Source organism: Streptomyces sp. NRRL S-920 (assembly GCF_000717945.1).
Taxonomy (GTDB): Bacteria; Actinomycetota; Actinomycetes; order Streptomycetales; family Streptomycetaceae; genus Streptomyces; species Streptomyces alboniger.
Window position 1 is genome coordinate 1 of record NZ_JODF01000014.1, and the last position, 54465, is coordinate 54465.

The window sequence follows — 54465 nt, forward strand, 5'->3', positions numbered from 1 at the left end:
CACCGGCCCCCACCACCTCCGCCCACTCCTACATCCGGCCATCCGTGGCCGGATGCGTAAGGTTCATCCATGCCCCCACTCTCGACTGCCCCTGAACTCCAGCTCCTTGGCCCCGAGCACGCGCCCGCGCTGCTCGCCTTCGAGGAGGTCAACCGCGCCTACTTCGCCGCGTCCGTCCCCGACCGCGGCGACGACTACTTCCGCGACTTCGCGGCACGCCACAGCGCCCTGCTCGCGGAACAGGCCGAGGGCGTCTGCTACTTCCACGTCCTGGTGGACGACGCGGGCGAGGTGCTCGGGCGGGTCAACCTCGTCGACGTGGCGGAGGGCAGCGCCGAACTCGGCTACCGCATAGCCGAGCGCGCCACCGGTCAGGGCCTGGCCACCCGGGCCGTCCGGCAGGCCTGCGACCTCGCCGTCACCGCGTACGGGCTCACCGAACTGCGCGCCTCCACGACGCTCGACAACCCGGGCTCACGAGCCGTGCTCGCCCGCACCGGCTTCGTACCCACCGGGGAGATCCGGCTCGACGGCCGCCCCGGCACCAGCTACGTGCTGTCGCTCTGACACCCCGGGCCCCTGCCCGCTCCCGGTGCGCTCCGGGAGCGGCTGCTGGGCGCGCTCAAGGAAGCGGAGCAGTTCCACCGGGAAGGGCAGGACGAGGGTGGAGTTCTTCTCGGCGGCGACGGCCACCACGGTCTGGAGCAGCCGCAGTTGGAGCGCGGCGGGCTGCGCGGACATCTCCTTCGCCGCCTCGGCGAGCTTCTTGGAGGCCTGCAACTCGGCGTCGGCGTTGATGACGCGGGCCCGCCGCTCACGGTCGGCCTCGGCCTGCCGGGCCATGGAACGTTTCATGGTCTCGGGCAGGGATACGTCCTTGATCTCGACGCGGTCGATCTGCACGCCCCACCCGATGGCCGGGCTGTCGATCATCAACTCAAGCCCCTGGTTGAGCTTTTCGCGGTTGGACAGCAGATCGTCCAGGTCGCTCTTGCCGATGATCGAGCGCAGCGAGGTCTGCGCCATCTGCGAGACCGCGAAGCGGTAGTCCTCCACCTCCACGACCGCGTTGGCCGCGTCCACCACCTTGAAGTAGATGACCGCGTCCACCCGCACCGTGACGTTGTCGCGCGTGATACCGTCCTGCGCGGGCACCGGCAACGTCACGATCTGCATGTTCACCTTGCGCAGCCGGTCGATGCCCGGGACCACCATGGTGAAGCCGGGCCCCCGCACCTGCCCCGAGAGCCGGCCGAGGCGGAACACCACACCACGCTCGTACTGCTTGATCACGCGGGCCGCCGCCAGCGCGTACACGAAGCAGCCCGAGGCGACCGCGGCGCCGGCAGTCAGCAGCTCCTGAACCATGGCGAGACCCCCTGACGTCCGAGTCGGCCATTGAGTTCACGATATGCCCGCACATGTCGCTCGGTCGACCCCCGGGCGCTTCATCCGCTGCTGCGGCCCCCGGTCAGTCCGTGCGGGGCCGGGACTCGTGCAGTCGCGTGTGGTACCAGCCCTCGGACTCGTGACCCGCGGGATCCTCACCGGCCAGGATCACCTGCCGCACGGCGTCCCGACGCTCCTCGGGGCTGGTGAAGAGCCGCTGCGGATACGTCCGCGAGGTGTCCGTGACGGTGTCAAGGCCGTGCTCGGCCAAGGTGGCCGCGATGCGCCAGTACGGCACGGTCCGCAGCGCGAACGCGCTCACCCACACCGGCGTGCGCGCGCAGTCGAGCAGCGCGCCGAAGGTGCGGTGGGAGATGTAGCCGATGCCCCCGGTGACGGTGATCAGCCCGGCACGGGCGACCGCGCCGCACAGCCCCGGGCTGGGCGGGTGCCTCTCCAGGTTCTCCGCGTACGCCTCGTCGAGCAGGCCCGCGTCGAGCGCGTAGCGGGTGGCGTTCGCCGCAGTGTCGAGCCCGATGACGGGCGTGGCGTCCGGGCGCCGCCGCGAGGCGTAGAACTCCTTGTCGCACTCGATGAGTTCGTGCGGGCTCAGCGCGGCGGTCTCGGCCGAGGTGTAGTGCGCGTACAGGTCGGCGAGCGTGAGGTCGTGGTTGAGCAGCGCCGCGTTGATGCCGTAGGAGCAGCACACGTCGAGGACCGTCACCGGGCCCGGATCGTCCGCGAGCCGGGAGCGCAGCTCGCGTGTGCGGCGGAAGACGCCCTGGGCGTGCTGCGGGATCTCGTACCCGTAGGGCTGAAGGGTGCGGAAGTACGCGCGCGGGTCCGGCTGGTCGTAGATGTCGTCGAACCGGGTCTTGCCCGATGCGGTCCTTGTCCTGTGCCGGTCTGTGGCCATGGGGCACCTCCGGGAGTGAGGGACGGGTCTGGGGCTGACGTGCACCTCTACCCGACCCATACCGCCCCCCGGTAGACCTCCTGGCGGTAACCGGCCACGGCGCGACCCGGCCGCGCCGCCCCCGGGCCGCCTTCCTGACTACCCTGGAGCCGATGTTCACCTCCCAGGGTCCCACGCTGCGCGAACTGGCCGTTCAGGCGCTCTCGTCCACCGAGCACGGCTACGACCTGCTCGCCCCGAAGTTCGACCACACGCCGTTCCGTACGCCTGGCCGGTTCCTGACGGCGACGGCGCGGGCACTGCGGCCCCTCGGACCCTTCGACGCGGGCCTGGACGTGTGCTGCGGGACCGGCGCCGGCGTGGAGACGCTGCTGCCGCTGTGCCGCGAGCGGGTCACCGGCGTGGACTTCAGCGCGGGGATGCTGGCCGCCGCGGCGGACTCGGTGGGGGAGACGGTGAGGGACTCGGGCCGGGTCGGTCCCGTGGTCGACTGGGTGCGGGCCGACGCCCGCGCGCTGCCGTTCAGCGGGGGCTTCGACCTGGCCGTCAGCTTCGGCGCGTTCGGCCACTTCCTGCCCGCCGAGCGCCCCGCCCTGTTCGAGGGCGTCCACCGGGCGCTGCGCCCCGGCGGCCTCTTCGCGTTCCCGATCGGCGCCCCGCAGCCCGTCACCTCCCCGTGGCACTGGGCGCTGCTCGGCTTCGACGCGATGATGCGCGTACGCAACCTGCTGTGGCGGCCGCGCTTTGTCATGTACTACCGCACCTTCGCGCTGGGCGGGGTGCGCGCGGACCTGGCCGACGCGGGGTTTGACGTGCGGCTGCTGCCTCTGGAGGAGTTCGGCAGGCGCCCCGACGGCAGCCCCCGCTGGCGCCTGGTGGTGGCCCGCAAGGTGTGAGGGCGCAGGCCACTGACCCGATCTCTGGGCGCCGTGTCGCTTACGCCGTGCCGTCGGCCGCCGCGTGCAGCGCCGCCACGTCGAGCTTCTTCATGCCGAGCATCGCCTGCATGGCGCGCTGGGCACGCTGAGGGTCCGGGTCGGTCAGGAGTTTGGGCAGCGCGGCGGGGACCACCTGCCAGGACAGGCCGTACTTGTCCTTGAGCCACCCGCAGGGCCCTTCCTCGCCGCCCTCGGAGAGCTTGGCCCAGTAGTAGTCGACCTCTTCCTGGTCGGCGCAGTCGATGGAGAAGGAGACGGCCTCGTCGAAGGTGAAGTCGGGGCCGCCGTTGATCGCCGTGAAGTGTGCGCCGTCCAGCACGAAGTCCACGGTCAGCACGGTGCCGGCCGGGCGCGGGGCGCCTTCTCCGTAGTACGAGACGTTCTTGATCTCGGAGTTCGGGAAGACCGAGACGTAGAACTCCGCGGCCTGTTCGCCCTGGGTGTCGAACCAGAGGTTGGGTGTGATCGTGGGCATAACGTCCTCCTGTCGCGTGCGCGGCGGTCCTGTCCGTCCGCGCGCCGGGCTCAGCTCTCTCTATGGGGACCGTCGCACCGCCCGGAACTCATCGCCACACGGTCACCGGATTTCGCGCACCCTCGGCTCCCTCTCCAGGCGCATGCCGAAGTGGCGCTCGTACGCCGCGAGGACCTCCGCCTCCGTGGCCGGCTCGGTGACCTGGCGCTCGCCGTCGACGGTGGAGGTGAGGGTGCGGCCGCTGAGGGTGACCCGGCCCTCGCCCGTGACGATCGAGCAGACCAGGGAGCGGGTGAAGTGGGAGTCGGGCGAGGTCTGGTGGTACCAGGCACCGACCGAGAAGTCGGCCAGCGCCCGCGGGCGCCGTTCGAGCAGATACAGCGGCGTGCCGTCCTTGACGACCTCCAGATCCCCCTCCGCCCTGTCCACCAGGCGGAACGTGCCGCCGGGATCGGCCTGCGCGCCCCTTTCACCGAATACGAGCGGCAGCTGGCTGTGGGCGCCGAAACCGACGTCCGCGAGCCACTCGCCGCCGTCCCGCGTGCGCACGCGCAGGGCCAGGTGGTCGAAGGGGATGCCGAGCCGCCCCTGGTCGTCGTACACCCGGGCCTGGAGCAGCGTGACATCGAAGCCGAGGGCCGTGAGGAGGGCGGCGAAGGCGCCGTTGAGTTCGTAGCAGAAGCCGCCGCGGCGCGCCTGGACGATCTTCGCCACCAAGGCCTCGTCGGTCAGCACGATCTCCTCGCCGAGGTGGATCGAGAGGTTCTCGAAGGGCACGCTGCGCAGATGGGCGAGATGCAGCTCGCGCAGGGCCTCGGAGGTGGGCGCCGCGGGGCGCGCGGCGCCGATGCGCCGCAGGTAGGCGTCGGTCTGTTCGATGTTCATGGGGCCAGTGTGGTGGGGCGTTCCCGCCCGGACCACGGACCTACGTCGGCGCCTGTACCGGCCGTCGGACCTAGGACTTAGGGACGGCCACGTCCTGCCCTGCGGCGTGCGCGTCAACTTCCGTATGGCGTACACCAGTACGTGTGTATAGTCAGCGACGACGCACGCGCCCGCGAGGCGCGGCACGACGCGAGAACCAGGAGGTGAGCCCGATGACCACGCAGCACCCCGCCCGGGCCCTCCTGACCGCGACCCGCGTCTGACGCCTCTGCGCCCAAGCACCGGCAGAGGCCGCAGACGCCACCGCACAGGAGCGCCCGCCCACCGCGATCGCGTACTCCTGAGCGAAGGAACCGAAACACCCGTGAACACCAGCTCTGTGCGAGCCCCTGCCCGCGACTTCCGTGTCCTCGTCCCCGACGACGTCCTGGACGACCTGCGCACCCGCCTGCGGCGCACCCTCTACACCACGGCCACCGATCCCACGTACTGGGCGGCGGGCACCGACCCCGACCATCTGCGCCACCTCGTCACCTACTGGGCGGACGGCTTCGACTGGCGAGCCGCCGAGACCGCGCTCAACGCCTTCCCGCACCGCATCGCCGAAGTCGCGGGCGCGCCCGTCCACTTCGTGCACCTGCGCGCACCGCGCCCCGAAGGCGCCCCCGCGCCGCTGCCGCTGATCCTCAGTCACGGCTGGCCGAGCAGCTACGTCGAGATGCTGGGCCTCGCCCGGCGGCTCGCCGACCCGGGCGCGTACGGCGGCGACCCCGCCGACGCCTTCGACGTGGTCGTGCCCTCGCTGCCCGGCTTCCTCCACTCCGGGGCGCCGACGGGACCGTTCACCCGCGAGGGCGTCGCCGGCATCTGGCACACCCTGATGACCGAGACGCTCGGCTACCGGCGCTTCGGCGCCTTCGGCGGTGACATCGGGGGAGGGGTGACGCAGTGGCTCGGCGCCCGCTTCCCCGGCGAGGTCGCGGGGGTGCACATCACCTCGGCGGTGGTCTCCGCCGACTTCGACGCGGACCCGCCCACCGCCGAGGAGCAGGCCTACCTCGACCACCTCGCCGCGTACGACGCCGACGACCAGGGCTACAGCGAGATCATGTGCACCCGGCCCGACACGCTCGCCGCCGCGCTGCGGGACTCCCCGGCGGGCCTGCTCGCCTGGATCATCGACAAGTACCGCGACTGGAGCGACTGCGACGGCGACCTCGCGTCCCGCTGGGACAAGGACACCCTGCTGACCGTCGCCACCCTCTACTGGGCCACCGGCTGCATCGGCTCGTCCTTCCGGCAGTACTACGACTACGTACGCCACAACAGGCCGGTGCCGCCCGTCACCGTCCCCGCAGCCGTCACCCTCAGCCATGAACCGGCCTACGCGCACTACCCGAAGAGCCTCGCCGAACGCGTCTTCACCGATCTGCGGCACTGGAGCACGCCGGGCAACGGAGGGCACTTCATGGCACACGAGGAGCCCGAACAGGTCACACGCGAACTGCGCGCGTTCTTCCGCCCGTTGAGAACCGAGGGGTGACCGGCCCCGCACTAGGGACAAATCGGGGCATTGTGTAAGCGTGGCGTAAAGGGGAGCCGACAGTTCCGCGCCAATGGCGACGAAACCGTTGACACGTGACTGCACCCTGTGAACGAGACAGGGCGAGCGGGCCTCCTCCCAGGGGATGACACCGCACCGGGCGCAGTACACCGACCGTGGGCCGATAGTCCGGCTCGCAGTCGGACTCCTGGACCGTCATCGGCAGTGAGGATGGAGAGGAATCCTGCTGGACCCCCTGACGTGCGCGATCGCGCCGGCGGGGGGCCCTTCCCACCTGCCCAACCCGACGGGGGTCCCTTTCGCCGTGGCTACGTTCCTGTACAAACTAGGCCGCCTCGCCTTCCGGCGACGCCGTTATGTGGCGCTGCTCTGGGTGGCGCTCCTCGTAGGTGCGGGCGTCGCTGCGTCGACCGCTCCCGCCCCGCCCGAAGACTCCTTCTCCATGCCGGGGACGGAGTCGCAGAAGGCCTTCGACCTCCTGGAGAAGCGCTTCCCCGACGCCAGCGCCGACGGCGCGAGCGCCCGCGTCGTCATACGTGCCCCCAAGGGCGAGAAGATCACCTCCGCCGACTCCAAGGCCGAGGTCGCGAAGATGGTCGCGGCCATCGGCAAGGGCTCCCAGGTGGCGGGCGTCGACGACCCGTACAAGGCCAAGACCGTCAGCAAGGACGGCACCACCGCGTACACCTCGGTGACGTACAAGGTGGCCGCCCCCGAACTCACGGACAAGTCGCGTGACGCCCTCACCAAGGCCACCGACGAGACCCGTGACGCCGGTATGACCGTCGAGACCGGCGGTGACGCGGTCATGGCCGAGCAGGAGATGGGCAGCAGCGCCGAACTCATCGGCATCGCGATCTCCGCGGTCGTCCTGATCCTCACCTTCGGCTCGCTGGTCGCCGCGGGCATGCCGCTCCTCACCGCGATCATCGGCGTCGGCATAGGCGTGTCGAGCATCGCCGCCCTCGGCAGCGTGCTCGACCTCTCCGGTACGACCTCCACCCTCGCGATGATGATCGGCCTCGCCGTCGGCATCGACTACGCCCTCTTCATCGTCTCCCGCTACCGAGCGGAGATAGCCGAGGGCCGCACTCCGGAGGACGCGGCGGGCCGGGCCACCGGAACCGCGGGCTCCGCCGTGGTGTTCGCCGGCCTCACCGTCGTCGTCGCCCTCTCCGGCCTCGCCGTCGTCAACATCCCGATCCTCACCAAGATGGGCCTGGCCGCGGCCGGCACCGTCGTGGTCGCCGTCCTGATCGCGCTCACCATGATCCCCGCGCTGCTCGGCTTCGCGGGCCGCAAGGTGATGCGCCGCAAGGACCGCAAGAAGTCCGTGAGCGAACTCCAGGACCCGAACGCCAAGGCGAAGCTCGGCACCCGCTGGGCGCGCTTCGTGCTGCGCCGCCCGCTCGCCGTCCTGCTGGTCGCGGTCGTCGGCCTCGGCGCCGTGGCGGTCCCGGCCGCCAGCCTCGAACTGGGCCTGCCCGACGAGGGCACGTCGGCGCCGGACACCACCCAGCGCAAGGCGTACGACATGCTGTCCGAGTCCTTCGGCGCGGGCTTCAACGGCCCGCTGATGGTCACCGTCAGCAAGGACTCCGGGGTGGCGGACGCCGCCAAGACCGTCGGCGAGAAGCTCGCCAAGGTCGACGGGGTCGTCGCCGTGACGCCTCCCATGCCCAACAAGGCCGACAACACCGCGATCCTGAACGTCGTCCCGGAGACCGGGCCGAGCGACCACAAGACCGAGGAACTGGTCAAGTCGATCCGCTCCAGCGCCGATGAGATCGGGTCCGGCACCGGCTCCGAGGTCCTCATCACCGGCCAGACCGCGATGACCATCGACTTCTCGCAGACCCTGGACGACGCGCTGCTGCCCTACCTGGGCCTGGTCGTCGGCCTGGCGTTCCTCCTGCTGATGCTGGTCTTCCGCTCGATCCTGGTCCCGCTCAAGGCCGCGCTCGGCTTCCTGCTCTCGGTGGCCGCCGCGCTCGGCGCCGTCGTCGCCGTCTTCCAGTGGGGCTGGCTCGCGGACGTGGTGGGCGTCGACCAGCCCGGCCCGATCATGAGCATGATGCCGATCTTCATGATCGGCGTGGTCTTCGGTCTCGCGATGGACTACGAGGTCTTCCTCGTGACCCGGATGCGCGAGGCGTACGTCCACGGGGCGCGCCCCGGCGAGTCGGTCGTGACCGGCTTCACCCACGGCGGACGGGTCGTGGCCGCGGCCGCGGTCATCATGATCAGCGTCTTCTCCGGCTTCATCATGGAGAACGACGACATGATCAAGATGATGGGCTTCGGTCTGGCCGTCGCCGTCCTCTTCGACGCCTTCGTCGTCCGCATGGCGATCGTCCCCGCGGTGCTCGCGCTGCTCGGCAAGTCCGCCTGGTGGCTGCCGCGCTGGCTCGACAAGGCGCTGCCGAACGTGGACGTGGAGGGCGAGAAGCTGCACAAGGCCCTCGGTGACACGGTCACGCCCGAGGCGGACACCGACCGGGAGCTTCAGCCCCTCGGCAGGTGACACCGTCGTGCTCGCTGAGCGGGCCGGCCGGAGCACTCCCTCAGGGGAGCGCCCCGGCCGGCCCGCTCGGTCGTTCCCGCCGCTCGCGCAGCCAGGCTGGCGCCCGCTGCCCGCGCCGCCGTCAGGAGTCCCGGTGTGCCGCGTCGTAGGAGGCGCGGGCGGCGGCGATGTCGGGCCGGTGGTCGATCGACCAGTCGGCGAGGGCCTTGACGAGGTGCGTGAGGCTGTGGCCCAGCTCGGTCAGCTCGTACTCGACCTGGGGTGGGATCGTCGGATACACCGTGCGCTTCACCAGCCCGTCACGCTCCAGGCGGCGCACGGTCACGGTGAGCATCCGCTGCGAGATGTCGCCGTGGATCCTGCGCTGCAACTCCTTGAACCGCAGGACACCCGAGGCGAGTTCGACCACCACGTACACGGACCACTTGTCGCCGAGCCGGTCCAGGACGTCCCTGACCCCGCACTCGTCCTGGGACGTCTCACAGCTGATCACCGGGTCGGTGACCGCGCGTGTGGTTACCGCGGTGTGCCCTGCTGACATTCAAGTGCCTCCTTACGCGGCGTGATCATCGCCGCTGATGATGGTTCCGGGGCCGCTGCTCGACGGTCCGTGAAGAGGAACCACTCACAACGGGGGAACCATCCCATGCTCATGATCACCGGCGCCACGGGCGCCCTCGGCAAGCTCGTCACCGCCCGCCTCGCCGACCGCGACGACGTCGTCCTCGGCACCCGCGACCCGGCCCCCGGCGAGCGCCGCGTCGACTTCGACGACCCGGCGTCGCTGGACTTCACCGGCGTCGACACCCTGCTGGTGATCTCCGCGGGCGCCGCCGAGGACGACGTCGTCATCGCCCGCCACGACGCCGCGATATCCGCCGCCGAGAAGGCGGGCGTGCGCCACCTCGTCTACACCAGCCTCAGCGGCGACGGCGACCACCTCACGTACGCGCTGGCCCACCGCTGGACCGAACGCAGGCTGCGGGCCTCCTCGCTGAAGTGGACGGTGCTGCGCAACGGCCTCTACGCGGAGTTCCTCGCCGCCATCGCGGCGCCCGGCCCCGACGGGACGATCGCCGCGCCGCTGGGCACCGGCCGCCTCGCGGCGGTGGCCCGCGAGGACCTGGCGGAGGCCGCCGTCAGGGTCGCGACGGCACCGGCCGCACACGAGGGCCGCACCTACGAGCTGGTCGGCGAACACGCCATCGGCGGCGCCGATCTCGCGGCCGCGCTGGACGGCTCGTACGAACCGGACTCGCTCGCCGCGACCCGCGCCGCCCTGATCGGGGCGGGCCAGGCGCTGCCCTTCCAGGTACCGATGCTCATGAGTACGTACTCGGCGGTCACCGCCGGTTTCCTAAACGGCGCGGCCATCGCACGCAACGACCTGCGCACCCTGCTCGGCCGTGCGCCGCGCCCGGCGATCGAGGCGTACGTGCGCGCGGTGCGGGGCTGACCGCCCGCGCACCTTGGACCCGCTCATGGCCGACGGAGTCGACGCACCCCCCGTTCCGCCATGTGCCGCGCCCGGCAGGACGGGCCGCCGGTTCCGGCGGAGAGTGGCGGCATGCGTGTCTTTCCCGCACCGCCCGCGCGCCGCGTGCCGCGCGCGGTGCGTGCGGTGCTGTGCTGGCTGCCGGGCACGGTCGCCTGCGGGCTGCTGCTGGCGTGCGCGGCGGGCATCGACCCCGCTCTCCCCGAGGTGACGGGCGGTGACGGCAGGGCGTCCGCGCCGACGGTGATCGCCGGGCGCCGTTCCCTCATGCCAGCCGCCGCGGTGCCGGCGCGCCGGGCGTCCACGGCGTACCGGGCGCCGCGCCCGCGGATCGTGCCCCGCGAGGCCTGGCTGACGCCGAACGCCCCCACGCCGCCGCCCGCGCGCTACGCGAACCGGGTCGAGGCCCTCTTCGTCCACCACACCGACTCCCCGAACAGATACGACTGCGCCGACGCACCCCGCATCATCCGCGCCCTGCACGCGGGCCAGGCGGGCGCCAGGAAGTGGGACGACATCGGCTACAACTTCCTCGTGGACCGCTGCGGCACGCTGTACGAGGGGCGCGCGGGCGGCACCGAGCGGCCCGTCGTCGGCGCGCACACGCAAGGGTTCAACCACCGCTCGGCGGGCGTCGCCGCGATCGGCACGTTCACCGCGGGCACGCCGGTGCCCAAGGCCATGACCGACGCCATCGCGGCCCTGGCCGCCTGGAAGCTCGGCCTCTCGGGCATCGACCCGCGCGGCGCCGCCCTGCTGGTCTCCACCAACAACCTGAGCAGGTTCCCCACCGGCACCGCCGCGGCCCTCCGGGCGGTGGCGGGCCACAGCAACGGTTACGCCACGCACTGCCCCGGCGCCGCGCTGACCGCCCGACTCCCCACGATCCGCGAGACCGCCGCCCGCCTCCAGGGCCGCCAGGACGCGTCACCCTGAGGCTGGCCCACGGCCTCAGCCGCGCGTACGCCATCGACTCCGAGCCGGGTCCCCGGGCGCCCGTCAGGCCGCGAGCAGCGGGCCGAGTTGGGCGGCCCACTCCGGGTAGAGCGCGGCCTTCTCCTCATGCAGGGCGAGGATGTCCGTGCCCAGGGTGGGCGTCATGTCGTCGGACAGGTCGGGGCCGATGGCGATCCTGGCCAGGTAGGGCATGATCTGCGGGTCGCCGGCCAGGTGGACCGGGTCGTGCATATAGCGGCGCAGGGCCTGCGTGTCGGCGATGCCCACGCAGTAGGCGTGGGTGAACCCTTCGGGGTCGGCCAGGCTCTGACCCACCGTCGAGAACGAAACCGACTCGACCGCGGCCGTGCGCCGCATCACCGCGAGTACGTGCTCGCGGTCCTCCTCGGTCGCGGTCTCCTTGAACGTGAAGCGCAGCATGTGGACGATCACCCGTGTCTCACTCTTCCTCTTCGGTATCTGAACCCATTAGTTCAAAAAAGTTTCCTGAGTGGTTCAGCCACTACACTGAACCCATGGGTTCAGAAGTGTCAACCGGCGGCGGTCGTACGGCCCGTGGACGGATCGAGCGGCGGCAGGCGATCCTCGACGGCGCGTTCGCGGTCTTCGCGCGCCGCGGCTACGCCCAGACGTGCGTGAAGGAGATCGCGCAGGAGGCGGGCGTCGCGAAGCCGACCGTCTACAACCACCTCGACGACAAGGAGAGCCTCTACCGCGAGGCCGTGGAAGTCGCCGCCGACCGGATCGGCGCGCGGAGCCTCGCCGTCGTCGAGCGGCTGCGCGAGGTCGCCGCGGACAGCGAACCGTGCGCGCCGCTCACGGCCGTGGCCCGCGACCTGCTGCGGGTGTTCAGCAGCCGAGACGCCCGCGCCGTACGACAGCTGGCCAGTGCCGACGCGGCTCAATTCCCCGATCTGGCGGCGAGCGTGCGTGAGCGCACCACGCTCCGGGTGCGCTCTGCCCTCGCCGACCGTCTGGCCCGGCTGGCCCTCGCCGGCCGCCTGCGCCCGTGCGACCCCGAGGTCGCCGCCGAGCACTTCCTCTCCCTTCTCGCCGGCCCCTTGGAGTACCGCCCCGACGCCGACCCGGACACCGTCGCGGTGCAGGCGACGGAGGTGTTCCTCCGGGCCTACGGCAAGTGACGGGGGCGACCGGCTCAGGAAGGCGTCGGCGAGAATCATGCGCATGGCAGCGCTGAACGAGATCCTCCCCATGGAAGCCGTCCTCCTCGACGCCCCGGCGGCCGACTGGCGCGAGGCCGTCCGGCGCGCCGGTGACCTGTTGGTCGCGACGGGCGCCGCCACGGCCACGTACACCGCCGAGATGATCGAGAACGTCGAACAGAACGGGCCGTACATCGTCATCGCCCCCGGCCTCGCCCTCGCGCACGCCAGGCCCTCGCCCGCGGTCCTCGGCACCGGCATGTCGTGGGTGCGGCTCGCGGCTCCCGTGCGGTTCGGGCACGAGGCCAACGACCCCGTCGAGCTGGTCGTGGGCCTCGCCGCGAAGGACGCCTCGGAACACACGGCGGCCATGGCGGCCCTGGCCCGGCTGCTCGCCGACCCCGCGACGGACCGCGCCCTGCGCGAGGCCCCCGGCCCGCAGGCCGTGCACGCCCTGCTGTCCGGCGGACGGGAGGGCGAACACCCCCGCGAGGCGGCGGGAAGCGGCGACGGCCTGCACAAGATCCTGACCGTGTGCGGCAACGGCGTCGGTACGAGCCTGTTCCTCAAACAGACCCTCGAAGGCGTGCTGGACCGCTGGGGGTGGAGCCGTCACGTCACCGTCGAGGCGACGGACACCATCTCGGCCAAGGGCAAGGCGAACGAAGCCGTCGCCATCCTCACTTCGCGGGAGATCGCCGGGACGCTGGGCGATGTCGGCATCCCGGTGAAGGTCGTCGAGGACTTCACCAGCGCCGCGGAGGCCGACCGCGTCCTCCGCGACACCTACGACGTCTGACGACCCGGGCAAGGAGAACCCACCATGGACTGGCTCGTGTCGAGCGCCGAGTTCCTCGTCAACGAAATCCTCAGCCAACCCGCGTACCTCATCGGCCTCATCACTGCCGCCGGCCTGATCGCGCTGAAGAAGCCGGCGGGGCAGGTGGTCGGCGGCGCCATCAAGGCGACGCTCGGCTTCCTGCTGATCGGCGCGGGCGCCACCCTCGTCGTCGGCGCCCTCGCCCCGCTCGGCGAGATGATCCAGGGAGCCACCGGCGCACACGGCGTCATTCCCACCAACGAGGCGATCGTCGGCATCGCGCAGGAGCAGTACGGCGCCCGCGTCGCCTGGCTGATGATCCTCGGCTTCGCCGTCAGCCTGCTCCTCGCCCGCTTCACGCCCCTGCGCTATGTCTTCCTGACCGGGCATCACATGCTGTTCATGGCAACGCTGTTGACGATGGTGCTCGCCATCGCGGGCCAGGCCTCCTGGGCCGTGGTCCTCGTCGGCGGCGTGCTGCTCGGCATCCTGCTGGTGGCCTTGCCGGCCTTCGCGCACCCCTGGACCAAGCGCGTCACCGGCAGCGACAGCGTGGCGATCGGCCACTTCGGCACCGCCGGGTACATCGCGGCGGGCGCCACCGGCCAGCTGGTGGGCCGCCGCAGCCGGAGCACGGAGGAGATGAACCTTCCCGAAGGCCTGCGCTTCCTGCGCGACTCGATGGTGGCGACCGCCCTGTCCATGGTGCTGATCTACCTCGTCATGGCGCTCATCTTCCTCGGCAAGGTGGGCAAGGAGGCCGCGTTCAAGGCCTTCGGCGACAAAAGCGCGGCGGGTGCGAGCGGCGTCGGCGACTACGTCATGCAGTCCGTGATGCAGGGCTTGCAGTTCGGCATCGCGGTCGCCGTGATCCTCTTCGGCGTCCGTACGATCCTCGGTGAACTCGTTCCCGCCTTCCAGGGGATCGCGCGGAAACTGGTGCCGGGGGCGGTGCCCTCGCTCGACGCGCCGATCGTCTTCCCCTACGCCCAGAACGCCGTGCTCGTCGGCTTCATCTCCAGCTTCACCGGCGGCCTCGTCAGCCTCGGCCTGCTCGCGTGGATCTTCCACCCCGCCTTCGGACTCGCCCTCGTGCTGCCGGGCCTGGTCCCGCACTTCTTCACCGGCGGCGCGGCCGGCGTCTACGGCAACGCCACCGGCGGCCGCCGCGGCGCGGCCCTCGGCGCCTTCGTCAACGGCGTCCTGATCACCTTCCTGCCCGCGCTGCTTCTGAAGGTCCTCGGCGCCTTCGGCGAGGAGAACACCACGTTCGGCGACGCCGACTTCGGCTGGTTCGGCACGCTCATCGGGTACGCGGCCAAGGCGGGCGGGACCGGAGGCGTCGTCCTCATGCTGCTTATCGGCGCGGCCGTCCTGCTCGGGGCGGTCATCTTCCAGAAGCGGGTCGTGGACACCGGCTGGGACCCGGGCGCCCACCGCGACGCCCTGCCGCCACGGCGAGAGGCCCCGGCCCCGGCATCGGCGGCGGCCGGCACCCCGGCGGCGTACGGCAGGATCACACCCCCGCGCGGCGCCCCGAAGCCGCCACCGCCGCCGCCCCAGGCGTAGGCTGATCGGCCCGTAAATCCGGTGGGACGCGGGCGGCGTGCCTGCCAAGATGCCGATCATGGACAGTGGACTGCGCCGGCGGTACGCCGCCTATCAATGGACCCCCGCGACGGACGGCCGGTCGGGCGCGGAGGTGCACCGCCTTACCGCCCGGGGCGGCGCCGGACCCGACCTGTACGTCAAGGTCGCTCCCGCCACGTACGAGGGCTCGCCCCTGGACCTGTCCGGTGAGGCCGAGCGCCTCACCTGGCTCGCCGCGCGGGGAATTGCGGTGCCACGCCTGGTCGAGCGGGGTACGGACGGCGAAGCGGCCTGGCTGGTGACGGAGGCGCTCCCCGGCAGGCCCGCCGCCGAGCGGTGGCCCGAGGAGCAGCGGGCCGCCGTCACCGAGGCGCTCGCGGACATCACCAGGGCCCTGCATGAACTGCCCTCCGCGGACTGCCCCTTCGACCGGAGCCTCGCGGTGACACAGGAGCAGGCGGCCCGCAACCTCCACGAGGGCCTCGTGGACCTGGACGACCTCGACGAGGAGCGCGAGGGCTGGTCGGGGCCGCGCCTCCTGGACGAACTGCACCGCACCCGCCCGGTGTCGGAGGACCTGGTGGTCACCCACGGGGACCTCACTTCGGAGAACGTGCTGATCGACCCGGAGACCTGCCGCGTCACCGGCGTCATCGACGTGATCCGCCTCGGCCGGGCCGATCGGCGCACCGATCTCGCCGTCGCCCTGCGGGAGTTGGCGATCGAGGAGGACCCGTGGTTCGGCCCGGAGTATGCGAAGCGGTTCCTGGAGCGGTACCTCCAGGGGGCGAGCGCGCAGGTGGTCGTCCACGAGGACCGGCTGGCCTACTACCGGCTCCTCGACGAGTTCTTCTAGGGCCTGCGCGCCACGGGTTTCGCCAGTAACCGGCTAGCAGTGGCGGTATACGTGGCCGTCCTCGCCCGCTGGACGGACGTCGCGGTCGCGCAGGGTCACGGAGAGCTTTTGGCCCCAGGAACGGCACGCGGTGGTGAAGTCCTTCGTCTCGTACTCGATGTCGAAGACCCGCCCGTCGTACGCCGATGCGAAAGCGGGGCATTCCTCGTAGCGGGCGCACTCCTCGGTCACGGCGAAGTCGAAGCCGATGGTGCGGCGTCGCTCCAGCAGGTCGGTGGTGTTCTTCTGGGCGATGGCCAGGCCCTCATCGTGCGCGCGGCGGGCGAGGAGGCGGGCGAAGGCCGCCGCGTCGTCGGCGGTGAGCAGGCCCTTGGAGCGTTCGTAGGAGTCGAGGTTGTCGGGCTCCACCGCGTCGAATCCGGCCTCCGCGCAGCCGCCGATCCACTTGCCGACGATGTTGGCGAGAGCGGCGCGCTTGGCGCGGGTGGAGATGTCGAGCAGCGGTTCCCGCCAGTCCTCGTCGACGACCGTCCGGCCCTGGCCGTCGCGCAGGATCAGGTCGGGGTGTTCGCGCTGCCACCAGCGTGCGGTGGCCTTGCCGGGCTGGACCTGGAAGGCGTTGACGTAACAGATGTTGTAGCGGCCGGGAGCGGGCTCGGCCGCGCGGTCGCGGGAGACGGCCCGCACCTTCGACGGGGGCGGATAGGCGCCGCCCAGCTGGTAGTCGAAGGCCGCGTCCACGGGCGGCCGCCGCACGGCGCCACCGGAACCGGATGAACCGGATGAGGCGTCGGACGAGCAGGCGGCGAGCGGGCCGAGGAGAGCGAGAAGCGCGAGGAGCAGGGCGCCGCCGACGCCGGTCCGCAGGGGCCGCGGGGAGCGGTTGTTGCTGGTGGGCCACGTGGTTCCGGTCACCGGAACAGGATCGCAGCCCCCTGCCGTGGGCGCCGCGGCGGGCCCCGCGGATGGCGTCAGGACAGCTTCAGGGCCTTCGCGGCCTGCGCGGCCATTCCGGCCTCGCCCGCGGCGTTCGGGTGGACGGGGATGAAGTTCGTGCCGAACAGCATCGGTTCGATCCACCGCTGACCCAGCGGGCGGCAGGCGTCGTGCGCGTCGGAGGCGGCGTCCATGTCGACGAACGTCGTGCCGGTCTTCGCCGCGGCACGCCGGACGACGTCGTTCAAGTGACCTTGCAGATCGCGGAGGTAGGGCACATCGCCCTCCGCGATGGGCATCTTGGCGAAGCAGCCGGGGACGGACTTCGCCGGAGTGATCCACGGGTAACCGAGGATGGCGACCTTGGCCTTCGGTGATCTGGCCTTGATCTGGTTGAGGGAGGCCGTGACCGCCGGATACGTCTTGGCGTCGATCTGCTCCTTGAAGGAGTCGCCGTGGGCGTCCTTGCAGGGGCTGCCCTTGCCGCCCGAGAGGGCCCCGGCGGTACCGCAGGCGAGGATCGAGTTGACGAACGTACTGTTGTCGTTGCCGCCGATGGTGAGCGTCACCAGCTCGGTGTCGCTCTTCAGCGCGTCCAACTGCGGGGCCACGCCCGGGTATTGCGATGTGGCGAGGTCCTTGGTCTGCGCGCCGCCGCAGGTCACGTCCGTCAGCTTCGCGCCGAGGGAGGCTGCGAGCAGGTGGGGGTAGTTCTTCGTGGTGCGGGCGCAGAGGAGCGGGGCGCTCGGGTCCAGGGGGAGTACGCCCGAGCCGGCGCTGAAGCTGTCACCGAGGGCGACGTAGCGCAACGGCTCCCGGGCATCGGCGGCGGCCGGACCCGCGCCGAGGCCGAGCGTGGCGATTCCGGTGACGGCGGCGAGGGCGGTGAGGGCGGCGACGGGCCGGGGCTGTGCGGGCAAGCGCATGGACGTTCTCCTCCGGGCGGACGGTGGGGGATCCCAGGGCTTGGGCAACGTATTTCATGATTCACATCTCTCACTACGTGTCGGGATGCGCGTCCGGGTGAGGTGTCTTGGCACGCGAGTGACAAAGACCGGCCGGCGGTGCCGGTGCGGGCTCCGGACGGCACCGGGCCGCCTCCGCGTAGAAGAGAGCCACCGGGTCCTTCCGCGGTACAGCAGGGTGAACGTGCGGGCAGGGCAACGTACTCGACGAGGCCTTCACGACCCTCGGCACCGTCCTCGCCCCGCACCTGCGCGACTTCGGCGCGACAGCCCTCGGCGTCGGCGGCGCCATGGCATCCTCGTGGGACCTGATCCGGCCCGCCCTGCGCGCGGGCCTCGGCGGCACCCCGGTCGCACACGTCGCCGAACGCGCGGGGGGCAGCGCGATGACCGCCTCCCGTGTGCTGCGCGACGACCCGCAGGTGCTGCCCGCCACCCGCGAGCGGGTCCGAGCGGCGGCCGCCTCGCTCGGCTACCGCCCCAACGAGATGGCCCGCGGTCTCCGGCTCGGCCGACGCACCGGCCTCGTCGGACTCGTCGTCACCCACCTCGCCAACCCCTTCTCCTCACGCCTCGCCCTCGGCGTCGACTCCGTACTCGTCGGGGACGGACTCAAGACGGTCATCGGCAACACCGGCCAGGACCCGCACGCCGAACGGGAGTTGGTGGCCGACCTCGTGGCCCGCCGTGTCGACGGCATCATCGCCGTCCCCGCGGACGCCGACCAGCGCCACCTCGCCGCGGCGGCGGCCGGGGGAGTGCCGGTGGTGCTCGCCAGCTGCCCGCCCGTGGGCTTCGCGGCCGACTGCGTCCTGGTCGACGACTTCGGCGGCGCCCGCGCGGCCACGGCACGCCTCCTGGACCGCGGGCACCGCCGCGTCGGCTTCCTCGGCTCACCGCCCGCCGTGCACACCGGCACCGAACGCCTGCGCGGCTACGCGGCCGCCCTGGCCGGGAGGGACCTGGCCGTCGACGCCCGGCTCATCCGCCAGGGCCAGACGGAACCGCACGAGGCGACACACGCCGCCACGGAACTCCTCGCGCTGCCGGACGCGCCCACCGCGCTGTTCTGCTCCAACAACCGCAACACCATAGGAGCGTTCCGCGCGATCCGCGCCCATCGCGCCTCGGGCGGCGCGGAGGTCGCCCTGGCGGGCTTCGACGATTTCGAACTCGCCGACGCGCTGGGCCTGCCCCTCATGCTCGTCGCGTACGACAGCGACGAACTCGGCCGGGTGGCGGGGCGCCTGCTCGCGGACCGCGTGCGCGCCGGGCTCCGGGGCGCACACGTCGGGGAGGACCCTGTACCGTCCCGGCAGGTCGTCGTCCCCACCAGCCTCGTGGAGTACGGGAATTGAACCCACCGGCGTGCGGCGGAACCACCCGGGACGACCGTACGTTGAGCGAGGCGTGCGGTCACGCGGTGCGTGGCCGGTGAGCAGCTGACCCGGTCGTCGCACCGGGGGTCGGCGCGGAGGAAGGGATCGGGGGCCCGCGTGTCGCAGCAGCGTCGTTCCGCGCGCCTTGCCTCGTCCGCGGTGGCCCTCGTCGTCACCGTGCTCGCCCTCTTCGCCCCGGCCGCCGCCGCGGCGGCGGCCGGCATCCGGGCCGACAGCACTCCCACCCGCCACACCGTGGCGGCGCACGCCGGGCAGCGGACCGCGGCCGAAGACGCCCCCGCGTTCACCGTCGCCGTCGCGCACCGCCTCGACGCCCACCTGCCGGGCCCGCAGCCGGTGGGCCCGCCGCGTACGGCAGCCGACACGGCGCCGCACCGCGCCACCGGCGGACCGGACACACAGCCCGCAGCCCCGCGCGCACGGTCGCACGAGGCGATCGACTCCGCCGCCCCGCGGGGCCCGCCCCACCGATGAGCACGCAGACCGTCCCCGACGCCTGACCCGGCGCCCACCGCGCCGCCCGGTCACGCGTCTCTCCGTCCTGCCCTCATCCGTGGAGAACCCATGCCCCGTGCGCCCAAATCCCGCGCGCCTGTGTGGCGGGCCGTCGTCGCCCTGTGCGTCGTCGCGCTCTCCCTCTATGTGGCCCTCACGCAAACCGCCCGCCTCGGCCTCGACCTGCGGGGCGGTACTCACATCGTCCTGGAGACCAAGGACTCGCCCACCGTCGAGGCCGACGCCGCCTCGACCGACCGCGCCCTGGAAGTGCTCAGGCAGCGTGTCGACGCGCTCGGTGTCGCCGAGCCCGGCCTCGCCCGTTCCGGCGAGAAGCGGATCATCGTCGAACTTCCCGGCGTCCAGGATCCGCGCAAGGCGGCCGACATCATCGGCCGCACCGCCCAGCTGACGGTCCACCCGGTGACAGGGGAGTCCCCCGAGCCGGGCGGGGCCGAGCCCTCCGCCGACGGGTCGCGCACCCTGCCCGACCCCGACCGGCCCGGCAACCACCTCACCCTCGGCCCCACCGCGCTCTCCGGCGCGGGCGTCGAGGACGCCGAGGCGCTCCTCGACCAGCAGTCCCTCTCGGGCTGGATCGTCTCGCTCGACTTCCGCGACAAGGCGGGCGAGGCCTGGGCGCGCGTCACCGGCAAGGCGGCCTGCGCACCCCAGGACGCGCCCGAACGGCGCGTCGCCATCACCCTCGACAACAAGATCATCTCGGCGCCGGGTGTCAACGAGGACGTGCCGTGCGAGGTCGGCATCACCGGCGGCTCGACCCAGATCACCGGCGGCTTCAGCCGGTCCGAGGCCCGCGACCTGGCCGCGCTCGTCAAGGGCGGCGCCCTCCCGGTGCCCGTCGACGTCGTCGAACAGCGGACCGTCGGCCCCACGCTGGGCGCCGACGCCATCGCCGCGAGCACCCAGGCCGCCCTCATCGGCGTCGCCCTGACCGCACTGTTCATCACCGTCGTCTACCGCCTCCTCGGCGCGCTCGCATCACTTGCCCTCGTGCTGTACGGACTGATCTCGTACGCGGCTCTGGTCGCACTCGGGGCGACGCTGACCCTGCCCGGCCTCGCCGGGTTCGTACTGGCCATCGGCATGGCCGTCGACGCCAACGTCCTGGTCTTCGAACGGGCCCGGGAGGAATACCTCGGCGTCCGGTCCACGAACCTGGCGAAACCCCTCCGCACCGGCTTCGCCAAGGCGTGGAGCGCGGTCGTCGATTCGAACGTGACGACGCTGCTCGCCGCCGGTCTGCTGTTCTTCCTCGCCACCGGGCCGGTCAGGGGCTTCGGCGTCACCTTGAGCATCGGCGTCCTCGCCTCCATGGTCACCGCGCTGGTCATCACCCGGGTCCTCGCCGACTTCGCCGTCACCCGCCGCTTCGCGCGCGAGCGGCCCGCCCTGACCGGCATCGCCGCCACGGGCCGCGTACGCACCTGGCTGGCCCGCCGTGACCCGGACCTGGTGCGCCACCGGCGCCGCTGGGTCGGCGCAAGCGCCCTCCTGGTCGCCGTGGCCGTCACGGGGATCGCGCTGCGCGGCCTGGAGTTCGGCGTCGAGTTCACCGGCGGCCGGCTCGTCGAGTACAGCACCAGCCGGCCCGTCGACGCGGACACGGCCCGCGGCGCCGTGGCGGACGCCGGGTTCCCGCGCGCCGTGGTGCAGGAATCCGGGGACGGCGACATCACCGTACGCACGGAACACCTCACCGACGCCGAACAGCGGCGCGTCAAGGAGGCCCTGGCGGAGCCCGGTGGCACCGTCACCGTCGAGCGCGACGAGCTGATCGGGCCGAGCCTCGGCAGCGAACTGCGGCAGAAGGCCCTCATCGCCCTCGCCCTCGCCGTCGCGGCCCAGCTGATCTATCTGAGCGCGCGCTTCCGCTGGACGCTCGCCGCGGCGGCCGTGTCCGCGATGGTCCACGACGTGCTGCTCGTGGTGGGCCTCTTCGCCTGGCTGGGCAAGCCGGTCGACAGCGTCTTCCTCGCCGCCCTGCTCACCGTGATCGGCTACTCGGTCAACGACACGGTGGTCGTCTTCGACCGCGTGCGCGAGGCGAGGCGCCGCGACCCGCGCGGTGACCTGGCGGCCAACGCCAACCGGGCCGTCGTACAGACGCTGCCGCGCACGGTGAACACGGGGATGGGCGCGCTCTTCATCCTGACCGCCCTCGCCGTGCTCGGCGGCGACTCGCTCGCGGACTTCTCGCTGGCGCTGATCGCCGGGGTGGTGGTCGGCATGGCCTCGACGGTCTTCACGGCGGTCCCGATCGCCGTCGCGCTCGATCGGCGAAACCCGGGGACGCGGCCGCCCGCGCGTCCGGGCGGTACGGGACAGGAACCGGACGGGTACAGCCCGTTGGAGGCACGGAGGAAGAAGGAGCGGGGGACGGGGGCGGTCGTCTGAGGCGAGGGAGGGCCGTCGGAGGACGACGCGGGCGGTCCGGCGATGCACGCCGGGCCGCCCACCGGCGCTCTGAGGGCCGCTACCCCTCCACGCTGTCGAGCGCCGGGGCGATCACCGCGAAGGCCTGGTCGAGCAGGGCGGCCGGATCTTCGGCGCCGTCGCTGTTGCTCCACCGTTGCAGCACGGCGTCGAAGGCGGTCAGCGCCATCCCGGCGGCCAGGCCCGGATGCAGATCCCGGCCGGGGTCCAGCCCCAGACGCCCCGCCAGCTCCTCCGTCAGATCGCCACGCCACTGCGCCTGACGCTCCAGGAAGCGGGCGAGCAGGGCAGGCGTACGCAGGATCAGCTGCACCACGCGCAGTGCCCGGTCGGAGTGGGCGGCGCAGGTGGCCAGGGGGACCCGGACGGCGTGCAGGAGCGCCACCGAGGGCGGCTCGTCCCCGGGCCGCTCCGCGAGGTCCGCGCGCATGCCGGCGCCCATGTCGGCCAGGAACTGGACGACTACGTCCTCCTTGGACGCGAAGTACCGGAAGAACGTGCGCCGGGAGACCCCGGCGGTCGTCACGATCTCGTCGATGGTGACCGCGTCGAAGCCTTTCAGCGCCAGCAACTGAAGCGCTGATTCGGTCAGTTCGTCCGAGACGAGCCGTCGTTTGCGCTCGGCCATGCTCATTCCAGGGCGGTTGCTCACCCATTCATGCTACACGTCATGCCCTAAGCGGCACTCCGTATCGCATTGACACTCAGTGCCATCGGGGGCAACATGTGCCGCATGACTCAGCAGCAGTGGACCACCGACCACATTTCGGACCAGAGCGACCGGGTGTTCCTCGTCACCGGGGCCAACAGTGGCCTCGGCCTGGCGACCACGCGCGCGCTCGCCCGCCGCGGCGCGCACGTGATCCTGGCGGTGCGCGACGAGGACAAGGGGCATCGGGCGGTCGCGGGGATCAGCGCCGAGCAGCCGGACGCGAAGCTGGAGGTACGCCACCTCGACCTCGCCGACCTCGACTCGGTCCATGCCTTCGCCGACGGAGTGCGCGCCGACCACTCGCGACTGGACGTACTCGTCAACAACGCCGGGGTGATGGCGCCGCCCCGCTCGCTGAGCGCGCAGGGCCACGAACTCCAGTTCGCCGCCAACCACCTCGGCCACTTCGCGCTCACCGGGCTGCTGCTCGATCTGCTCGCGGTGGGCAGTGAGCCCCGCGTGGTGACGGTGAGTTCGGTGAACCACCGGCAGGGCCGCCTCTTCTTCGACGACCTCCACGGCGAGCGCGGCTACAAGCCCATGGCCTACTACAACCAGTCGAAGCTCGCCAACGCCGTCTTCGGCCATCAGCTCCATCTGCGCCTCACCGAGGCCGGCAGCCCGGTCCGCAGTGTGCTCGCCCACCCCGGCTACACGGCGACCAACCTCCAGCTGAACGGTCCGGTGGCCTTGTGGCGTGTGGTGTTCGGCCATATCGGCAATCCGTTGTTCGCCCAGCGGCCCGCCGACGGCGCCCGGTCGCAGCTGTACGCGGCGACCGATCCGGAGGTGCGCGGCGGTGAGTTCATCGGCCCGGGCGGCCCGGCCGAACTGCGCGGCGCCCCGAAGTGTGTGGAGCTGGCGCCCGGCGCCACCGACGCCGGGACGGGCCGCCGACTGTGGGAGCTGTCGGAACGGCTGACCGGCGTGCGCTTCGTGTTCCGCACCCCGGTCTGAGGCCTGGGCCGTCCAGCGCCGGGCTGCCTAGAGCTTGCGCCAGCGTGCGTTCGCCCAGGAGAAGAGGCCGAAGGCGGCGAGGCCGAAGGCGATCAGGGCGAGCAGCCAGGGCCCGGCCCCGGTGTCGGCGAAGGAGCGCAGGGTGTTGTCGATGCCCTTGGCCTCGCCGGGCTTGTGGCGCACCGCGGCGACGAGGGCGAATCCGCCGGCGACGGCGAACACCGTGCCCCGGGCCATGCCGCCGAAGACGCCGAGGACGTCGACGATCCGGCGGACCCGCGGCGGCATCTCGGAGACGCGCAGGCGCTTGTGGAACTTCCGCAGGAGTGCGCGTCCGGCGATCCAGATGCCCGCCACGAGCACGGCGGCGCCCGCCGCGGCGACGATCCACCGCCCGCCGGGCCAGTCGAAGGCCTTCGCCGTCACGTCCTTGGTCTGCCGGTCACTGGAGCCGCTGCCGCTGCCCTCGTCACCCGTGGCGTACGCCAGTACGGAGTACGACACGAAGCAGTAGAAGAGGCAGCGCGCGCCCGAGAGCGCCCGCTTGCCCGGCTTGTCGCCGTCGGGCCCGGCCTGCCCGAAGAAGGCTTCCGAGAGCCGCCACAGCGCCATTCCGGCCAGGGCGATGCCGAGCAGCCACAGCAGGACGTTCCCGAACGGGCGGTCCGCAAGCTCCGCCACGGCTCCGCCGCGGTCCGCCTGGCGGCCCCCGCCGTCGGAGAAGGCGATGCGCAGGGCCAGCGCACCGATGAGGAGGTAGATCACTCCGCGGCCGACGAACCCGGCACGCGCCACGGCTGCGACGGTCCGACCCTTGGCCGCCCGTCGGGCCTGGCCCTTTCCACGTGCTGTCATCGAAGGCAGATGCATGGCTCCTAAGTGCCCCCAATGGCTCGCTTCATGCGGTCCCGGCACCCGTCCTCCCACGGACGGACCCCTTTGACCAGTGCTTTCCTGTGCTTTCCCGCGCTTTCCGTGCCTCCCGTGTTTCCTGTGCCTCCTGTGCCTCCTGTGCCTCCTGTGCCTTCCGTGCTTTTCGTGCCTTCTCGCGCGGGCGGCATCAGCGTGAGCCGCGGCCCGCGCCCGAGCGCCCGCTCATGTACGGGGGGCCGGCCGGGATCGTGAAGGTCCGGTCGAGGCGGGTGATGCGCAGTACGCGCCAGTTGCGCGCGCTGCCGGGGACGAGCCATAGGGTGCCCTCGCCCGCGGCCACCTGCTGTCTGATCCGCACCAGCAGCCGCAGACCGCCGGCGTCGAGGAACGTCACTCTTCGAAGGTCCGCGACGACCTGGCGGCCGGTCCGGTCGAGGAGTGCCGTCACACGGGGGGTGAGTTCCTGGTCGGCCCAGGCGTCCAGCTCGCCCCAGAACGCGAGGACATCAGTGCCGTTCACCACGCGGTGATGCAGGCCGAAGGTGAAGTCGGCGGTGCCCGTTTCCCAGTCCAGCAGTGTCCCGTCTCCTTCACTGAGAGTAGTCAACTGAGGGCGGCGCGGCGGTTGGAGACCCGCGCCGGACGCCACCGAATCGCTGGGCGGCACCGAGGTCCCATGTCCATCGTTCCCGCTCAGCGGGGTTCGTACTCTTGTCTGGCAGGTACTTTGAGCGAAGTGTGAAGTTGATGGAGCGTCAGATCAATTACTACGCTGCGTAATTACGGCCGTCGGGGGTCCCGCGGCGTCGCCCGAAAGGCCCTGCGGTAGGCGCCGGGTGTCGTCCCCAGGGCGCGCAGGAATCGTCTGCGGAGATTGGTCGCCGAGGACAGCCCCGAGCGCCGGGCGACGGCATCCAGCGGGAGGTCGGTCGTCTCCAGCAACTCCCTTGCGGAGCCGATGCGTTGGGCGAGCAGCCACTGGCCCGGGCTGACCCCGAGCTGGTCGGTGAAGCGACGGGCCAGCGTCCGCGCCGAGACCCCCGCGCGCGCTGCCAGTTCATCGACGCCGACCGGCTCGTTCAGCCGCCCGGCGGCCCACTCCAGGACCGGCGCGAGCGACCCGTCGAACTGGGTGGGGTGCGCGGGGGTCGCGTACTGCAACTGACCGCCCTCCCTGTGCGGCGGCATGACCATGTTCCGCGCGACCCGCGCGGCGTACCCGGCACCGTGATCGGCCCGCACGAGGTGCAGACACAGATCGACGCCCGCGCCGGATCCGGCGCTGGTGGCCACGTCGCCGTGATCCACGTACAGCACGTCCGGATCGACCTGGACGGCCGGGAAGCGTGCGGCCAGTTCGTCGGCGAGCGCCCAGTGCGTGGTCGCTCGCCGCCCGTCGAGCAGCCCGGCGTGCGCGAGGACGAAGGCGCCGGAACAGATGCTGATCAGCCGGGCGCCCCGGCTGTGCGCCCGCCGCAGGGCAGCCACCACGGTGGGGGAGGGCGCCTCCCGGGTGGGCGTCCAGCCGGGGACGACGACGGTGTCCGCCCGGTCGAGCGCGTCCAGGCCCTCGGTGACGAGCATGTCGTACCCGGCACGCGTCGCGACAGGGCCGGGGCGCTCCGCGCAGACGCCGAACGCGTACCGCGTTGTGAGGCCGGGCCGCTCGATCCCGAACACCTCGGCCGCGCAGGCGAGTTCGAAGGTCGACTGCGGGGCATGGACGAGGGCGGCGACTCGATGCATGGCAGGAAAGTACCTCACCATGACTTTCTGGACACTCGGCGGAGGAGGCCCCCCGGGACAGGCTGATGCCATGACAACGCAACAGCCCCAAGAGCCCCAGCAGTCCCGACAGCCCCAACTGGCCGAAGTGCCCGGTTACGTCTGGTCGGCCGTGGCCGACGCCCCAAGCAGGGAAATCTTCCCCGGCATCCGTCTGCGCCCCCTGTGGCGCGGCGACGACGGTGCCAACGCCCAGGTCCTGGAGATGGATCCGCACTCTTCCTGGGAGGGCATCGACGTGCACGAGCCGGGACCCGAGGAGGTCTTCGTGGTCTCCGGCGTCTTCAACGACGGCCACCGCGACTACCCGGCAGGCACCTTCCTCCACGCCCCGGCGGGCTCCTCGCACGTCCCCCAAACGACGACCGGGTGCACACTGTTCGTCTTCTACCCGCAGGGCTAGCCGAACCGCCCCGCCCGGCGAGACCCCGAGAAGCCCGGGCAATTCGTACGGATCCCCGTCTCGTTGTCGTGCCCGGCGCAAGCAGCGGATACGGTGCTGGCGTGTTGATCGATAGGGAGGGGCCGGTGCCCGGTACTGCGCTGCTCATCGCGGCGGCCCCCGTCAGCAAGAGCCGGCTCGTGGACGCGGCCTCCGTACTGCCCGTGCTCGCGGCGGTCCCGCCCGCCGCGCTCGCCGGGACCGACACGGCGAGCGTGGTGGAACTGGCGGACCCGCTGGACCCGCAGACGGTCCTCACCCGGCTGCGGGCCGCAGCCATGGCGCCGGGCCCGCTGACGGTCTACCTGATCGGGCAGGTCCATCTCGACCGTCGCCAGCGCCATGTGCACGTGGCGCTGGCCCGGGCCACCTCCGCGACCATGCGCTACACGGGCTTCCCGTGGCACTGGTTCACCCAGGAGCTGCGGTTGCGCCCCGCGGGCGCCACCACGCTCATCGTCGACCTGCACACGGACCCCGAGAGCTGGCAGGCCCTGAACGAGCAGCCGCTCGACGCGGGCCCCGGCGTCGCGCTGTACGGCCGCGTCGCCCCGCCGGCCCGTCGCCGTACGCCCGCGGCACCCGCCTATATGAAGGCACTCGCCACCGTCCTGCGCAGCGGCCACCGCCCCCCGGTGCACCAGCTCCACGAGCAGGCCGTCGCCCAGTCGCTCGGCGACGACGCCCAGGACCTGGTGCTCGCCCGCGACCCGCACGTGCCGCCGTCCGCCGACCAGCACCCTCCGCGCCCGGCCGGCCCCCCGGGCGTTCCCGGTCAGAAAACCGACTCGCACACAGATCCGCACACAGAGCCGCACACCGACCCCCACGCCGCCATCACCGCGGCCGTCGAGGCGGGCCGGCACGGCGAGGCGGCGGCCCTCGCCGCCTCCTGGGAGCAGACCGCGCTGCGCACGCACGGTCCGGGTTCGAACGAGGTCATCCATTGGATGGAAGTCCGCGCGGACCTCGCGCGGTTCGCCGGTGATCCGGCGCGCAGCTGCGAGACCTGGCTCGCCGTGGCCACGGCCCGCCTCACCGCCGGGCAGGCCCCCGACTCACCCGAGGTGGAAGCCGCGGCCGACCGCGCCCACCACCTCTGGGACCGCGTACGCGACCCCGAGGCGGTCCGCGCCCTCGGCCCCGACCTGATCAGGCTGCGCCGCCGCGTCCCGGGCCGCCAGCGCGGCACGCTGACGCTGGCGCAGCGCCGACTCGAACAGTTCCACACCCAGCGGGTCGGCTGACGCCGCTCGCCCCGGCGGCGACCCTCAGAGCGCCGTGCCGAACGCCTGCGTCCACCAGGGCCCGCCCGAGCCGTGGTGGATGCCCACCCCCAGCTCCTTGAAGTCGCAGTTGAGGATGTTGGCCCGGTGGCCGGAGCTGTTCATCCAGGAGTCCATCACCGCCGCCGGGGTCCGCTGGCCGCGCGCGATGTTCTCGCCGTACGTGCTCCACTGGTACCCGGCCGCCTTGATGCGGTCGCCGGGGCCCGTGCCGTCCGGGCTGGTGTGGTCGAAGTAGTCGCGCGCCGCCATGTCGGCCGAGTGCCTCGCGGCGGCCGTGGCCAGCTTGTCGTTGGAGCGGACAGGACCGCACCCCGCCTTGGCGCGCTCGGCGTTGACCAGCGCCACGACCTGCGCGGCCGCGCCGCTCGGGGCGGCCTTCGGAGCCGGGGCGGGCGTCTTGGGCCTGGGCTTCGGCTTCGGCGCGGCCTCGGTGGGGCTCGGCTCGGCCTTGGGCTTCGGCTTCTTCTCCTTCGCCTTGTCCTTCGTCTTCGTCTTCGACTTGCTGGGGGTCGGCTTCGCCGAGGGCGAGGCGGAGCGCTTGGCGGAGGGGGACGCGCTCTTGGCGGCCGAGGCGGAGGGCGCGGTGGGAGAGGCGGGGGCGGCGGCGCCGGCCGGGGAGCTGTCGTCGGTCTCCGGGCCGGTGAGGAGGTGCACCGCCGCACCACCGGCGATGAGCGCCACGACCGCGGCGGCGGCCCCGGCGGTGCGGCGCTGCCGCCTGGCACGCGCACGGCGGGCCTGGGTCCGCGTGGAGACGGGCGCCGCGGCGCCGTGCGCGGATGTGACCGAGCCGACCGTGACGAGGTCGGGGCGCGTGACCAGCTGCGTGAGGGCCGCGCCCGCGGGGACGAGCCCGAGCGCCACCAGCAGCCGCTCGGCGGGCACCAGGTTGGACCAATGGCCCGCGCACACCGAGCAGTCACGGGCATGGCGGGCCAGCCGCTTGCGCCACAGCGCCGAGGGCACGCCGTCCCACCCGGCGGTGAGCCGGCCGAGCCCTTCGCAGCGCGGGACCGCAGCCAGGGCGCGCACCACCACGCGGGCCGTCTCCAGCTGGGCCTTCATCCGCTGCACCCGTACCGCAGCGTGCTGCGGGGACAGCTCCAGGGCCTCGGCGACCTCGGCCCGCGTCAACTCCCCGGCGGACTCCAGCCACCACAGCGACAGCAGGGCACGGTCGTCGTCGTCCAGCCACCGCGTGGCCTCGGCGGTCTCCCTGCGCTGCCCGGAGAGACCGAGCCGGGTGATGGTCAGGTCCACGAAGTCCGCGCCCGGGTCCACCACGTCGTAGCCGTCCGCGAGCCCCCCGCCGGCCGGAATGGCGCCCGTGGCACGCTCCCGCCAGTGCCCGCGTATCTGGTTCATGGTGATCGCCACCAGCCAGCTGCGGAAGGTCTCCGGATCGCGCAGCCCGTCCAGGCCGCCGAGGACGCGGAGCATGGTCTCCTGCACCACGTCGTCCACGTCCGCGTGGCCGTTCAGGGCCCGCCCGACGATGTTGTAGACCAGCGGAAGGTACTCCGCCACGAGCGCGTCCTGCGCCTGCTGGTTGCCGTCCTGCGCTGCCCTGACCATCGCGACTTGGCGTTCGCTGCTCACGCTGTGACCACTTTCTGTGTGGGGACCTGTCTCCTCCGACACAAGGGAGACGCACGGCCCGGCTCCGGATAACAGAAACCGGCGGCATCACGGCTCGTCGTGGGTGGTGTGCTGCTCGGACCTGGCCACGAGCCGGGACAGTTCGACGCGTGAGCGTACCCCGAGGAGCGCGAAGACGTTCCGGAGATGGTGATCGACGGTCCTCGGGCTCAGCGACAGGCGCCGGGCCACCTCGCGGTTGGTGGCGCCCTCCGCGACACAGCGGGCGATCCTGAGCTGCTGCGGAGTGAGCAGGGACAGGCCGCCCGGCGGCTCGGCCGTCCTGGCCTCCCCGGTGGCGCGCAGCTCGGCCCGCGCCTGCCCGGCCCAGGCGCGGGCGCCGCACCGCTCGAAGGAGACCAGGGCGTCGCGCAGCAGGCCCCTGGCCTCGCCGGGGCGGCGCCTGCGTCGCAGCCACTTGCCGTACAGGAGCTGGGTGCGGGCGCTCTCGAAGTCGCCGCCGACGAGCGCGTGGCGGGCGAGCGCCACGGTGTAGAGCGCGTCACATTCGTCGGGCCCCGCGAGCAGCGCGTGGCAGCGGGCCAGCTGGGCGGGGGCCTGCGGGTCCGCGCCCTGGGCGGCCCAGGATGCGAACTCCGCCACACAGGCGCGGGCCGCATCGCCCTCGCCGGTGAGGGAGGACGCCTCCACGAAGCAGGGCACGGCGAGCATTCGCACGGCGAAGTGGCCTCGGCGCGGCCCCGGCCGCACCACCGGGCCGAGCCGTGCTGCGGCCTCCGGCGCGCGGCCGCGGCTCAGGTCGACCCGGGCCAGCGCCCACTGGGCCAGCGTCGCGGCCTGCGCGAGGCCGTGCCGGTCGGCGGTGCGTGCCGCGGCGGCGGCATGGGCGGTGACCGCCTCCTCCTGGCCCTCGACGGACGCCACCAGGGCGAGGATCGCGTGGTGCTGAGCGGCGATGTTGCGCTGCCCGGTGCGGTCCGCCGTACGCAGCCCTTCCTCGGCGTGCGCCCGCGCACGCGCGTGCCGCCCGGCGCGCAGTTCGGCGTAGGCCAGATACTCCAGGGCCTGCGGTACGTGGATGTCCATGCCCCGCGCCCGCGCCGCGGCCAGGGCGCGCGCGTTGACGCGGGAGGCCGCCGCGAGGTCGCCGACGACGAGGGCCGCGACCCCGGCCCGCAGTAGCCGCGTCGGCTCGTCCGCCCCCTGCCCCCGCGCCACCACCCCGCGCAGCCCCCGGCTCGCGGCACCGAGCCGCCCCCGCATCACGACGGACATGGCGGCGCGGTACTCCTCGGCCAAGGTGTCGGCGCCCGCCGCCCGTGACCCGGGGGCCGCGTCCGGGGGTGCGCCTAGGGCCGACAGGCAGGCGGCGGCGTCGCCCATGTCCCAGGCCGCCGCCATCGCGCAGAGGCGGGCCTGACGGGCGCCGTCCGGGTCGTGCGGGGCGAGGAGTTCCGCCGCGAGCACGAGGGACTCACGGGCGTCGGCGACGGGGCCGTCCGCCAGCGCGAGCTGCCCCCGGACCAGTTCGACGGCGCCGCGCACCCGGGCGTCCGCCGACTCGGAACGGGCGGCGCCGAGCAGCTCCCGCGCCAGCCCCGGCCGGCCCGCGAGCCGGGCGTGCCGGGCGGCGGCTGCTCGACGCAGGGCACGTTCCCGCGCGGGCCGGGTGAGGTCCGCGGCCACGGACAGGGCGGCCGCGCGCTGTGCGTGGGGCGCCGAACCGGGGGCGTCCGCCGCGGCGGACAGCGCGGCGGCGAGAGGCGCGTCGGGCCCCTCGGCCGCCAGGGCCCGGTGCAGCTGCCGGAGCAGCGGTGGCGTACGTCCGTCGTCGAGGACCGAGGCGAGCAGCCGGTGGGCGGCCCGGCGCCGGGCGGGCGGGGCCCCGGTGTACAGGGCGTCGCGCAGCCCGGGGACGACGAAGCGGATCCGGCCGGCCGAGCGGTGCACGATCCCGGCCGCCTCCGCCGGGCCCGGCGCCGCGCCGTGCAGCCCGGCTGCCGCGCGGGCCCGCTGGACGAGATCCGCGTCGGCGCCCGCGTCCTCGGCCCCGGGCTCATGTGCCGCGGCCACGAGGAGCAGGAACTCCTCGGTGTCCGGCGGAAGTTCGAGCGGCTTCGGGGCGGTGTACGGGGGCGCGCTACCGCAGTACGGGGAAGGAGCGCTGTCGCAGAGGGGCGGGCCGGCCTTGTACGGCCGCTGGGGCAGAGGCTCCCGCCCCGCCAGCTGATGGGGTGTCAGGTCGACGATCAGGTCATGGATCAGACGCGGATTGCCGCCCGCCGCCCGGAGGATCTGCTCGCGTACGACGGTGTGGGCGCCGCCCCGCGTGAGGTCGTCGACGAGCGCGGCCGCGTCGGGCGGTGCGAGCGGGTCCAGGTGCAGGACGGGCAGCGCGGCCAGCCGCGGATCGTCCGCGTGGTGTGCCGCGACGGAGAGGAGGAGGCCGATCGGGTGCGGTCCGTCGAGGCGGCGGGCGGCGAGGCCCAGAGCGGCACGGGAGGCGGCGTCCCACAGATGGGCGTCGTCCACGCAGACCAGCAGGGGACGCCCGTACGCGAGGTCACGCACGGCGGGGAGCAGGGCCTCCGCTTCCTCGGGCGGTGTGCGAGGGGCGCCTCCCGCGCACCACAGGGAGTGCACACCGCCGTACGGGATCAGGGACTGGGCGGGGACGGCGCGCGTGCTCAGGACCGTCCCCGCCCGGGAGGAGCGGAAGGAGCGGGCGGCGTGCGCGAGCAGGGTGGTGCGGCCGAACCCCGGCGCCGCCGCCAGCACCACCACTCCGCCCCGCCCCGCGCGCACGCCGTTCAACAGGGTTTCGATGGCGTGCAGTTGAGTGCTCCGGCCGTATATCCGGAGGGGAGGACCTGTCGCGGTCGTCAGTCCGGCCACGACCGTCACGGTACTTCCGCGCGAGGGGGCTGGGAAGCCTCCTCAGGAGGGGTGCGGGCAGTTTCCCCGGTACTCCTCGATCGTCGCACTGGGGCGGGGCAGCGGGCAGAGGAACTGCTCGTAGCGCAGGTCGTTGTCGATGAAGCGCTTGAGCCACGACACGCTGTACTTCGCGATGGTGGTGTTCGAGGAGTTGGGCGTGAAGTGGTTCGCGCCGTTCAGCTCCAGATACGCCTTGTCGAGGGAGCCCGAAAGGCTCTCGTAGAAGGGCTCCGAGTGCGAGGAGACCGGGGCGATCGTGTCGCCGTCCGCGCCGACGACGAGGGTGGGCGTACGCAGTTCCTGCCAGGTCTTGTCGAGGTTCCAGCCGGTCAGCGGGATGGCCGCCTGGAGCGCGGGGCGGCTCTTGGCGGCCTCCAGGGAGCCACCGCCGCCCATGGAGTGGCCCATGACGCCGAGCCGGCCGCTGTCGACGCGGTCGCGCACGCTGCTGCGCTGGATCAGGTAGTCGAGAGCGGCGAGGAGTTGACCGCCGCGGCCGGCGGGCTGGTCGAGTGTGCTGAGGGTGTCGATGGTGAAGACGACGAAGCCCTGCGAGGCGAGGCGCGGCCCGAGCCACGAGATGGACGACTGGGTGCCCCCGTAGCCGGGGGCGATCGCGATCGCGCCGAACGTGCCGTCGCTCGTGGTCGTCGGGTAGTAGAGGGTGCCGCCGCCGAACCCGGTGACGCCCAGGGACGACACGCGTGTCTCGGACACGGCGTAGTGGCCGCGAACGGCCTCGATGCTCGACACGGTCGGCGCGGGCCCGCGTTCGTACGGGTTCTGCGCGGCGCCCGCGCTGCCCGACTGGGCGGTCAACAGCCCGCCCGCGGCCAGGAGGGCGGCGAGCCCCGCCCGCACCAGGCGCGGGCGGAACCGCCGCGCCGCGCGGTGGGGCGAGGGACTGCCGATGGTCTCGTTTCTGAGCTGCTGCACGATGGTCGCGTCCTTTCGGCGGGACGATGGCTGGCAGCCGCAACTGTCCGGGCACACCCGGCCCGCACGCATCGGCGAAATCACCGGTCTTCAACTACTGCGCGCCGCCGCGGGCCGGGAGTACGGAGAGACCCTGGCAGCGGCCCAAGGGACCAAGGGGTCAGCGCCGGGCGAAGACGACTTCGGGATGGCCCGCCGTCGGCCCGTCGAGGAGCGGCCGCGGCGCGCCGCGCAGCCACTTCTCGTAGAAGGCGCCGATGTACGCGCGCGTGATGCGCTGCGACCGCTCACCGGAGAGCGGTACTTGAAGGTCGACGATTCCCGCCTGCTCGGCGATGACGGGCACGTCGGTGAAGCTGAAGTGCCCGGAGCCCTTGACGGTGAGCCACCGCTTCCAGCCGTCCAGGCCCTCCCAGGTGCGGTCCCAGTTCTTGCCGTCCGCGCGCCCCGGAGTGTGTTCGGCCTCGGTGCCGATCATCAGGAACGGACGACCGCCGATCTCCGCGGGGGCCGTGTGGAAGCTGCCGTCCATGTTCATGCCCGCCCGTACGCGCGGGTCGGTGGCCATGGTGGCGAGCGCGGCAGCTCCGCCGATGGAGTGTCCGCCGACGCCGATCCGCCGCGGGTCGATCGTGCGGGCGTACCGCCAGGCATCGTCACCGCCGGTCAACCGGTCGATGACGTACGAGAGATCTCTGGGCCGCCCCTCGGTGGCGACCTTGCCCATCCCCGGCTCCTGGGCGGGCTCGCAGGCCCGGCAGGTGAGGATCCGCCCACCGGGGAACGCCGTCCCGACGGATTCGTAGGCGTGGTCGACGGTGGCGACGACGAACCCCCGGGAGGTGAGGTCCTCGGCGAGGTGGGTGAGCGTGGTGCGCGGCGCGGTGAAGCCGGGGGAGAGCACGACCAGGGGGAACCGGCCCGGCGCCGGCCGCGCTCCGGAGCGGGCGAAGACGCGGGTGGCGCTGTAGGCGGCCGCCAAAGCCTGGCCGTCCGCCCCCACCGACTCCAGCAGGAGCCGGGCCTCCTCCTCGGAGGTGTACGCCGTGGGGCGCCCGCCGCCGGGCCGTCCGGGGTAGTAGACGGACACCATCAGCTCCCGGGCGCCCGCCGAGGGCACCCAGGGGTCACGGCGGCTCTTGTCGACGAGGTGCAGGGTGTCCCGACCCACGGCGTACGGCCCGGTGGGACGCGGCAGCCGCCACGGCTCCGCTGCCACCTCGGCCACTGCGGCGTGCCCGGCGCCGCTCGGGGCACCGGCGTGGGCGGTCGCCGTGGCCGCGGCGGGCGTGGCGAGAGCGAGAACGAGGGCGGCGGCGAGGGCGCGGCGGCGCCCGCCGATCCAGTCTGTGATCATGCCAAGGGACGCTATGCCAGGGGGTATTGACGGCACGTCGGACCGTGGTCGCACGCGCACCCGACCGCGGAGGGATGCGGATCCCGGCTCCGGGCGGTAGGGCGTGTCCGCGAAGTCCCGTCGTTCGCCCGCAGGGCGGGCGTCGCGGTGCAGGCGGGACTTCGCGGACACGCCCTAGGCGCGTGTGCCGCGCGAGGCTCCGGCACCCCAGGCCGTGGGTGGTGTGACACGCGGCCCCGACCACCCACGGCCCCCGGCCGCCGTTCGGGGGACGACGGCGGCACCCTCAGCGGCGCCGACTCCGCTGAGGCGCACAGGAAGCGGGGTCCGGGCGAGCCCGTCGGCCCCGAGCCGGTGCCGGCCACGGAGGGTTGCTTCTTGTTACCGCCCACGGGGGGCGCGCGGATGCACCCGGCCGAAGATTCTTGGCTACGCCTCGCCCGGCGCGTCCCGCAGCAACAGGCGGAGCCGGTGCATACCGCGCCGCGCGTGGCTCTTGACCGTGCCCAGCGGCCACCCGGTGCGCTCGGCGATCTGCGGCTGGGTGAGGTCCTCGTAGAACGTCAGACGCAGCACCGTCCGCTGCGGCACCGGCAGCCTCGCCAACTCCTGCGCCACCAGCACCCGGTCGACCACCGCGTCCACCTCCTCGTGCCAGGGGCTGTCCACGGGGTACCGGGCCGCCGCGCCCTCGACGAGGGCCGCCCTCCGGGACCGCGCCGCCAACGCGTCCGCTATCTTCCGCCGGGTGATGCCGGTCAACCAGGCCATGGGGCTGCCGAGTTCGGGGCAGTATCCGGACCGGCCGCGCCAGGCGGCGAGGAACACCTGCTGGGCCACGTCCTCCGCCTCACGGCTGTCACCGAGCGCACGCCGGGCCAGCGCCTGCACCCGCGGCCCCCATCGCCGGTAGACCGCGGCGAGGCACGTCTCGTCCCCGGCGGCCAGCCCCGCCGCCAACGCGGCGTCCCTGTCCGGCACTTCCGCGGGCCCCCGCGCGGGGTGTGGCACCGCTGTGCTCATCGGCGTCTCGTCAGCTCCTCGAATCGATCGGCAACCGCCCCTGAACTGACGGGAATCGACTGGGCGGGCCGTGGTCCGGCTACGGCTGGGTCATCCTGGGGACAGCTTCGCGCATCCGGCAACCCGCGTCGATTGTGCGTCGTATCGTGAGCGTATGAGCGAGTCTCGGGGACGCGAGAGGGCGGCGCCGCAACCGCCGCCGGACGACGGCACGGCGGGCGCCCCGATCACCACCGGCACCGTGGCCAGACGGCTGGGAGTGTCACCGACGACACTGCGCACCTGGGACCGCAGATACGGCCTCGGCCCGGCCCGACGCGAACCGGGCCACCACCGCCGCTGGTCGGAGCGGGACATCGCGGTCGTAGAGGAAATGGGCCGCCTCACTTCGCTGGGAGTTCCCCCGGCCGACGCGGCCCGCGCGGCACTCGAAGGCGGCACACGGCCAGGACCTGGCACGGACTCCGGACCCGGGCCCGACCTCGGGTCCGGCCCCGCGTCCGACGCCGGGTCCAGCGCCGCGTCCGACCTCGGACCCGACGCCCACCCATTCGTACGGCAGCGAAGGGGCCTCTCCCGCGCCGCCGTCCGGCTCGACGCGCCCGCCGTCCAGGAACTGTTGGCCGAGTCGGTGGAGCGGCACGGACTGATCGCCGCGTGGCAGGAGGTCATGGTGCCGACGCTGCACGCGGTGGGCCGCAAGTGGGAGGAGGCGGGCGACCGGTACGTAGAGGTCGAGCACCTGCTGTCCTGGCACGTCTCCCGCACCCTGCACCGCTGCGCCACCGCCCCGCCCACGCGGTCCCCGTCGGCGCCGCTCGTCCTGGCCTGCGTCCCCGGCGAGCAGCACTCGCTGCCGCTGGAGGCGCTCAGCGCGGCCCTGGGTGAACTCGCCATCCCCCAGCGCATGTTCGGTGCGGCCGTGCCGGTCGAGGCGGTCTCCGCGGCGGTCCGCAGGACGGGCCCCGCGGTCGTCGTCCTGTGGTCACAGGCCCGCTCCACCGCGAGCGTGCCGCTGGCCCGGCACATCGCCGACGCCCGCTGGGGAGTGCGCGGCGCCCGCGGCCGGCCCGTGGTCATGCTGGGCGGACCCGGCTGGGCGGGTCCCGCCGTGCGCGGCACGCTGCGACCGGCCACCTTGCGCGATGCGCTGACCCAGATCGGCAGAGCACGCGGCGAGTGATCCAACTGCCGCTGGTACAGGCCAGGTTGCCGGCAGCGGGGCTCGCTGACGCCCTTGACACATGCGTACGGTTTCGCGACCTTTGAGCATCGCCGAGCAGTCGAACAGGTCGCCGACCGGGGTACGCGCGCGCCCGCGGCGCGGGTCGGCATGGGGGGGAGCGTTAGGTGGACATCACCATCCACGGGCTCGACGCACTGAGCGACTCGCTGCGCTCGGCCTGGCACCGGGCGATGGGCGAGTCGCCCGAATACGCCAACCCCTTCCTGGCACCGGAGTTCGCCGAAGCCGTGGCCAAGTTCCGCGGCGGCGCGCACCTGGCGGTCCTGCGGGAGAACGGCCAACCGGTCGGCTTCCTGCCGTTCGAGCGCACCCCCTTCGGCGTCGGCCGGGCCATCGGGCTCGGCCTCTCCGACTGCCAGGCACTCGTGCACCGGCCCGGAGTCGTCTGGGACACCGAGGACCTGCTGAAGGCCTGCCACCTGTCCGTCTTCGAGTTCGACCACCTCGTCGAGGAGCAGAAACCTTTCAGCGGATACGTGACGGGAACGTTCGCCTCGCCGGTCCTGGACCTGACGGCCGGCGACGGCAGCTACCCGCAATGGCTGCGCGGCACCTATCCGGGGCTGGCCAAAACGACGCTGAAGAAGGAACGCCGCCTCGGGCGCGACGTCGGCGAGCTGCGGTTCGTCTACGACGAACGCGATCCGCGCGTGCTGCGCACCCTCATGCGCTGGAAGTCGGCCCAGTACCGCAGGACCGGCCGGATGGACCGCTTCGCCCGGCCCTGGATCGTCGGCCTCGTGGACCACCTCTTCCAGGTCCGCGAGGAACACCTCACCGGCGTGCTGTCCGTGCTGTACGCCGGTGACCGGCCGGTGGCCGCACACTTCGGGCCGGCCTCGCGGACCGTCTTCGCCGCCTGGTTCACGGCGTACGACCCCGAGTTCGGCTATTACTCGCCCGGAATGATGATGCATCTGCGGATGGCCGAGGCGGCCGGCCGCCAGGGTGTACGGATCATGGACATGGGGCGCGGCGAGAAGGAGTACAAGGACCGGCTCAAGACCCGTGAGCTGCGGGTGGGCGAGGGCTTCGCGACGCGCCCCCACCCGGTGGCCGCCGTGCACCGGATGTGGCGCAGGCCGGTGCGTGGCCTGCGCAACACGGTCCTGGCCCACCCCGGGCTGCGGGACCCGGCCGACCGGCTGCTGAAGGCGGTCGGCACGCTGCGCACGTCGAGCCGGACGAGTCCTGCGGGCGATGCGCGCGGTATGCGCTGACCGCGACTGCGACCGGAACCGCCCTCGCCCGAACATCTCCTCGACAGCCCAAGAGAATAAGGTGCCGATGCCCTACGGATCACGGCTCGCCGCGCAGATGACACGGCGGCTCGGACGCGAATGCCTCTACACGCCCTCGGCGCGCCTGGCCCTCTACCTGGCCCTGCGCCGCTGGTGCGGGCCGGGCGCACGCGTCCTGATGTCACCGGTGAACGACGACGTGATCCTCTTCGTGGTCCTCGCGGCGGGCCTGCGCCCGGTACTGGCCCCCGTCTCCCTGCGGGACGGCAACATCGACCCCGCCGCCGTACCGGAGTCGACCTGGCGGAACGTGGACGCCGTACTGACCACCAACCTGTACGGCGTCCCGGACCGCGTCGTCGAACTGCGCCGCCGCTGCGACGAGTTGGGCATCCCACTATTCGAGGACGCCGCCCACGCGATCGGAACACGCGTCGAGGGACAACCGATCGGCGCATTCGGCACGGCGGCGGCGTTCAGCCTGTCCAAACACGTGGCGGGAGCGGCCGGCGGATTCCTCGCCGTCGACGACGCCCGCACCCGCCGCGAGCTGGAACGGCTGCGCGACGAACTCCTGGTGCCACGCCGCCTCCGCGCCGATCTGGCCACCACACTGCGGCCCCTGGCCCGTTCGGGCGTCCGCGCCCTGCACCTGGTCCGCCCCGTGTGGCGGACGATGCAGCGCCTGGGCGTACTGGAGCGCGACGCGTTCCGCATGGAGCTGCACCCGCGTCGGCTCGCGGACCGCGCGTCGAGGGCGCCGGACCTGACCGCGTACGAGCCATGGGTCCGCGTCGACCTCCATGGTTACCGCTCACGCCACGGGGCCCTGGTGCGCGCCCAGTTGAAGCTGCGCGTGGACCGGCTCGACGGGGACCTCACCCGGCGAGCCGTGGGGGTCTCCCTGCTGTCGAGCACCGCCTGGGCGGCTCCAACGCTGCGCGAGCGGCCGGGGCGCGACGGCCCGCTTCCCCTGTTCCGGGCCCCGCTCCTGGTCCAGGACCGGGACGCCCTCCTGGAACGCCTCGTGGCTCACGGCCTGGTCTGCGGGTACGTCTACGACCCGCCGCTCGACGACTACGCGGGCGCGGAGTTCGTCGAGCCGTCCCCCGCCCCGTGGGCCGCCCGCTGGTTCGCCGCGCACGTGCTCCCGGCCGACCCGCTTCTCGCCCGCGGGATCACCAACGCCCTGATGCGAGAGGGCGCGAGGCCCGCGCACCCCCCGACGGCAACCGCCACCGCTGCTACCGTCGCGCCATGTCCAAGAGTGAGATAGACACGCTGACCGCCGAGTTCTTCGGTGCTTTCGACAACCGGGGCGGCAAGGCCGCCGATGTCGCCCGGATCCGCCGCCTGATGGTCCCGGGCGGTGTGATCGCCAGTACGGGCGAGAAGTTGACGGTCTACACCGTGGAGGAGTTCATCGAGCCCCGCGAGCGACTGCTGGCGGAGGGCCGCCTGGTCGAGTTCTCCGAGTGGGAGACCTCCGAGCACACCTCGATCGCGGGCGATGTCGCCGCTCGTTTCGGCGAGTACCGCAAGTCAGGGATCCTGGACGGCGAACCGTTCGAAGGGTCGGGGACGAAGAGCATCCAGTTCGTCCGGGGCGAGGACGGCTGGCGGATCGTGTCCTTCGCCTGGTACGACCATCCCTGAGGCCCGGCACGACCACTCTTGACGGGCGGGGCGAAGGGCCGGGCACGTCAGCGCAGGCGGCGCGTCCTGTGGCGCTGAACCGTCAGGCGCACCTCGGCCTCCAGGGCGCGTGGGGCCACAGCCGCTCTCGCCTCGGCGACGGCCTGCCCTGCCAGATCGCGCAGCACCGCCTCCGGGCGGCTGTCGGCGGCCAGCACCAGCGTGATGCGCGCCCGCAGCCGCCGGGGACGGCCCAGGAGGGTCACATGCGCGCGGGCCACACCGTCGACGGCCCCCGCCCGTTCGGCCATCGCCGCGGCCAGCGCCGCACCGGAGAGGGTCACGTCCGGCTGCCCGAGCGGCAGTTCACGCAGGCGCCCCGCGCGCAGCTGCGCCACGCCCCAGCACAGGAACAGCAGTACGCCGACGCAGAGCGCGGTGATCACAAGGGGCGGCCACCAGCCCTGGTCCCGCCAGCGCCCGAGGGCCTCCCCGTCGAGCCACGTCCGGTCGGCGGGGAGCCGGGGCCAGCGCGAGGGCAGCCGCTCGCGGACCGACCCGACCGCGGACGCCAGGGCCACCCCCGACACCAGCAGCCCCGCCGCCACCGCGAGCAGGGCCACACGATTGGTCCCGCTACGGAGTCGGCTCATCGGCACCCCTCCGCGTCGAACCGGCAACACCGATCGCCGACTTGTCCGCCGACGGTGCGGGGGCACGCCAGGCGGGCTCGGTCCGCACCCGTACGCTCAGCCGCAAGGGCTTCGCCAGGTCGCAGGCCGCCAAGGCCTCCTCCGCCGCCTCGGCCACCGCCCGGCGCGCGGGACCCGGCGGGCCGAACCCGAGCCCGGCCCGCACCCGCGCCCGCCGACGCCCGACACCGACCCGCACCCGGGTGACCCCGGGCGTCTCCGCCACGGCGTCCCGTAGCAGAAAGGCCACGGCACGCCGGTCGAGGACCGCGCGGACGTCCGCATCCGGCCTCGCCATGGGCAGCAGGCGCCGACGCCCCGGCGTGACGGCCAGCACCAACAGCACCACGCCGAGGAGGAACAGGGCCGCCGCCATCGCCGCGCCGGGCCACGCGCCCCTGTCCGGACCCCGCGTGACCAGCCAGTCCATCAGGTGAGCCCGCCACCGCGCGGGAGAGCGGTCGGCCGCGTGCACGGACACCACGTCGTACAGCAAAAGGCCACAGAGCGCGGCACAGACGAACGCCAACACCGCGACGGGAACCCGGCGTTGGGACCACGGCCGCCACGCCCGGCCCTTAGCCCCCGCTGAAGGGGGCGTGACCGCCCCCTCGGAGCGCTCCCGCACCCGCAGCTCGCGCACCCGGACCCGGGTCGAGGGCACGGCCAGACCCGTGAGCCCGGCCGTGCGGTCGGCGACGTACGAACGCACCCGCTCGCCCGCCTCGTCGAGGACGGTGGGGTAGGGCAGCGTCACGGCGACGCCCACCCGGGCCCGGCGACCGCGTACGGCGGCCGAGCCCCGCCCCACGTGGACCTCACCCGGGGCCAGGGCCTCCGTGGCCGCCCGCTCGGCGATGCGGCGCACCGCGCGCTCGGCCACGGTCGTCGAGCCGCGCTCCGCCGCAGGCGTGCTCATCGCCGCCTCCGCTCACGGCCGCCGAGGAAGTCCCGCAGGTCCGTGCCGTCCTCCACCAGACGCCCCGCGACGAAGCCGACCGCGCCGAGCGCCGCGACCAGGAGAAAGGCGCCGAAACCGCCGAACCATCCGGCGAACCCCAGGGCCATCCCGGCGATCATGCCTACCAGAGCTGTGCTCACCACTCACCTCACACCGCAGAAGGAGACAGGGGGCAGCGGCGTCACTCCACCCGCGTCTCGCCGGCCGAGTCCGCGGTGTCGTCGTCGGGCAGGCGTACGTCGTTGACCGCGACGTTGACCTCGACGACCTCGAGGCCGGTGATGCGCTCCACGGCCGCGATGACGTTCTCCCGCACATCGTGGGAGACGTCGGTGATCGGCACGCCGTACTCCACGACGATGTCCAGGTCGATCGCCGTCTGCCGCTCACCGACTTCGACCTTCACCCCGCGTCCCACGTTGGGACGCCCGCCGGGGACGCGGTCGCGGACCGCGCCGATGGTGCGCGAGAGACCGCCGCCCATGTCGAACACGCCGGGGATCTCGCGGGCCGCCATCCCGGCGATCTTCACGACCACGACGTCGGCGATGGAGGTCTTCCCTCGGGTGGCGGCAGGCTCGCCCGGCCCGGTGCCCCCCGTCACGGTGGTGGTGCCCGCGCTCTTCTGGATCGTGCCGGTGGAGCCGGTGGAGCTGGTGGATCCGGTGTCGATGCCACCGGACGTGGTCGCGTTCGAGTGGATGTCCTGATTCGCCATGCCCGCGTCTCCTCGGAATCGAATGTCGTGTCGAGCCCAGATCTCGTTCGGTACCGGTCGGGTGCCCGGTTCCCCGCTTGTCTGACACGACCGAAGGGGATTCGTTACGCGCCTCGGAAAAACTTCTCCTTCCGGGAGGTAACGTTTCCTCGCCGCGTAACGCGGGCGGCCTTCCGTGTGTCGTACGAGCACGACCTGGATGAGAGGAGCCGCGTGTGCCCGGGGAGCGGGGCGGAGCGCCGCAGGACGGACCGGACGAGTCCGCACGGCGCGACGACGGATTGCTGGCGGTGCGTGCGGGGGAAGGCGACGAAGAGGCCTTCGAGGAGCTGGTGCGCCGCCATGCCCCGGGACTGCTGCGGCTGGCGACGCGGGTGCTGGGAAGCCGGACAGAGGCCGAGGACGCCGTGCAGGAGTCCTTCGTCAGTGCGTGGCGCAAGCTGCCGGAGTTCCGCAGGGACGCGCGATTCGGCACCTGGATACACCGGATCGTCACGAACCGGTGCCTGAACGTGCTGCGCGCACGCCGGCCCGCGGTACATCTGGAGGGCGTGCCCGAGCCGCAGGCACCGGAGCACGAGGCCTCGCCCGCCCGGGTGGCCGAGGGGCACGCGGCGGTGGCGGACCTGACCAGGGCGATGGCGGGGCTGTCACCGGAACAACGGGTGTGCTGGGTGCTGCGCGAGCTGAACGGCCTGTCCTACGAATCCATCGCCGAGTCGGTCGGGATCAGTCCGGAGGCGGTGCGCGGCCGCGTCTTCAGGGCGCGGCGCTATCTCACGGAGGCGATGGCCGCATGGCGGTGAACGAGGAGACCGGACCCGGCGAGGAGCGCGGGGCGGTCGGCGGGGGCGAGCCGGCGGGCGGGCTCGCGGAGCGGGAACCGCTGCCCTGCGGGCGGGAGTTGTGGAGCGTGTGGGAGCGGTGGGAGACCGGCGGGAACGACCCCCACGCCGCCGCGTGCCCGCACTGCACCGAGGCGCTGAACACCCTGCGCCATCTGGAGGAGGTCGTCTCCGCCGCGCGTGAGACGGAACCACCGGAGCGGGAGATCGACGCCTCCGCGCTCGTCGGCCGCGTCATGGACGTGGTGCGGCTCGAACTGCGGCCCGGCCGGACACTTCCCCTGGGCGAGGAGGAAGAGGACGCGTGGATCGTGGAGGCGGCCGCCGCGCGAACCGTCCGCGCGGCGGCGGAGACCCTGCCCGGGGTGCGGGCGGGCAGCTGCCGCATCGAGGTCCGGGCGCAGGACGCCGACGCCGACACCGAGGCCCACGCCGATTCGGCCGTGTCGGCGGGACGCCTGCGGCGTGGCCCGGTCGGCATCCGCCTCGAAGTGGCGGTGGCCCTCACCTGGCACCTCCAGGAGGTCGCGGAGCTAATCCGCCACCGGGTCCTGGAGGCGGTCGACGCGGAACTGGGCATGCGGGTCACGGCCGTCGACGTGAGGATCGTCGACGTCACCGACACCGCCGACGGCACGGACGGCACCGGCGGCCCCGACGACACAGTGGAGGGAAGGCGACCGTGACGGAACGACTCGCTTCCGGTGATCTGACCGACGCGGTGGCGGGGGCGGTCCTCGGTACCCCCGGGGTCGCCTTCCTGCGCCCGGGTCTCGCCCAACTCCTGCGGGCCTCCAGCTCGTTGGCACGCCGACGCGCGGTGGGCGACACCTCCGGCAGACCGCCCCGGTCCTCGGGCGTCCGGGTGACGCGGGGCGGCGGCGCCGAGCGATGGCACATCGAGGTCTACGTCGTCCTGCGCCGCGGCCACCGCGCCGTGGACGTCACCCGCGAGGTGCGTACCGCCGTCACCGAGGCCGTCCGCCGGGTGGCGGGGGCGCGGGTTCCTCTGCGGGTGTCCGTGACCGTCACCGGCCTTGTGTGAGCTGGTGTGTTGCCGTTCGGTGACATGGGAGACAGAGCTGTGACGCGCGGGAGGGCAACGGGCGGGGGGTGCCGCGGGTCGTACGGGGCGTGGGATCCAAGGGCGGACGGTTCCGCCCTTGGCAGAGTGACGGACCGAATCTCGTGGGGGAAACGAATGAGGATGAGCGTGCGCGTCAACAAGGGAATGTTCGCCGCGGCCGCCGTGCTGGCCGCGTCCGGTGTCGCCGCGGGGACGGTGTCGGCCTCCGCGGCCGGCACGCCCCGCTTCCTGGCACCTTCCGAGCTGCCGCCCCACGCGTCGTCGGACTGGTACGCCGGTCCGGTGACGCCGGGTCAGCCGGACCCGCTGCCGATGTGCGTCGGAGAGGCGCTGCCCTCGACTTCCGTACATCGCGCGTACCGCACCGACCTGGACACGGGTGCGCTCCAGGTGACCGTGGTCGAGCGCGATGAGCGACGGGCCAAGGAGTTCGCGGCCCTGCTGCGCAAGAAGCTCGACGGCTGCGCGGAGGACGTGATGAAGAAGTACCCCGACATCACGGCGAAGCAGAAGTACTACGGCAAGGTGAACGCCGAGGAAGGGGCCCACGTCTACGGCGTCCACACCGCCGCGTCGTGGGGGGCTTCCGACATCAACATGTTCTCGGTGGGCCGCGACGGCAGGACGGTGACGCTCGTGCAGTGGGGGCAGATGGGCAACTTCGCCAACGCCCAGGTCGCCGACTTCAAGGCCACGACGGCCAAGGCCGTGAACAAGCTCTACTGACCTCGACCCTCGACCTTCGACCCTCGACCCTCGACCCTCGACCCTCGATTCTCAGCCTCGGCTCCCGGCCTGCTCGCCGGGGGCCGAGGCGTCGTCGTCCCGGTGGGGGTACGCCGTGTCGAGGCGGTAGCCGTCGCCGTCGGAGACGACGAGACCGGCGGTCGGCGGCGGGAAATGACCGCCCAGGAGCAGGGTTCCGGTGTCGGCGAGCGCCGCGAGGAGGGCCCGGCGGGTGCGGATGGCCCGGTCCGGATCGGTGTCGACGCAGCTGGTGATCTCGGGGTGGCGCATCTGCACCGGATGGTGCACGCAGTCCCCGGTGACGACGGCGGACCGCCCGGCGCCGTGCAGCCGCACGGCGACGTGTCCCGGCGTATGGCCGGGGGTGGTCAACAGGCTTATGCCGTCGGCCACTTCGGCTTCGGGGCCCGCCAGGTCCACGAGGTCGAGCAGCCCGGCGTCCCGGACGGGGTGGACGGAGTCCCGGAACATCTGCTGCCGAGGCCCCTCCAGCTCCCTGCCCGCCCAGTAGTCCCATTCGGTACGGGACGTCACGTAGCGGGCGTTGGGAAAGGTGGGTACCCAACTCCCGCCGTCGTCACGGGTGTTCCACCCGACGTGGTCGGTGTGCAGATGGGTCAGGACGACGAGGTCGACGCTCTCCGGTGCGAAGCCCGCCGCGGTCAGCCGGCCGAGGTAGCCGGTATTCAGGTCGTGCCAGGCCGGGTTGGCGCGGCTCTTGCCGTTGCCGATGCCCGTGTCGATCAGGACGCGCAGCCCGTTCACCTCGACGGCGAAGGTGTGGCTGGCCAGTCGAAGGACACCGTCGGGCCCGGCGAACTCGGGCTGTAGCCACGAGGTGCGGTGAACGACCTCGGGCGTGGCGGAGGGCAGCAGCCAAGGACCGGTGGGGGCGGGCAGTGCCACCTCGTCGACGCGGTGCACGAGCAGGTCGCCCACTGCCCAACTCGGGGTGGGCTCGGGGGAGTTCGGGGCCGGGGGAGTCGAGGAAGCGGGGGAGAGGTCCTGGGGCATCGGGGTGTCCTTCAGCTCGGAGCGACGCTAAAGCAATCTCTTTGCGTTAAGTGACGGTATGCCGTACGGTCCCCCTAACGCAAATGTTCTGCTTTAGCGGCGGGAGTCATTCCGCCTCTCCCCGGATCCCCGGATCCCCGGAGCCTCGCCACTCTTCCGCCCTCGCTCGAAGGGACCCCCGTTGACCACGTCGACCCCACCGACCCCATCGACCCCGCAGGCCCTCCCCGACCTTCTCCCGCACGAGGCGGCCCGCTGGGCCCTGCGGGCCGGACTGCCCCTCGACGCCGACCGGTTGGAGCTGGTCACGGCCACGGCCAACCACATCCAGAGCGTCATCGGCGTACTGCGCGACCTCGACCTGGGGGAGGCGGGGGACGATGCGGCCGTATGAGCTGACGCTCACCGAAGCGGCGCGGGCCATCGCGGCGGGAGAACTCTCGCCCGTGGAACTCACCGACTCCGTGCTGCACCGGATCGAGTCCGTGGAGGACCACCTCGGCGCCTATGTGACGGTTCTCGCCGACGCCGCACGTCAGGCGGCCGCGCGGGCGGAGAAGGACATCGCGGCGGGCCGGTACGCCGGCCCGCTGCACGGCATCCCGATGGGCCTCAAGGACCTCATCGACGTCGCGGGCCTGCCCACCACGGCCAGTTCACGCGTGCGCGCCGAGGCCCCCGCGGCCCACCGCGACAGCACGGTCGCGGCCCGGCTGCGCGCGGCCGGGGCGGTCCTGCTGGGCAAGACGCACACGCACGAGTTCGCGTACGGACTGATCACTCCCCAGACCCGCAACGCGTGGGACCACGACCGGGTGGCCGGCGGTTCGAGCGGCGGCTCGGCCGTGGCGGTCGCCGCGGGCGAGGCGGTTTTCGCCCTGGGTACGGACACCGGCGGCTCCATCAGGGTCCCCGCCGCGCTGAACGGCGTGGTCGGCCTGAAGCCCACCTACGGACGCGTCCCGGTGGACGGTGTGACACCCCTGTCCTGGTCCCTGGACCACGTGGGGCCGATCACCCGTACCGTCGCGGACGCCGAACTCGTACTCGAAGCGCTTCTCGCGGGCGAGCACGCCACCTCACCGGCCCCCGAACCCCGCCCCGCCGAAGGGAGCCTGACCGGCCTGCGCGTAGGCGTCCCCCGCAACCACTACTTCGACCGGATCCAGCACGAGGTCGAGGAGGCGGTCCGCGACGCCATCGACGATCTGCGGGAACTCGGCGCCGAACTCGTCGACGTCGACATCCCGATGAGCGAGTACATCCAGGCCACCCACTGGGGACTCATGGTCCCCGAAGCCACCGCCTACCACGAGCGCACCCTGCGCACCTCCGCCGAGCTGTACTCCGACGACGTCCGCACCCTTCTCGAAGCAGGCGTCCTCATCCCCGCCGCAGACCATCTGCGCGCCCGGCGTGCCCGCACGCTCCTGCGCGACGCCTGGACGCGGCTGTTCGAAACCGTCGACGTCATCGCCGCGCCGACGGTCACCTCCACCGCCGCCCACCGCGACCAGCGGACCGTGCACTGGCCGGACGGGACCGAGGAGGGCGTCTCCGAGACCTACATACGGCTGTCGGCACCGGCCAACGTCACGGGCCTGCCCGCACTCACCCTGCCGGTCGGAGCCGACAGCGCCGGACTCCCCATCGGCATGCAGCTCATCGGCAGGGCCTTCGACGAGGCCACGATCCTGCGGACAGGACGCGCATACGAGGAAGCGACTCGTACCCAGGGGAGGGCTGCCCTTACGGCAATGTCTTTGCGTTAATGTGGGGCAGGTGAGCCCACGACCAGCCATCCGTCCCGGAGGACGCAGCGCCCGAGTCCAGCAGTCGGTGCACACCGCCGTGCGCGAACTACAGGCGGAGGGCGGCGATCTCACCGTCCCCCGCATCGCCGTGCGCGCCGGTGTCACCCCCTCGACGATCTACCGGCGGTGGGGAGACCTCCAGGAACTCCTGGCGGACGTCGCGGTGGAGCGACTGCGCCCCGAGACGCCCCCGGCCGACCTCGGGAACCTCCGCGCGGACCTGGAGCACTGGGCCACCGGCTTCCTGGAGGAGATGTCCTCCCCGCCGGGCCGCTCCTACCTCCGTGACGCCCTCGCCGGTGACCCCGACGGGGGCAACGCGGGCCAGTGCTCCGCCTACGCCGTCGAGCAGGTCGAGACCATCCTGCGCCGCGCGGCCGAACGCGGCGAACACGTGCCCGCCACCGACACGGTGATGGATCACGTCGTGGCGCCGATGATGTACCGCATCCTCTTCCGCCCCGGTCCGCTCGACGCGCGCTACGCCCGCGACCTCGTCGCCACCGTCTTCTACCGGCTGATGCCCCTGCCGTGACCCGTACGGCATGACGATCGCCTCGTCGAAGGCGCTGTGGGAAGGACTTCCTGCCTTCCCACGGGAGTCGTTGGTCCCGAGTGGCGCCGCGACCCCAGGGGCACCCGATCCTTACTCCGGTCGCCGGACTCGTCTGGCGGCTCCCCGCCGTGTGGTCATGCTGAAGGCGGGTACCGGAGTGACCGATCGACTTCGAAAGTGAACGGAAGGTAGCACCGTGGGCGTCATCGCCTGGATTCTGGTCGGCTTGATCGCCGGAGCGATCGCGAAAGCACTGACTCCGGGGAAGGACCCGGGCGGGGTGATCATCACGATGCTGCTCGGCATCGTGGGCGGACTGCTCGGCGGTTGGCTCGGCAAGCTGATCTTCGGGGTGGAGTCGATCAACGGCTTCTTCCACCTGTCGACCTGGATCGCCGCCGTCATCGGATCGGTGGTCGTCCTGTTCGTGTACCGCAAACTGTCCGGACGCACCGCCCACTGAGCGGCCACCGCGCCGATCCCCGCACGCCCCAACACAGCACAGCACCAGGAAAGGCAACGTCATGGCTGACAACACCCTGAACGGCCGCCGCGTACTGGCGGTCGTGACCAACTACGGAGTCGAGCAGGACGAGCTGGTGGTGCCGGTGCAGCACCTGCGCTCCCGCGGCGCGCACGTCGACGTGGCCGCCGTGTCGGCGGAGGAGATCCGCACCCTCGTCGGCGACAAGGACCCAGGCAAGACCGTCGACGCCGACCTCACCCTGTCCGAGGCCGACACCTCCTCGTACGACCTGCTGCTGGTGCCCGGAGGCACCGTCAACGCCGACAGCCTCCGCCTGGAGGAGAGCGCCGTCACGGCGGTCCGCTCCTTCGCGGAGTCCGGCCGCAAGGTGGCGGCCATCTGCCACGGCCCGTGGCTGCTGGTGGAGGCGGACGTGCTCGACGGCAAGACCCTGACGTCGTACGCCTCGGTCGCCACCGACATCCGCAACGCCAAGGGCACCTGGGTCGACAAGTCCGTCATGCACTGCGGTGCCAACGACTGGGACCTCATCACCTCCCGCACCCCGGACGACCTCGACGACTTCCTCCGCAAGATCGACGACGTCCTCGGGGCAGCGGCCTGAGCGGACGTCCCGCGCGCGCGAGCGCGCCGAGCACCAGCGGCCGGGAGACTCCTCCCGGCCGCTGGTGTGTCAGGACGTCCCGCGCGATCGCCTCGTCAGAACTCCCTGCGGCGCATCCGGTACACGATGTACCCGCCCGCCGCGAAGACGAGGGCGAGGCCCGCCCCCACATAGACGGCCTCGGCGGTCCGGGACCCGCCGGTCCCCGCGCGCACACCCCGGTCAGGGGCCGTGGTGGCCGCCGCCCCGCCCACGGTGATCGAGTACGTGGACGTGCCGCCGCCGGGGCAGGCGACGTCCACGGTGTGGCTGCCGGGCCGGGCGTCGGCGCGGATGGTGCCCGTACCCGTGTAGATCCCGGCCGAGCCGGTGGACAGCGGGACGCTCTGGGTGAAGGCGTCCGAAGTCGCGGTGGCCGACGCGGCGGTGCAGCCGCCGCTGACGGAGACGACCACCGACTGTCCGGGCCTGCCGGGGCTCGGCGTGATCGACAGCGAGGGCTGCGTACCGGCCTGTGTCCGCGGCGCCGTCGGGGCTGCGGTCTCGGCCAGCGCGGGTGGCGCCATCGTGGCGAACGCCGCTGCGGTGAACACGGCTGCGGTGACGGTGGGACGGACGCGCATGAGACAGACCTCGATCCTTCGCGCGGCCGGGAGCATGCCGTCCCTGCGGACTCCGCGCTGCCCTCATGCAAGGCCCAACCGGCGCGGTCGGCGCGTCGGACACGGCCACGCGGAGTAGCCGCGACCACGCCGCGCGCCGGGCCCGGCGGTCAGCGGACCGACCAGACCAGCACCCCGCCGAGGACGAACAGCAGGCAGATGGCGATATTGGTCCGCCGGTAGGCGACGAGTACGGCGGCGAACTCGCGGAGCGTGGCGTTGGGCCAGAAGTACGCGGCCGTGGGCGCGCCCACCACCTGGCCCCTGACCCCGACCCGCCGGGCGGTGAGCGCGGCACGGAAGGCGTGGTAGTTGTTCGTGACGACGACACAGCGATAGCCGGGTTTCGCCGCCTCCATGATGGCCTTGCTGAACCGCAGGTTCTCCTCCGTCGTCGTCGACCGGTCCTCACGCTCGATCAGGTCGGCGGGAAAGCCGCGGTCCGTCAAGTAGTCGGCCATGGCGTGGGATTCCGGCAGCTCCTCGTCCGGGCCCTGCCCGCCGGAGGTGATGAGCACGGGGGAATCGCCGCGCCCGGTGAGCCGCGCGTGCACCTCACGCCCCCGCTCCAGCCGACTGGCCAGCAGCGGCGGCACCGTGGAGCCGCCGACGAGGCCCGAGCCGAGGACGACCACGAAGTCGGCCTTGCGGCGGACCTGCAAGCGCCCGTAGAGGAACGCGTAACAGACGAAGCTCAGGAACAGGAACGACACGTACGACGACAGACCGAGGGCGGCCGCCCCGACCCCGACGAGCAGGGGCGTGCGCACCACCGCGGCTGTGATCACGAGGGCGATGACGCCGGCGATGCCCAGAGCGGCCATCAGGGAGAGCAGATTCGCCGGGCTCCTGCCTTCTTTGCGCACCATCCGCAGGCCGTTGACGAAGAGCAGGTACGTGAGGACGAGGATCCCGAGCGCGCACACCGCGAGCAGCGAGCAGGCGACGACCAGGCCGGACGTCGATCCCGACCTGACCAGGCGGGACATCCAGGCGACCAGCGCGCAGAGCACGGCGAGTCCCAGGAGCACGGCGTTGCCGAACCTTCGGCGTTCACGCAGAACCCGCCAGGAGAAGACGAGGAAGAGCAGGGCCGCCGGGGCGTAGACCAACATCCGCACAGCGTATGGGGGGCGTGCGGCCAGGGGCGAAGCGCCCCTGGCCCTCGGCCCTCGGACCCGGCAGCTCCGGGTGGTGGCGTCAGTGGCGCGTGGAGTGCGCGGATCGCTGGGACGGGACCCCGAAGGGGCGGTGCGGCCGCGGGTGGCCGGCCAGCGCGTCGGCCCTGCGGTCCTGCGGGCGGGGGAGGAGCAGCTCGTGGAACAGCTCGTATCCGGCGAGCATGGCGTGGCGCATGGCCTCGGTGTCCGTATCACCCGTGGCGGCGCGCTGCGCCGCCGCGTGCAGCACGCGACTGCCGTGAGCGTGGCGGGGGCAGTGCAGGGAAAGGGCGTCGGCCTGGCGGTCACGCGACTCGGCGGGGAAGCCGCGCTCGGCGGCCAGCCGGTTCAGAAGGGCGTTCGCCTGGGCGACCGTCTGCCCCGGGGCCTCGATGAACCGCGCCTGGAGCAGGGCCCATTCGGAGTGGTAGCGCTCGCGGGCCGCCGTCGTCAGACCCTTGACGCGAAGGCTCCCGAAGCGCCGCAGACGTTCGCTCAGCTCCCGCTCGGCGGCCTCCGAGTCCCCCCGGTGCCGCGCCACCACGCGGTCGAACTCGGGGCCGAAGCGGCGCCGGAGGTCGTCGGTGGTCGTCTGGTTCAGCGGGCGGGCGAGCAGCAGCGCGGTCACGATCGCCACCGCAGCGCCCAGGATGGCCAGCATGCTTACGGACATGTGCCTGCCTTCCGCAGAGGGTCCCTCACGCGAGGCTTTCGCTACAGCGAGTTACCAACCAGGGGGGTGAATAAACGCATTGGGTGACATTCGCCGGGCTGATTCACCTTTCCAGACGCGAGTGCCCGGTCAGACGCCCGCCGGGCCCCGCCGGGTGAACCGGTGCCACCAGTGCCGGCGTCGGGGATGCACGGCCCGCCCGAGGCGGCGCCCCAGGACGAGGTAACCGAGGAGCGCGCCCGTCGTGTTGAGGATGACGTCGTCGATGTCGAAGGTCCGCCCCGTCACGAACGCGCCCTGGGCCAGCTCGACGAGCACCATGGTCAACGCCGTGACGATGGCCACCCGCACCAGACCGCGAGCACGGGGGAACAGCACGGGCAGCAGCAGCCCGAACGGAACGCCCAGCAGGATGTTGCCGCCGATCTGCTTGACGGTGTCGCGGAAGGCGGGCTGGGCGAGGTAGTCGCGAATGGAGTCGCCGGGCTTGAAGTTGCTGTGCGTCAGCGCCTCGGAAGCCGCCGACGGCTCCAGGGTCAGCCGGGTGAGCACCACTCCGAAGGCGACCATCCCGGCAAAGGCGACGAGCATCGCGAAAGCCCGTGCCAGCGGCGGAAGCGGCGCTCGCCGCCGGTCCACCGCGTCATCCCCCTCACCTCCCGCTCCGCTGTCGTCCTCCACGGCCTTGTATCGGTCCGTCCGTGCCATCGCTACCTCCGGTACGGGCTGCCGGGCGCCGTCGCGGCGCGCGCTGTCCAACGCCGACGGGTTCCTCGAGCCGCGCGTCCCAAGCACGCCGAGCCGTCCGCATCGACGGCTGGCGGCCGCCTCCTCGCCCTTCGGAAGTGGTGCGACAATCTGCTCGACGAATTGGCTGTGGAGGGGCCCGGGCCGTTGTCGTGCCCGGCGCCCGGTGGTGGGGAGGAACCGACGGTGGTGGAGTGGCGGTACATCGCCAAGGGCGCGAGGGCGGTCCCCGAGCCCCTGGCCACACCCTTCGTCTGGACAGCGGCCTCCTGGGGCTCCTTCGTGCTGGTGAGCACGCTCGACCTGCTCGGCGCCCTCGACCGCACCGGCCTCGCTCTCGCCGCGCTGTCCCTGCTCGCCGCGGTCCTCGGCATGCTGGGCCGGTTCGCGGCGGCGCCGGGGACGGCACTGCTGTGCTGGGCGCTGCTCAACTTCTTCGCCACCCACCCCACCGGGGAGATCTCCTGGGCGGGACACCGGGACCCCGGCTGGATGGCCTGCCTGCTGGCGGCGGCCCTCATCGGCACGACGACGGGCCGCCTGCTCTCCGCACGCGCCGCGTACCGCCGCGTCACCCCGTACGACGGAGCCGCCTGACACCCTCGCACGAGCTGATCGCCGGCGCCGGGCCCCGGCGGCTACCCGAGCGCCGTCACCGGGCGGCGGCCCGCGCGCGGGCCAGCTCCACGGTGAACTGCGCCCCGGCGAGCAGCGCCAGATGGGACACCCATAGCCACACCAGGAAGACGACTACGCCCGCGAGTGAGCCGTAGAGCTTTCCGTAGCTGCCGAACCCCGACGCGTACCAGGTGAACAGGGCCGAGGAGAGCAGCCAGAGCAGCGCGGCGAGCACCCCGCCCGGCAGGATCTGACGCCAACCGCGGGCGGCGGGCGGCGCGTTGCGGAAGAGCACGAGGACGAGCATCCCCACCAGGCAGACCAGAGCGGGCCATTTCAGAACATTCCAGGCGGTCTGTCCCGCGCCGCCGACGCCGACGCGCCGCCCGAGCCCTTCGGCGAGCGGGCCGGTCAGGACGAGCAGCAGCGCACTGGTGACCAGTAGCGCCAGGAGCGTCAGCGCCGTCATGAGGACGCGGTGCGCCTTGCGCAGCGCGGGCCGGGTGTCCTCCACCCCGTACATCGCGTGCAGTGCCCGCCGGAACACGGCCGAGTAACTCGACGCGGACAACAGGGCGCTGACCGCTCCGCCGATCACCACCGCGAGGGCCGCGGAACGGGCGTCGGCCATCTCGCTGAGCGCCTCGTGCAGGGAACGGCCCGACTCCGCGGGCGCCCAGTCCGTGACCTCGGCGATGAGCGCCTCGGTCGTGGCGGGGCTCACGAGGCTGATCAGGCTGACCGTGACGAGGAGGGCCGGGAGCAGGGAGAGGATCGCGTAGTACGTCAGCGCCGCGGCCCAGTCCGAGACGTCGTCGTTCCACATCGACACCGGAGTGCGGCGCAGGGCCGCGCGGCGCAGCGCCCACGCCGAGGAGCGGTCCAAGGACGCGGCCACCGGCACGCGGCCGTCACCGTCCCCGTGCGGAAACCCGGCACACGCTCCGTGCGCGGTCGGCGGCGGACTGTCCATGGGCCTGCTCCTTCTGGTGCGGTCAGTCCCGCTGCTCGGCCTCGTTGCGGTTGAGTCCGTGTGCCAGCTCCTGCAACACCTCGTGCTGGGTCTTTCCGGTCATCTCGGCGAGCTGAAGGAGCAATGCGGCACACAACGCGGTCGCGCTGTCGGCGACTTGGTCGAGATTGCCGTCGGCGGCTCGCTTCTCCGCGACATATTCGTCCATGACCTGTTCACCGGAAATGTATGCCGTCATGGCCTCGATCCC

At 72.7% G+C, this 54465-nt stretch carries 58 protein-coding genes (1 of these 58 only partly in view); 30 read left to right on the forward strand and 28 right to left on the reverse strand.

All coding sequences use genetic code 11. The annotated features are described in order from the left end of the window. The first annotated feature begins 69 nt into the window (after positions 1-69). The gene (locus tag IG54_RS0112380) at positions 70-567 is read left to right on the forward strand and encodes a GNAT family N-acetyltransferase (RefSeq protein WP_030781475.1); all 498 of its coding nucleotides are present in this window, start codon (positions 70-72) and stop codon (positions 565-567) included. Here the strand turns inward: IG54_RS0112380 and IG54_RS0112385 are convergent. Further along, positions 475-1368 (reverse strand): slipin family protein, encoded by an 894-nt coding sequence (locus tag IG54_RS0112385; RefSeq protein WP_051819460.1) that lies wholly within the window; start codon positions 1366-1368, stop codon positions 475-477. The two genes, IG54_RS0112380 and IG54_RS0112385, sit on opposite strands and share 93 nt — an antisense overlap. 103 nt (positions 1369-1471) lie before the next feature. Continuing rightward, the gene (locus IG54_RS0112390; RefSeq protein ID WP_030781482.1) at positions 1472-2305 is read right to left on the reverse strand and encodes a hypothetical protein; all 834 of its coding nucleotides are present in this window, start codon (positions 2303-2305) and stop codon (positions 1472-1474) included. A gap of 152 nt (positions 2306-2457) precedes the next feature. Between IG54_RS0112390 and IG54_RS0112395 the strand changes: the two genes are divergently transcribed. After that, positions 2458-3201 (forward strand): class I SAM-dependent methyltransferase, encoded by a 744-nt coding sequence (locus IG54_RS0112395; protein WP_030781484.1) that lies wholly within the window; start codon positions 2458-2460, stop codon positions 3199-3201. A gap of 40 nt (positions 3202-3241) precedes the next feature. Here the strand turns inward: IG54_RS0112395 and IG54_RS0112400 are convergent, their stop codons facing one another. Together IG54_RS0112400 and IG54_RS0112405 are read right to left on the reverse strand one after the other, a co-directional pair. Beyond that, positions 3242-3718 (reverse strand): VOC family protein, encoded by a 477-nt coding sequence (locus IG54_RS0112400; RefSeq protein ID WP_030781487.1) that lies wholly within the window; start codon positions 3716-3718, stop codon positions 3242-3244. Between the two features lie 102 nt (positions 3719-3820). Next, the gene (locus IG54_RS0112405) at positions 3821-4603 is read right to left on the reverse strand and encodes an arylamine N-acetyltransferase family protein (RefSeq protein ID WP_030781490.1); all 783 of its coding nucleotides are present in this window, start codon (positions 4601-4603) and stop codon (positions 3821-3823) included. Between the two features lie 364 nt (positions 4604-4967). Between IG54_RS0112405 and IG54_RS0112410 the strand changes: the two genes are divergently transcribed. Together IG54_RS0112410 and IG54_RS0112415 are read left to right on the forward strand one after the other, a co-directional pair. Continuing rightward, on the forward strand, positions 4968-6146 hold the full coding sequence (locus tag IG54_RS0112410; RefSeq protein ID WP_234336124.1) for an epoxide hydrolase family protein: 1179 nt from the start codon (positions 4968-4970) through the stop codon (positions 6144-6146). Positions 6147-6471: 325 nt separating this feature from the next. Further along, a complete protein-coding gene (locus IG54_RS0112415) occupies positions 6472-8691 on the forward strand; it encodes an MMPL family transporter (protein WP_030781496.1) in 2220 nt (739 codons plus the stop codon). A 121-nt stretch (positions 8692-8812) separates the two neighbouring features. Here the strand turns inward: IG54_RS0112415 and IG54_RS0112420 are convergent, their stop codons facing one another. Next, a complete protein-coding gene (locus tag IG54_RS0112420; protein ID WP_030781499.1) occupies positions 8813-9232 on the reverse strand; it encodes a winged helix-turn-helix transcriptional regulator in 420 nt (139 codons plus the stop codon). A 105-nt stretch (positions 9233-9337) separates the two neighbouring features. Here IG54_RS0112420 and IG54_RS0112425 point away from each other — a divergent pair, with 105 nt between their 5' ends. Both IG54_RS0112425 and IG54_RS0112430 read left to right on the forward strand, forming a co-directional pair. Then, entirely contained in the window at positions 9338-10147 is an 810-nt protein-coding gene (locus tag IG54_RS0112425) for an NAD(P)H-binding protein (protein WP_030781502.1), read from the forward strand. 111 nt (positions 10148-10258) lie between these two features. Beyond that, complete coding sequence (locus IG54_RS0112430) at positions 10259-11122, forward strand: peptidoglycan recognition protein (protein ID WP_030781504.1); 864 nt, start codon at positions 10259-10261, stop codon at positions 11120-11122. A gap of 63 nt (positions 11123-11185) precedes the next feature. Here the strand turns inward: IG54_RS0112430 and IG54_RS0112435 are convergent, their stop codons facing one another. Continuing rightward, positions 11186-11575: a Dabb family protein gene (locus IG54_RS0112435; RefSeq protein WP_030781507.1), complete on the reverse strand. Its 390-nt coding sequence runs from the start codon at positions 11573-11575 to the stop codon at positions 11186-11188. A gap of 83 nt (positions 11576-11658) precedes the next feature. Between IG54_RS0112435 and IG54_RS0112440 the strand changes: the two genes are divergently transcribed. The 4 genes from IG54_RS0112440 to IG54_RS0112455 are packed head-to-tail and all read left to right on the forward strand — an operon-like array spanning position 11659 to position 15572. Continuing rightward, a complete protein-coding gene (locus IG54_RS0112440) occupies positions 11659-12285 on the forward strand; it encodes a TetR/AcrR family transcriptional regulator (RefSeq protein ID WP_030781510.1) in 627 nt (208 codons plus the stop codon). Positions 12286-12328: 43 nt separating this feature from the next. Then, a complete protein-coding gene (locus IG54_RS0112445) occupies positions 12329-13105 on the forward strand; it encodes a PTS sugar transporter subunit IIA (protein ID WP_030781513.1) in 777 nt (258 codons plus the stop codon). A 24-nt stretch (positions 13106-13129) separates the two neighbouring features. After that, the gene (locus IG54_RS0112450; protein WP_030781517.1) at positions 13130-14695 is read left to right on the forward strand and encodes a PTS ascorbate transporter subunit IIC; all 1566 of its coding nucleotides are present in this window, start codon (positions 13130-13132) and stop codon (positions 14693-14695) included. 49 nt (positions 14696-14744) lie between these two features. Continuing rightward, a complete protein-coding gene (locus IG54_RS0112455; RefSeq protein WP_420712247.1) occupies positions 14745-15572 on the forward strand; it encodes an APH(3') family aminoglycoside O-phosphotransferase in 828 nt (275 codons plus the stop codon). Between the two features lie 33 nt (positions 15573-15605). On the opposite strand, the gene IG54_RS0112460 is transcribed toward IG54_RS0112455, so the two are convergent. Further along, entirely contained in the window at positions 15606-16487 is an 882-nt protein-coding gene (locus IG54_RS0112460; protein WP_420712244.1) for an endo alpha-1,4 polygalactosaminidase, read from the reverse strand. 56 nt (positions 16488-16543) lie between these two features. Beyond that, positions 16544-17434: an SGNH/GDSL hydrolase family protein gene (locus tag IG54_RS0112465; protein WP_078594016.1), complete on the reverse strand. Its 891-nt coding sequence runs from the start codon at positions 17432-17434 to the stop codon at positions 16544-16546. A 329-nt stretch (positions 17435-17763) separates the two neighbouring features. On the opposite strand from IG54_RS0112465, the gene IG54_RS0112470 reads away from it, so the two are divergent. From IG54_RS0112470 to secD, 3 genes are all read left to right on the forward strand, one after another. After that, positions 17764-18831 (forward strand): LacI family DNA-binding transcriptional regulator, encoded by a 1068-nt coding sequence (locus tag IG54_RS0112470; RefSeq protein ID WP_078594018.1) that lies wholly within the window; start codon positions 17764-17766, stop codon positions 18829-18831. 138 nt (positions 18832-18969) lie between these two features. Next, complete coding sequence (locus IG54_RS0112475) at positions 18970-19347, forward strand: hypothetical protein (protein WP_030781534.1); 378 nt, start codon at positions 18970-18972, stop codon at positions 19345-19347. Positions 19348-19437: 90 nt separating this feature from the next. After that, on the forward strand, positions 19438-21786 hold the full coding sequence (secD, locus tag IG54_RS0112480) for a protein translocase subunit SecD (RefSeq protein WP_037896968.1): 2349 nt from the start codon (positions 19438-19440) through the stop codon (positions 21784-21786). A 79-nt stretch (positions 21787-21865) separates the two neighbouring features. Here secD and IG54_RS0112485 read toward each other — a convergent pair whose 3' ends face one another. Further along, complete coding sequence (locus IG54_RS0112485; RefSeq protein ID WP_030781539.1) at positions 21866-22459, reverse strand: TetR family transcriptional regulator; 594 nt, start codon at positions 22457-22459, stop codon at positions 21866-21868. A gap of 99 nt (positions 22460-22558) precedes the next feature. On the opposite strand from IG54_RS0112485, the gene IG54_RS0112490 reads away from it, so the two are divergent. Continuing rightward, on the forward strand, positions 22559-23494 hold the full coding sequence (locus tag IG54_RS0112490) for an oxidoreductase (RefSeq protein ID WP_030781541.1): 936 nt from the start codon (positions 22559-22561) through the stop codon (positions 23492-23494). Between the two features lie 27 nt (positions 23495-23521). On the opposite strand, the gene IG54_RS0112495 is transcribed toward IG54_RS0112490, so the two are convergent. From IG54_RS0112495 to IG54_RS0112505, 3 genes are all read right to left on the reverse strand, one after another. Continuing rightward, on the reverse strand, positions 23522-24349 hold the full coding sequence (locus IG54_RS0112495; protein WP_420712245.1) for a DUF1206 domain-containing protein: 828 nt from the start codon (positions 24347-24349) through the stop codon (positions 23522-23524). A gap of 205 nt (positions 24350-24554) precedes the next feature. Further along, on the reverse strand, positions 24555-24974 hold the full coding sequence (locus tag IG54_RS0112500; protein ID WP_158708858.1) for an STAS domain-containing protein: 420 nt from the start codon (positions 24972-24974) through the stop codon (positions 24555-24557). A 173-nt stretch (positions 24975-25147) separates the two neighbouring features. Beyond that, the gene (locus tag IG54_RS0112505) at positions 25148-26113 is read right to left on the reverse strand and encodes a helix-turn-helix domain-containing protein (RefSeq protein ID WP_030781547.1); all 966 of its coding nucleotides are present in this window, start codon (positions 26111-26113) and stop codon (positions 25148-25150) included. A gap of 70 nt (positions 26114-26183) precedes the next feature. Between IG54_RS0112505 and IG54_RS0112510 the strand changes: the two genes are divergently transcribed. Together IG54_RS0112510 and IG54_RS0112515 are read left to right on the forward strand one after the other, a co-directional pair. Continuing rightward, positions 26184-26555 (forward strand): cupin domain-containing protein, encoded by a 372-nt coding sequence (locus IG54_RS0112510; RefSeq protein ID WP_051819462.1) that lies wholly within the window; start codon positions 26184-26186, stop codon positions 26553-26555. A gap of 125 nt (positions 26556-26680) precedes the next feature. Further along, on the forward strand, positions 26681-27841 hold the full coding sequence (locus tag IG54_RS0112515; protein WP_030781551.1) for a hypothetical protein: 1161 nt from the start codon (positions 26681-26683) through the stop codon (positions 27839-27841). A gap of 24 nt (positions 27842-27865) precedes the next feature. Here the strand turns inward: IG54_RS0112515 and IG54_RS0112520 are convergent, their stop codons facing one another. The 5 genes from IG54_RS0112520 to IG54_RS0112540 all read right to left on the reverse strand — a co-directional run bounded on the left by IG54_RS0112520 (position 27866) and on the right by IG54_RS0112540 (position 35735). Beyond that, complete coding sequence (locus IG54_RS0112520) at positions 27866-29482, reverse strand: sigma-70 family RNA polymerase sigma factor (RefSeq protein WP_106976995.1); 1617 nt, start codon at positions 29480-29482, stop codon at positions 27866-27868. A gap of 87 nt (positions 29483-29569) precedes the next feature. Continuing rightward, positions 29570-32377, reverse strand: a complete 2808-nt coding sequence (locus IG54_RS0112525; RefSeq protein WP_234336125.1) for a helix-turn-helix transcriptional regulator — start codon at positions 32375-32377, stop codon at positions 29570-29572. Between the two features lie 42 nt (positions 32378-32419). Next, the gene (locus IG54_RS0112530) at positions 32420-33355 is read right to left on the reverse strand and encodes an alpha/beta hydrolase (RefSeq protein ID WP_420712246.1); all 936 of its coding nucleotides are present in this window, start codon (positions 33353-33355) and stop codon (positions 32420-32422) included. Positions 33356-33515: 160 nt separating this feature from the next. After that, positions 33516-34712: an alpha/beta hydrolase family protein gene (locus IG54_RS0112535; protein WP_030781558.1), complete on the reverse strand. Its 1197-nt coding sequence runs from the start codon at positions 34710-34712 to the stop codon at positions 33516-33518. 429 nt (positions 34713-35141) lie between these two features. Continuing rightward, on the reverse strand, positions 35142-35735 hold the full coding sequence (locus tag IG54_RS0112540) for an RNA polymerase sigma factor (protein WP_030781560.1): 594 nt from the start codon (positions 35733-35735) through the stop codon (positions 35142-35144). Positions 35736-35889: 154 nt separating this feature from the next. Here IG54_RS0112540 and IG54_RS0112545 point away from each other — a divergent pair, with 154 nt between their 5' ends. The 4 genes from IG54_RS0112545 (at position 35890) to IG54_RS0112560 (ending at position 39878) form a co-directional block, all read left to right on the forward strand. Next, positions 35890-36918, forward strand: coding sequence for a MerR family transcriptional regulator (locus IG54_RS0112545; protein ID WP_030781562.1), 1029 nt, complete (start codon positions 35890-35892; stop codon positions 36916-36918). A gap of 167 nt (positions 36919-37085) precedes the next feature. Beyond that, on the forward strand, positions 37086-38201 hold the full coding sequence (locus IG54_RS0112550) for a GNAT family N-acetyltransferase (protein ID WP_030781563.1): 1116 nt from the start codon (positions 37086-37088) through the stop codon (positions 38199-38201). A gap of 67 nt (positions 38202-38268) precedes the next feature. Next, positions 38269-39498 (forward strand): DegT/DnrJ/EryC1/StrS family aminotransferase, encoded by a 1230-nt coding sequence (locus IG54_RS0112555; protein ID WP_051819463.1) that lies wholly within the window; start codon positions 38269-38271, stop codon positions 39496-39498. Next, complete coding sequence (locus IG54_RS0112560; RefSeq protein WP_030781571.1) at positions 39480-39878, forward strand: DUF4440 domain-containing protein; 399 nt, start codon at positions 39480-39482, stop codon at positions 39876-39878. Before IG54_RS0112555 ends, IG54_RS0112560 begins: the two co-directional genes overlap by 19 nt. 47 nt (positions 39879-39925) lie before the next feature. Here IG54_RS0112560 and IG54_RS0112565 read toward each other — a convergent pair whose 3' ends face one another. The 4 genes from IG54_RS0112565 to IG54_RS0112580 are packed head-to-tail and all read right to left on the reverse strand — an operon-like array spanning position 39926 to position 42228. Continuing rightward, positions 39926-40510, reverse strand: coding sequence for a hypothetical protein (locus IG54_RS0112565; protein WP_030781574.1), 585 nt, complete (start codon positions 40508-40510; stop codon positions 39926-39928). Continuing rightward, positions 40494-41468: a DUF6286 domain-containing Asp23/Gls24 family envelope stress response protein gene (locus tag IG54_RS0112570; protein ID WP_030781577.1), complete on the reverse strand. Its 975-nt coding sequence runs from the start codon at positions 41466-41468 to the stop codon at positions 40494-40496. The genes IG54_RS0112565 and IG54_RS0112570 overlap by 17 nt, the downstream gene beginning before the upstream one ends. After that, positions 41465-41650: a hypothetical protein gene (locus IG54_RS41995; protein WP_030781581.1), complete on the reverse strand. Its 186-nt coding sequence runs from the start codon at positions 41648-41650 to the stop codon at positions 41465-41467. The genes IG54_RS0112570 and IG54_RS41995 overlap by 4 nt, the downstream gene beginning before the upstream one ends. A 41-nt stretch (positions 41651-41691) precedes the next feature. Further along, entirely contained in the window at positions 41692-42228 is a 537-nt protein-coding gene (locus IG54_RS0112580) for an Asp23/Gls24 family envelope stress response protein (RefSeq protein WP_030781584.1), read from the reverse strand. Between the two features lie 215 nt (positions 42229-42443). On the opposite strand from IG54_RS0112580, the gene IG54_RS0112585 reads away from it, so the two are divergent. From IG54_RS0112585 to IG54_RS0112600, 4 genes are all read left to right on the forward strand, one after another. Next, positions 42444-43034: an RNA polymerase sigma factor gene (locus tag IG54_RS0112585; protein WP_030781587.1), complete on the forward strand. Its 591-nt coding sequence runs from the start codon at positions 42444-42446 to the stop codon at positions 43032-43034. Next, complete coding sequence (locus IG54_RS0112590) at positions 43025-43759, forward strand: hypothetical protein (RefSeq protein ID WP_030781590.1); 735 nt, start codon at positions 43025-43027, stop codon at positions 43757-43759. Before IG54_RS0112585 ends, IG54_RS0112590 begins: the two co-directional genes overlap by 10 nt. Beyond that, complete coding sequence (locus IG54_RS0112595) at positions 43756-44118, forward strand: Asp23/Gls24 family envelope stress response protein (protein WP_030781600.1); 363 nt, start codon at positions 43756-43758, stop codon at positions 44116-44118. Before IG54_RS0112590 ends, IG54_RS0112595 begins: the two co-directional genes overlap by 4 nt. Before the next feature lie 162 nt (positions 44119-44280). After that, positions 44281-44886, forward strand: a complete 606-nt coding sequence (locus IG54_RS0112600) for a hypothetical protein (RefSeq protein WP_030781602.1) — start codon at positions 44281-44283, stop codon at positions 44884-44886. Positions 44887-44937: 51 nt separating this feature from the next. Here IG54_RS0112600 and IG54_RS0112605 read toward each other — a convergent pair whose 3' ends face one another. Next, complete coding sequence (locus tag IG54_RS0112605; protein WP_051819466.1) at positions 44938-45921, reverse strand: MBL fold metallo-hydrolase; 984 nt, start codon at positions 45919-45921, stop codon at positions 44938-44940. A gap of 181 nt (positions 45922-46102) precedes the next feature. Here IG54_RS0112605 and IG54_RS37885 point away from each other — a divergent pair, with 181 nt between their 5' ends. The 5 genes from IG54_RS37885 (at position 46103) to IG54_RS0112630 (ending at position 49382) form a co-directional block, all read left to right on the forward strand. Next, entirely contained in the window at positions 46103-46315 is a 213-nt protein-coding gene (locus tag IG54_RS37885; protein WP_051819467.1) for a hypothetical protein, read from the forward strand. After that, positions 46302-47693, forward strand: coding sequence for an amidase (locus IG54_RS0112615; protein WP_030781613.1), 1392 nt, complete (start codon positions 46302-46304; stop codon positions 47691-47693). The genes IG54_RS37885 and IG54_RS0112615 overlap by 14 nt, the downstream gene beginning before the upstream one ends. Before the next feature lie 10 nt (positions 47694-47703). Next, positions 47704-48270, forward strand: coding sequence for a TetR/AcrR family transcriptional regulator (locus tag IG54_RS0112620; protein ID WP_030781616.1), 567 nt, complete (start codon positions 47704-47706; stop codon positions 48268-48270). A 217-nt stretch (positions 48271-48487) separates the two neighbouring features. After that, positions 48488-48754: a GlsB/YeaQ/YmgE family stress response membrane protein gene (locus IG54_RS0112625; RefSeq protein ID WP_030781618.1), complete on the forward strand. Its 267-nt coding sequence runs from the start codon at positions 48488-48490 to the stop codon at positions 48752-48754. Positions 48755-48815: 61 nt separating this feature from the next. Next, positions 48816-49382, forward strand: coding sequence for a DJ-1/PfpI/YhbO family deglycase/protease (locus IG54_RS0112630; RefSeq protein WP_030781621.1), 567 nt, complete (start codon positions 48816-48818; stop codon positions 49380-49382). A 95-nt stretch (positions 49383-49477) separates the two neighbouring features. Here the strand turns inward: IG54_RS0112630 and IG54_RS39225 are convergent, their stop codons facing one another. The 4 genes from IG54_RS39225 to IG54_RS0112650 all read right to left on the reverse strand — a co-directional run bounded on the left by IG54_RS39225 (position 49478) and on the right by IG54_RS0112650 (position 52585). Then, positions 49478-50005, reverse strand: coding sequence for a hypothetical protein (locus IG54_RS39225; protein ID WP_158708859.1), 528 nt, complete (start codon positions 50003-50005; stop codon positions 49478-49480). A 149-nt stretch (positions 50006-50154) separates the two neighbouring features. Next, entirely contained in the window at positions 50155-51159 is a 1005-nt protein-coding gene (locus tag IG54_RS0112640) for an ElyC/SanA/YdcF family protein (protein WP_030781626.1), read from the reverse strand. 85 nt (positions 51160-51244) lie between these two features. Next, positions 51245-51877: a hypothetical protein gene (locus IG54_RS0112645; RefSeq protein WP_158708860.1), complete on the reverse strand. Its 633-nt coding sequence runs from the start codon at positions 51875-51877 to the stop codon at positions 51245-51247. Positions 51878-52006: 129 nt separating this feature from the next. Next, a complete protein-coding gene (locus IG54_RS0112650) occupies positions 52007-52585 on the reverse strand; it encodes a VanZ family protein (RefSeq protein ID WP_234336127.1) in 579 nt (192 codons plus the stop codon). Between the two features lie 225 nt (positions 52586-52810). Between IG54_RS0112650 and IG54_RS0112655 the strand changes: the two genes are divergently transcribed. Further along, complete coding sequence (locus IG54_RS0112655) at positions 52811-53221, forward strand: hypothetical protein (protein WP_030781634.1); 411 nt, start codon at positions 52811-52813, stop codon at positions 53219-53221. Between the two features lie 55 nt (positions 53222-53276). On the opposite strand, the gene IG54_RS0112660 is transcribed toward IG54_RS0112655, so the two are convergent. Beyond that, a complete protein-coding gene (locus IG54_RS0112660) occupies positions 53277-54215 on the reverse strand; it encodes a YihY/virulence factor BrkB family protein (RefSeq protein WP_078594020.1) in 939 nt (312 codons plus the stop codon). A gap of 22 nt (positions 54216-54237) precedes the next feature. Further along, positions 54238-54465, reverse strand: partial view of a hypothetical protein gene (locus IG54_RS0112665; RefSeq protein WP_234336128.1) — the 3' portion only. 33 nt of this gene lie beyond the right edge of the window; only the last 228 of its 261 coding nucleotides appear in the window; the start codon falls outside the window, past its right edge; the stop codon is at positions 54238-54240.

Coding starts and splice junctions, on each gene's coding strand:
- IG54_RS0112380 (WP_030781475.1), top strand. CDS start 70: ATGCCCCCACTCTCGACTGCCCCTGAACTCCAGCTCCTTGGCCCCGAG.
- IG54_RS0112385 (WP_051819460.1), bottom strand. CDS start 1,368: ATGGTTCAGGAGCTGCTGACTGCCGGCGCCGCGGTCGCCTCGGGCTGC.
- IG54_RS0112390 (WP_030781482.1), bottom strand. CDS start 2,305: ATGGCCACAGACCGGCACAGGACAAGGACCGCATCGGGCAAGACCCGG.
- IG54_RS0112395 (WP_030781484.1), top strand. CDS start 2,458: ATGTTCACCTCCCAGGGTCCCACGCTGCGCGAACTGGCCGTTCAGGCG.
- IG54_RS0112400 (WP_030781487.1), bottom strand. CDS start 3,718: ATGCCCACGATCACACCCAACCTCTGGTTCGACACCCAGGGCGAACAG.
- IG54_RS0112405 (WP_030781490.1), bottom strand. CDS start 4,603: ATGAACATCGAACAGACCGACGCCTACCTGCGGCGCATCGGCGCCGCG.
- IG54_RS0112420 (WP_030781499.1), bottom strand. CDS start 9,232: ATGTCAGCAGGGCACACCGCGGTAACCACACGCGCGGTCACCGACCCG.
- IG54_RS0112425 (WP_030781502.1), top strand. CDS start 9,338: ATGCTCATGATCACCGGCGCCACGGGCGCCCTCGGCAAGCTCGTCACC.
- IG54_RS0112430 (WP_030781504.1), top strand. CDS start 10,259: ATGCGTGTCTTTCCCGCACCGCCCGCGCGCCGCGTGCCGCGCGCGGTG.
- IG54_RS0112440 (WP_030781510.1), top strand. CDS start 11,659: ATGGGTTCAGAAGTGTCAACCGGCGGCGGTCGTACGGCCCGTGGACGG.
- IG54_RS0112445 (WP_030781513.1), top strand. CDS start 12,329: ATGGCAGCGCTGAACGAGATCCTCCCCATGGAAGCCGTCCTCCTCGAC.
- IG54_RS0112450 (WP_030781517.1), top strand. CDS start 13,130: ATGGACTGGCTCGTGTCGAGCGCCGAGTTCCTCGTCAACGAAATCCTC.
- IG54_RS0112455 (WP_420712247.1), top strand. CDS start 14,745: ATGCCGATCATGGACAGTGGACTGCGCCGGCGGTACGCCGCCTATCAA.
- IG54_RS0112465 (WP_078594016.1), bottom strand. CDS start 17,434: ATGCGCTTGCCCGCACAGCCCCGGCCCGTCGCCGCCCTCACCGCCCTC.
- IG54_RS0112470 (WP_078594018.1), top strand. CDS start 17,764: ATGGCATCCTCGTGGGACCTGATCCGGCCCGCCCTGCGCGCGGGCCTC.
- secD (WP_037896968.1), top strand. CDS start 19,438: ATGCCCCGTGCGCCCAAATCCCGCGCGCCTGTGTGGCGGGCCGTCGTC.
- IG54_RS0112485 (WP_030781539.1), bottom strand. CDS start 22,459: ATGAGCATGGCCGAGCGCAAACGACGGCTCGTCTCGGACGAACTGACC.
- IG54_RS0112490 (WP_030781541.1), top strand. CDS start 22,559: ATGACTCAGCAGCAGTGGACCACCGACCACATTTCGGACCAGAGCGAC.
- IG54_RS0112495 (WP_420712245.1), bottom strand. CDS start 24,349: ATGACAGCACGTGGAAAGGGCCAGGCCCGACGGGCGGCCAAGGGTCGG.
- IG54_RS0112505 (WP_030781547.1), bottom strand. CDS start 26,113: ATGCATCGAGTCGCCGCCCTCGTCCATGCCCCGCAGTCGACCTTCGAA.
- IG54_RS0112510 (WP_051819462.1), top strand. CDS start 26,184: ATGACAACGCAACAGCCCCAAGAGCCCCAGCAGTCCCGACAGCCCCAA.
- IG54_RS0112535 (WP_030781558.1), bottom strand. CDS start 34,712: ATGATCACAGACTGGATCGGCGGGCGCCGCCGCGCCCTCGCCGCCGCC.
- IG54_RS0112540 (WP_030781560.1), bottom strand. CDS start 35,735: ATGAGCACAGCGGTGCCACACCCCGCGCGGGGGCCCGCGGAAGTGCCG.
- IG54_RS0112545 (WP_030781562.1), top strand. CDS start 35,890: ATGAGCGAGTCTCGGGGACGCGAGAGGGCGGCGCCGCAACCGCCGCCG.
- IG54_RS0112555 (WP_051819463.1), top strand. CDS start 38,269: ATGCCCTACGGATCACGGCTCGCCGCGCAGATGACACGGCGGCTCGGA.
- IG54_RS0112560 (WP_030781571.1), top strand. CDS start 39,480: ATGTCCAAGAGTGAGATAGACACGCTGACCGCCGAGTTCTTCGGTGCT.
- IG54_RS0112565 (WP_030781574.1), bottom strand. CDS start 40,510: ATGAGCCGACTCCGTAGCGGGACCAATCGTGTGGCCCTGCTCGCGGTG.
- IG54_RS0112570 (WP_030781577.1), bottom strand. CDS start 41,468: ATGAGCACGCCTGCGGCGGAGCGCGGCTCGACGACCGTGGCCGAGCGC.
- IG54_RS0112580 (WP_030781584.1), bottom strand. CDS start 42,228: ATGGCGAATCAGGACATCCACTCGAACGCGACCACGTCCGGTGGCATC.
- IG54_RS0112590 (WP_030781590.1), top strand. CDS start 43,025: ATGGCGGTGAACGAGGAGACCGGACCCGGCGAGGAGCGCGGGGCGGTC.
- IG54_RS0112600 (WP_030781602.1), top strand. CDS start 44,281: ATGAGCGTGCGCGTCAACAAGGGAATGTTCGCCGCGGCCGCCGTGCTG.
- IG54_RS0112605 (WP_051819466.1), bottom strand. CDS start 45,921: ATGCCCCAGGACCTCTCCCCCGCTTCCTCGACTCCCCCGGCCCCGAAC.
- IG54_RS0112615 (WP_030781613.1), top strand. CDS start 46,302: ATGCGGCCGTATGAGCTGACGCTCACCGAAGCGGCGCGGGCCATCGCG.
- IG54_RS0112630 (WP_030781621.1), top strand. CDS start 48,816: ATGGCTGACAACACCCTGAACGGCCGCCGCGTACTGGCGGTCGTGACC.
- IG54_RS39225 (WP_158708859.1), bottom strand. CDS start 50,005: ATGCGCGTCCGTCCCACCGTCACCGCAGCCGTGTTCACCGCAGCGGCG.
- IG54_RS0112640 (WP_030781626.1), bottom strand. CDS start 51,159: ATGTTGGTCTACGCCCCGGCGGCCCTGCTCTTCCTCGTCTTCTCCTGG.
- IG54_RS0112645 (WP_158708860.1), bottom strand. CDS start 51,877: ATGTCCGTAAGCATGCTGGCCATCCTGGGCGCTGCGGTGGCGATCGTG.
- IG54_RS0112650 (WP_234336127.1), bottom strand. CDS start 52,585: ATGGCACGGACGGACCGATACAAGGCCGTGGAGGACGACAGCGGAGCG.
- IG54_RS0112660 (WP_078594020.1), bottom strand. CDS start 54,215: ATGGACAGTCCGCCGCCGACCGCGCACGGAGCGTGTGCCGGGTTTCCG.